General features: G+C 59.0%; 64 protein-coding genes and 1 tRNA gene (1 of these 65 cut by a window edge). 12 read left to right on the top strand and 53 right to left on the bottom strand.

What is annotated here, in order from left to right:
- Positions 1 to 175: 175 nt before the first annotated feature.
- A complete protein-coding gene (locus tag C4N22_RS05815) occupies positions 176 to 1,831 on the bottom strand; it encodes an acetolactate synthase large subunit (protein ID WP_431602979.1) in 1,656 nt (551 codons plus the stop codon).
- Between the two features lie 231 nt (positions 1,832 to 2,062).
- Between C4N22_RS05815 and aroD the strand changes: the two genes are divergently transcribed.
- Positions 2,063 to 2,818: a type I 3-dehydroquinate dehydratase gene (gene aroD / locus C4N22_RS05820; protein WP_112148337.1), complete on the top strand. Its 756-nt coding sequence runs from the start codon at positions 2,063 to 2,065 to the stop codon at positions 2,816 to 2,818.
- An 89-nt stretch (positions 2,819 to 2,907) separates the two neighbouring features.
- On the opposite strand, the gene nifU is transcribed toward aroD, so the two are convergent.
- The 4 genes from nifU to C4N22_RS05840 form a co-directional block, all read right to left on the bottom strand.
- Positions 2,908 to 3,351: a Fe-S cluster assembly scaffold protein NifU gene (gene nifU / locus C4N22_RS05825; protein ID WP_022256154.1), complete on the bottom strand. Its 444-nt coding sequence runs from the start codon at positions 3,349 to 3,351 to the stop codon at positions 2,908 to 2,910.
- 2 nt (positions 3,352 to 3,353) lie between these two features.
- Positions 3,354 to 4,571 carry a cysteine desulfurase family protein gene (locus C4N22_RS05830; protein ID WP_112148557.1) on the bottom strand — a complete coding sequence of 406 codons (1,218 nt, stop codon included), beginning with the start codon at positions 4,569 to 4,571 and terminating at the stop codon, positions 3,354 to 3,356.
- A gap of 241 nt (positions 4,572 to 4,812) precedes the next feature.
- Positions 4,813 to 5,250 (bottom strand): hypothetical protein, encoded by a 438-nt coding sequence (locus tag C4N22_RS05835; RefSeq protein WP_022256156.1) that lies wholly within the window; start codon positions 5,248 to 5,250, stop codon positions 4,813 to 4,815.
- 34 nt (positions 5,251 to 5,284) lie between these two features.
- Positions 5,285 to 5,608: a rhodanese-like domain-containing protein gene (locus C4N22_RS05840; protein ID WP_112148338.1), complete on the bottom strand. Its 324-nt coding sequence runs from the start codon at positions 5,606 to 5,608 to the stop codon at positions 5,285 to 5,287.
- Between the two features lie 142 nt (positions 5,609 to 5,750).
- On the opposite strand from C4N22_RS05840, the gene C4N22_RS05845 reads away from it, so the two are divergent.
- The 3 genes from C4N22_RS05845 to C4N22_RS05855 all read left to right on the top strand — a co-directional run bounded on the left by C4N22_RS05845 (position 5,751) and on the right by C4N22_RS05855 (position 6,915).
- Positions 5,751 to 6,200, top strand: coding sequence for an RrF2 family transcriptional regulator (locus tag C4N22_RS05845; protein ID WP_022256158.1), 450 nt, complete (start codon positions 5,751 to 5,753; stop codon positions 6,198 to 6,200).
- Between the two features lie 72 nt (positions 6,201 to 6,272).
- Positions 6,273 to 6,345 (top strand) — tRNA-Pro (locus tag C4N22_RS05850).
- Between the two features lie 159 nt (positions 6,346 to 6,504).
- Positions 6,505 to 6,915, top strand: coding sequence for a peptide deformylase (locus tag C4N22_RS05855; protein WP_112148339.1), 411 nt, complete (start codon positions 6,505 to 6,507; stop codon positions 6,913 to 6,915).
- A gap of 76 nt (positions 6,916 to 6,991) precedes the next feature.
- Here the strand turns inward: C4N22_RS05855 and C4N22_RS05860 are convergent, their stop codons facing one another.
- The 5 genes from C4N22_RS05860 to C4N22_RS05880 all read right to left on the bottom strand — a co-directional run bounded on the left by C4N22_RS05860 (position 6,992) and on the right by C4N22_RS05880 (position 11,971).
- The gene (locus C4N22_RS05860) at positions 6,992 to 7,792 is read right to left on the bottom strand and encodes a gluconate 5-dehydrogenase (RefSeq protein WP_112115435.1); all 801 of its coding nucleotides are present in this window, start codon (positions 7,790 to 7,792) and stop codon (positions 6,992 to 6,994) included.
- 88 nt (positions 7,793 to 7,880) lie between these two features.
- Complete coding sequence (kduI, locus tag C4N22_RS05865) at positions 7,881 to 8,729, bottom strand: 5-dehydro-4-deoxy-D-glucuronate isomerase (protein ID WP_022256160.1); 849 nt, start codon at positions 8,727 to 8,729, stop codon at positions 7,881 to 7,883.
- 26 nt (positions 8,730 to 8,755) lie between these two features.
- Positions 8,756 to 9,781, bottom strand: a complete 1,026-nt coding sequence (locus C4N22_RS05870; protein WP_112115437.1) for a sugar kinase — start codon at positions 9,779 to 9,781, stop codon at positions 8,756 to 8,758.
- Between the two features lie 85 nt (positions 9,782 to 9,866).
- Positions 9,867 to 10,829: a bifunctional 4-hydroxy-2-oxoglutarate aldolase/2-dehydro-3-deoxy-phosphogluconate aldolase gene (gene eda, locus C4N22_RS05875; RefSeq protein ID WP_112148340.1), complete on the bottom strand. Its 963-nt coding sequence runs from the start codon at positions 10,827 to 10,829 to the stop codon at positions 9,867 to 9,869.
- Positions 10,830 to 11,068: 239 nt separating this feature from the next.
- Positions 11,069 to 11,971 carry an HAD-IIB family hydrolase gene (locus C4N22_RS05880; protein WP_112148341.1) on the bottom strand — a complete coding sequence of 301 codons (903 nt, stop codon included), beginning with the start codon at positions 11,969 to 11,971 and terminating at the stop codon, positions 11,069 to 11,071.
- Between the two features lie 126 nt (positions 11,972 to 12,097).
- Here C4N22_RS05880 and C4N22_RS05885 point away from each other — a divergent pair, with 126 nt between their 5' ends.
- The 5 genes from C4N22_RS05885 to C4N22_RS05905 all read left to right on the top strand — a co-directional run bounded on the left by C4N22_RS05885 (position 12,098) and on the right by C4N22_RS05905 (position 17,477).
- Positions 12,098 to 12,739, top strand: coding sequence for a phosphatase PAP2 family protein (locus C4N22_RS05885; RefSeq protein WP_112148342.1), 642 nt, complete (start codon positions 12,098 to 12,100; stop codon positions 12,737 to 12,739).
- A 100-nt stretch (positions 12,740 to 12,839) separates the two neighbouring features.
- Positions 12,840 to 13,514, top strand: a complete 675-nt coding sequence (locus C4N22_RS05890) for a GntR family transcriptional regulator (RefSeq protein ID WP_022256165.1) — start codon at positions 12,840 to 12,842, stop codon at positions 13,512 to 13,514.
- A gap of 225 nt (positions 13,515 to 13,739) precedes the next feature.
- Positions 13,740 to 14,840, top strand: coding sequence for a mannonate dehydratase (gene uxuA / locus C4N22_RS05895; protein ID WP_022256166.1), 1,101 nt, complete (start codon positions 13,740 to 13,742; stop codon positions 14,838 to 14,840).
- Between the two features lie 5 nt (positions 14,841 to 14,845).
- Positions 14,846 to 16,432, top strand: a complete 1,587-nt coding sequence (locus tag C4N22_RS05900) for a mannitol dehydrogenase family protein (RefSeq protein WP_112115441.1) — start codon at positions 14,846 to 14,848, stop codon at positions 16,430 to 16,432.
- Between the two features lie 124 nt (positions 16,433 to 16,556).
- Complete coding sequence (locus C4N22_RS05905) at positions 16,557 to 17,477, top strand: ROK family protein (RefSeq protein WP_112148343.1); 921 nt, start codon at positions 16,557 to 16,559, stop codon at positions 17,475 to 17,477.
- Between the two features lie 56 nt (positions 17,478 to 17,533).
- On the opposite strand, the gene pflA is transcribed toward C4N22_RS05905, so the two are convergent.
- Both pflA and pflB read right to left on the bottom strand, forming a co-directional pair.
- The gene (gene pflA / locus C4N22_RS05910) at positions 17,534 to 18,289 is read right to left on the bottom strand and encodes a pyruvate formate-lyase-activating protein (protein ID WP_112148344.1); all 756 of its coding nucleotides are present in this window, start codon (positions 18,287 to 18,289) and stop codon (positions 17,534 to 17,536) included.
- On the bottom strand, positions 18,276 to 20,528 hold the full coding sequence (gene pflB / locus C4N22_RS05915; RefSeq protein WP_112148345.1) for a formate C-acetyltransferase: 2,253 nt from the start codon (positions 20,526 to 20,528) through the stop codon (positions 18,276 to 18,278). Before pflB ends, pflA begins: the two co-directional genes overlap by 14 nt.
- A gap of 751 nt (positions 20,529 to 21,279) precedes the next feature.
- Here pflB and C4N22_RS05920 point away from each other — a divergent pair.
- Both C4N22_RS05920 and C4N22_RS05925 read left to right on the top strand, forming a co-directional pair.
- The gene (locus tag C4N22_RS05920) at positions 21,280 to 21,603 is read left to right on the top strand and encodes a CidA/LrgA family protein (protein ID WP_242980967.1); all 324 of its coding nucleotides are present in this window, start codon (positions 21,280 to 21,282) and stop codon (positions 21,601 to 21,603) included.
- A complete protein-coding gene (locus C4N22_RS05925) occupies positions 21,596 to 22,303 on the top strand; it encodes an LrgB family protein (protein ID WP_112148346.1) in 708 nt (235 codons plus the stop codon). Before C4N22_RS05920 ends, C4N22_RS05925 begins: the two co-directional genes overlap by 8 nt.
- Positions 22,304 to 22,405: 102 nt before the next feature.
- On the opposite strand, the gene C4N22_RS05930 is transcribed toward C4N22_RS05925, so the two are convergent.
- The 3 genes from C4N22_RS05930 to cysS all read right to left on the bottom strand — a co-directional run bounded on the left by C4N22_RS05930 (position 22,406) and on the right by cysS (position 28,207).
- Complete coding sequence (locus C4N22_RS05930; RefSeq protein ID WP_242980968.1) at positions 22,406 to 25,087, bottom strand: GGDEF domain-containing protein; 2,682 nt, start codon at positions 25,085 to 25,087, stop codon at positions 22,406 to 22,408.
- A 37-nt stretch (positions 25,088 to 25,124) separates the two neighbouring features.
- Entirely contained in the window at positions 25,125 to 26,585 is a 1,461-nt protein-coding gene (locus C4N22_RS05935; protein WP_112148560.1) for an extracellular solute-binding protein, read from the bottom strand.
- A 224-nt stretch (positions 26,586 to 26,809) separates the two neighbouring features.
- Positions 26,810 to 28,207, bottom strand: a complete 1,398-nt coding sequence (cysS, locus tag C4N22_RS05940) for a cysteine--tRNA ligase (protein ID WP_112115448.1) — start codon at positions 28,205 to 28,207, stop codon at positions 26,810 to 26,812.
- A gap of 554 nt (positions 28,208 to 28,761) precedes the next feature.
- On the opposite strand from cysS, the gene asnA reads away from it, so the two are divergent.
- Positions 28,762 to 29,775 (top strand): aspartate--ammonia ligase, encoded by a 1,014-nt coding sequence (asnA, locus tag C4N22_RS05945; RefSeq protein WP_112115449.1) that lies wholly within the window; start codon positions 28,762 to 28,764, stop codon positions 29,773 to 29,775.
- Between the two features lie 65 nt (positions 29,776 to 29,840).
- Here the strand turns inward: asnA and C4N22_RS05950 are convergent, their stop codons facing one another.
- The 38 genes from C4N22_RS05950 to rplW all read right to left on the bottom strand — a co-directional run.
- Positions 29,841 to 30,521 carry a hypothetical protein gene (locus C4N22_RS05950; protein ID WP_112115450.1) on the bottom strand — a complete coding sequence of 227 codons (681 nt, stop codon included), beginning with the start codon at positions 30,519 to 30,521 and terminating at the stop codon, positions 29,841 to 29,843.
- Position 30,522: 1 nt separating this feature from the next.
- The gene (gene pgsA, locus C4N22_RS05955) at positions 30,523 to 31,104 is read right to left on the bottom strand and encodes a CDP-diacylglycerol--glycerol-3-phosphate 3-phosphatidyltransferase (protein WP_112115451.1); all 582 of its coding nucleotides are present in this window, start codon (positions 31,102 to 31,104) and stop codon (positions 30,523 to 30,525) included.
- Between the two features lie 18 nt (positions 31,105 to 31,122).
- Complete coding sequence (gene rimO, locus C4N22_RS05960; protein WP_022257052.1) at positions 31,123 to 32,448, bottom strand: 30S ribosomal protein S12 methylthiotransferase RimO; 1,326 nt, start codon at positions 32,446 to 32,448, stop codon at positions 31,123 to 31,125.
- Positions 32,449 to 32,479: 31 nt separating this feature from the next.
- Positions 32,480 to 32,992, bottom strand: coding sequence for a regulatory protein RecX (locus C4N22_RS05965; protein ID WP_112148347.1), 513 nt, complete (start codon positions 32,990 to 32,992; stop codon positions 32,480 to 32,482).
- Positions 32,992 to 34,176, bottom strand: a complete 1,185-nt coding sequence (recA, locus tag C4N22_RS05970) for a recombinase RecA (protein ID WP_022257054.1) — start codon at positions 34,174 to 34,176, stop codon at positions 32,992 to 32,994. The genes C4N22_RS05965 and recA overlap by 1 nt, the downstream gene beginning before the upstream one ends.
- 115 nt (positions 34,177 to 34,291) lie before the next feature.
- On the bottom strand, positions 34,292 to 35,152 hold the full coding sequence (gene prmC / locus C4N22_RS05975; RefSeq protein WP_112148348.1) for a peptide chain release factor N(5)-glutamine methyltransferase: 861 nt from the start codon (positions 35,150 to 35,152) through the stop codon (positions 34,292 to 34,294).
- Positions 35,146 to 36,093, bottom strand: coding sequence for a DUF1385 domain-containing protein (locus tag C4N22_RS05980; protein ID WP_112115454.1), 948 nt, complete (start codon positions 36,091 to 36,093; stop codon positions 35,146 to 35,148). Before C4N22_RS05980 ends, prmC begins: the two co-directional genes overlap by 7 nt.
- Before the next feature lie 18 nt (positions 36,094 to 36,111).
- The gene (locus tag C4N22_RS05985; protein ID WP_112115455.1) at positions 36,112 to 37,533 is read right to left on the bottom strand and encodes a sensor histidine kinase; all 1,422 of its coding nucleotides are present in this window, start codon (positions 37,531 to 37,533) and stop codon (positions 36,112 to 36,114) included.
- Positions 37,534 to 37,736: 203 nt separating this feature from the next.
- Positions 37,737 to 38,438, bottom strand: coding sequence for a response regulator transcription factor (locus tag C4N22_RS05990; RefSeq protein ID WP_112148349.1), 702 nt, complete (start codon positions 38,436 to 38,438; stop codon positions 37,737 to 37,739).
- A 130-nt stretch (positions 38,439 to 38,568) separates the two neighbouring features.
- Positions 38,569 to 39,873 (bottom strand): hypothetical protein, encoded by a 1,305-nt coding sequence (locus tag C4N22_RS05995; protein WP_242980969.1) that lies wholly within the window; start codon positions 39,871 to 39,873, stop codon positions 38,569 to 38,571.
- Positions 39,874 to 40,070: 197 nt separating this feature from the next.
- A complete protein-coding gene (rplQ, locus tag C4N22_RS06000; protein ID WP_005934891.1) occupies positions 40,071 to 40,412 on the bottom strand; it encodes a 50S ribosomal protein L17 in 342 nt (113 codons plus the stop codon).
- Positions 40,413 to 40,438: 26 nt separating this feature from the next.
- Entirely contained in the window at positions 40,439 to 41,395 is a 957-nt protein-coding gene (locus tag C4N22_RS06005; protein ID WP_112115457.1) for a DNA-directed RNA polymerase subunit alpha, read from the bottom strand.
- 113 nt (positions 41,396 to 41,508) lie between these two features.
- Positions 41,509 to 42,111, bottom strand: a complete 603-nt coding sequence (gene rpsD, locus C4N22_RS06010) for a 30S ribosomal protein S4 (RefSeq protein WP_112115458.1) — start codon at positions 42,109 to 42,111, stop codon at positions 41,509 to 41,511.
- A gap of 20 nt (positions 42,112 to 42,131) precedes the next feature.
- Complete coding sequence (gene rpsK, locus C4N22_RS06015; protein ID WP_005934894.1) at positions 42,132 to 42,542, bottom strand: 30S ribosomal protein S11; 411 nt, start codon at positions 42,540 to 42,542, stop codon at positions 42,132 to 42,134.
- A gap of 14 nt (positions 42,543 to 42,556) precedes the next feature.
- Positions 42,557 to 42,928, bottom strand: coding sequence for a 30S ribosomal protein S13 (rpsM, locus tag C4N22_RS06020; RefSeq protein WP_005937976.1), 372 nt, complete (start codon positions 42,926 to 42,928; stop codon positions 42,557 to 42,559).
- Positions 42,929 to 43,010: 82 nt separating this feature from the next.
- Positions 43,011 to 43,124: a 50S ribosomal protein L36 gene (gene rpmJ, locus C4N22_RS06025; RefSeq protein WP_005921832.1), complete on the bottom strand. Its 114-nt coding sequence runs from the start codon at positions 43,122 to 43,124 to the stop codon at positions 43,011 to 43,013.
- A gap of 35 nt (positions 43,125 to 43,159) precedes the next feature.
- Complete coding sequence (infA, locus tag C4N22_RS06030) at positions 43,160 to 43,411, bottom strand: translation initiation factor IF-1 (RefSeq protein WP_112115459.1); 252 nt, start codon at positions 43,409 to 43,411, stop codon at positions 43,160 to 43,162.
- A gap of 343 nt (positions 43,412 to 43,754) precedes the next feature.
- A complete protein-coding gene (gene map / locus C4N22_RS06035; protein WP_022256985.1) occupies positions 43,755 to 44,546 on the bottom strand; it encodes a type I methionyl aminopeptidase in 792 nt (263 codons plus the stop codon).
- A 2-nt stretch (positions 44,547 to 44,548) separates the two neighbouring features.
- The gene (locus C4N22_RS06040) at positions 44,549 to 45,181 is read right to left on the bottom strand and encodes an adenylate kinase (RefSeq protein ID WP_022256984.1); all 633 of its coding nucleotides are present in this window, start codon (positions 45,179 to 45,181) and stop codon (positions 44,549 to 44,551) included.
- A gap of 137 nt (positions 45,182 to 45,318) precedes the next feature.
- Positions 45,319 to 46,614, bottom strand: a complete 1,296-nt coding sequence (gene secY, locus C4N22_RS06045; protein ID WP_112148350.1) for a preprotein translocase subunit SecY — start codon at positions 46,612 to 46,614, stop codon at positions 45,319 to 45,321.
- Position 46,615: 1 nt separating this feature from the next.
- Positions 46,616 to 47,056, bottom strand: a complete 441-nt coding sequence (rplO, locus tag C4N22_RS06050) for a 50S ribosomal protein L15 (protein ID WP_055190698.1) — start codon at positions 47,054 to 47,056, stop codon at positions 46,616 to 46,618.
- 20 nt (positions 47,057 to 47,076) lie between these two features.
- Positions 47,077 to 47,262: a 50S ribosomal protein L30 gene (gene rpmD / locus C4N22_RS06055; protein WP_112115463.1), complete on the bottom strand. Its 186-nt coding sequence runs from the start codon at positions 47,260 to 47,262 to the stop codon at positions 47,077 to 47,079.
- 14 nt (positions 47,263 to 47,276) lie between these two features.
- Complete coding sequence (gene rpsE / locus C4N22_RS06060; protein ID WP_112115464.1) at positions 47,277 to 47,777, bottom strand: 30S ribosomal protein S5; 501 nt, start codon at positions 47,775 to 47,777, stop codon at positions 47,277 to 47,279.
- A 19-nt stretch (positions 47,778 to 47,796) separates the two neighbouring features.
- Positions 47,797 to 48,156, bottom strand: a complete 360-nt coding sequence (rplR, locus tag C4N22_RS06065; protein ID WP_112115465.1) for a 50S ribosomal protein L18 — start codon at positions 48,154 to 48,156, stop codon at positions 47,797 to 47,799.
- Between the two features lie 18 nt (positions 48,157 to 48,174).
- Positions 48,175 to 48,726: a 50S ribosomal protein L6 gene (gene rplF / locus C4N22_RS06070; protein WP_112115466.1), complete on the bottom strand. Its 552-nt coding sequence runs from the start codon at positions 48,724 to 48,726 to the stop codon at positions 48,175 to 48,177.
- A gap of 17 nt (positions 48,727 to 48,743) precedes the next feature.
- Positions 48,744 to 49,142, bottom strand: a complete 399-nt coding sequence (gene rpsH / locus C4N22_RS06075; RefSeq protein ID WP_005934908.1) for a 30S ribosomal protein S8 — start codon at positions 49,140 to 49,142, stop codon at positions 48,744 to 48,746.
- 108 nt (positions 49,143 to 49,250) lie between these two features.
- Positions 49,251 to 49,436, bottom strand: a complete 186-nt coding sequence (locus tag C4N22_RS06080) for a type Z 30S ribosomal protein S14 (protein ID WP_005921866.1) — start codon at positions 49,434 to 49,436, stop codon at positions 49,251 to 49,253.
- 17 nt (positions 49,437 to 49,453) lie between these two features.
- On the bottom strand, positions 49,454 to 49,999 hold the full coding sequence (rplE, locus tag C4N22_RS06085; RefSeq protein WP_112115467.1) for a 50S ribosomal protein L5: 546 nt from the start codon (positions 49,997 to 49,999) through the stop codon (positions 49,454 to 49,456).
- 17 nt (positions 50,000 to 50,016) lie between these two features.
- Positions 50,017 to 50,331, bottom strand: a complete 315-nt coding sequence (gene rplX / locus C4N22_RS06090) for a 50S ribosomal protein L24 (protein ID WP_005934911.1) — start codon at positions 50,329 to 50,331, stop codon at positions 50,017 to 50,019.
- Between the two features lie 13 nt (positions 50,332 to 50,344).
- Complete coding sequence (rplN, locus tag C4N22_RS06095) at positions 50,345 to 50,713, bottom strand: 50S ribosomal protein L14 (protein WP_005938014.1); 369 nt, start codon at positions 50,711 to 50,713, stop codon at positions 50,345 to 50,347.
- A 43-nt stretch (positions 50,714 to 50,756) separates the two neighbouring features.
- On the bottom strand, positions 50,757 to 51,014 hold the full coding sequence (rpsQ, locus tag C4N22_RS06100) for a 30S ribosomal protein S17 (RefSeq protein ID WP_055190687.1): 258 nt from the start codon (positions 51,012 to 51,014) through the stop codon (positions 50,757 to 50,759).
- A 12-nt stretch (positions 51,015 to 51,026) separates the two neighbouring features.
- Complete coding sequence (gene rpmC / locus C4N22_RS06105) at positions 51,027 to 51,212, bottom strand: 50S ribosomal protein L29 (RefSeq protein ID WP_005921879.1); 186 nt, start codon at positions 51,210 to 51,212, stop codon at positions 51,027 to 51,029.
- Complete coding sequence (rplP, locus tag C4N22_RS06110; RefSeq protein ID WP_005934913.1) at positions 51,202 to 51,642, bottom strand: 50S ribosomal protein L16; 441 nt, start codon at positions 51,640 to 51,642, stop codon at positions 51,202 to 51,204. The genes rpmC and rplP overlap by 11 nt, the downstream gene beginning before the upstream one ends.
- On the bottom strand, positions 51,642 to 52,346 hold the full coding sequence (rpsC, locus tag C4N22_RS06115) for a 30S ribosomal protein S3 (RefSeq protein WP_005938023.1): 705 nt from the start codon (positions 52,344 to 52,346) through the stop codon (positions 51,642 to 51,644). The genes rplP and rpsC overlap by 1 nt, the downstream gene beginning before the upstream one ends.
- A 12-nt stretch (positions 52,347 to 52,358) precedes the next feature.
- Positions 52,359 to 52,694, bottom strand: coding sequence for a 50S ribosomal protein L22 (gene rplV / locus C4N22_RS06120; RefSeq protein ID WP_005921882.1), 336 nt, complete (start codon positions 52,692 to 52,694; stop codon positions 52,359 to 52,361).
- Positions 52,695 to 52,712: 18 nt separating this feature from the next.
- On the bottom strand, positions 52,713 to 52,979 hold the full coding sequence (rpsS, locus tag C4N22_RS06125; protein WP_005921883.1) for a 30S ribosomal protein S19: 267 nt from the start codon (positions 52,977 to 52,979) through the stop codon (positions 52,713 to 52,715).
- Between the two features lie 17 nt (positions 52,980 to 52,996).
- A complete protein-coding gene (gene rplB, locus C4N22_RS06130; RefSeq protein WP_112115468.1) occupies positions 52,997 to 53,827 on the bottom strand; it encodes a 50S ribosomal protein L2 in 831 nt (276 codons plus the stop codon).
- Positions 53,828 to 53,904: 77 nt separating this feature from the next.
- Positions 53,905 to 53,929, bottom strand: the end of a protein-coding gene (gene rplW, locus C4N22_RS06135) for a 50S ribosomal protein L23 (RefSeq protein ID WP_005934919.1). It continues 272 nt past the right edge of the window; the window shows 25 of its 297 coding nt (coding positions 273-297); its start codon lies off the right edge, out of view; it ends in the stop codon at positions 53,905 to 53,907.

A 53,929-nucleotide genomic window follows, 5' to 3' on the forward strand; every position in this document is an offset into this window, starting at 1 on the left:
TTTGCCTCAGCGCTTGGCGCTCAAGTATAATACCACACACCGGGCCTCTTGTCAACACTTTTCTGCTGCTTTTTTCATATTTCTTTTCAACTCTTCTTTTTATGAAAAGAGAACCAGCCCTCTGCCCGTGCAACACAGGCCGGAGGACTGGTTTTCCGCTCTATATTCCCTTATATTATATGATTGCTTCATGTTTCTTGGTGTAGACCTCTTTCAGGTGTTCCGACAACTTCATATTCTCACTGTAGTCCACAGGCACCACAATGACACTGGGCACATCCTGCCGGAACGCTTCTTCCAGCGTCGGAATCAGGTCTTCTGCTTTCTCCACGCGGTAGCCCTTGCAGTGCATGGCCTCTGCCAGCATCTTGAAATCGGGGTTCGTGAAGTCCACATAGCAGTGCTCGCCGCCAAACTGTTCCTGTTCTTTCCATTTGATGAGACCATAGCTGGAGTCCTCCCAGATGAGGGTCACAAACGGCACTTTCTCCCGGACGGCCGTTTCCAGCTCCTGACTGTTCATCATAAAGCCGCCGTCACCGCAGACCGCCAGCACCTTTTTATCTGGGTAGAGGAGCTTTGCGGCAAAGGCACCCGGGATGGAGAAGCCCATGCTGGCAAAGCCGTTGGAGAGCAGACAGGTGTTGGGCTCATAGCAGTCGTAGTGGCGGGCGATCCACATTTTGTGGGCACCCACATCACTAACAAGAATATCGCTGCGGCCCATGACCTTGCGCACATCGGCAAGGATGCGGGCAGGCTTCATGGGACAGCTGTCGTCGTTGGTCATGGCCTCGTGCTCCGCTTCCATGGTACGGCGCAGCTCCAGTGCGAACTCCGGCTCGGTGCCGCGGCGAGCACAGCGGAGGATCTCGTACACGCTCTCAGAGATATCGCCCACCACTTCCACAGCAGGCTGATATCGCTTGTTGACATCCGCCGGGGCGTTGTCGATGTGGACAATCGTCATATCCGGGCGGGCACCCCACTTGGCCGGAGCGCACTCCACAATATCATAGCCGATGGCAATGACCACATCCGCCCGGTCGAACACCTGGTTGACATAGTCTTTCTGGGGGATGCCTATGGTCCACAGGCTGTACCGATCGTCCTTGGGAACAACGCCCTTGGCCATCATGGTGTTGACCACCGGGATGTGCAGGCGGTCGGCCATTTCAGTGATGGCGGCCGCCGCATGGGCGCGCACCGCGCCGGTGCCCACCAGAATGACCGGGTTCTCTGCCTCGCTAATGATCTTGCCTGCCGCCGCAATATGAGTTGGGTCCGCATAGAGGTCATGCACCTGCTGGCGCTTGAGGGGCACTGCGTCGGCGGGCATCTTGGCGATGTTCTGGGGCAGGTCGATGTGGGTGGCACCCGGCTTTCCTTTTTCGGCGTGCTTGAACGCCAGCCGGACGATCTCGCCTACCGTGTCCGGGCGGATGATCTGTTTGGAACGCTTGGTGATGGGCTCAAACATAGCGGTCAAATCCAGATACTGGTGGCTTGTCAGCTGCATCCGGTCGGTGCCCACCTGCCCCGTGATGGCCACCAGCGGCGCACCATCCAAATAAGCATCTGCCACGCCCGTGACCAGGTTGGTGGCACCGGGGCCCAGCGTGGACAGGCAGACACCGGCCCTCCCGGTCAGACGGCCATAGACATCCGCCATAAAGGCCGCGCCCTGCTCATGACGCACCGGAATAAAACGAATTTTGCTGTCCCGGATGGCGAACATCAGGTCCAGTGTCTCCTCGCCCGGGATGCCGAAGATCACATCGACTCCCTCGGCTTCCAGGCAGTCCACCAGCACCTGGGCTGTCGTTCTCATCTTAGTTTCCTCTTTCATTCATACTTCCCCCGATTCGATTCGATACAAACGCAAAAGGCAGTGCAGCCCCCATCGGGCCACACTGCCTTTTTCTGCGTCCATTGTACTGAATTTTTCCGATTTCCACAAGAGCTATTTTGACCAAAAAGAATCCGCATTTCCGCTTTTTGCCTCGTCAGGCTTGACAAGGGCCGCATATTCCATTTATCATGAGCATGGAGGTAGATCAAAATGCCGAATCTTACATTGCGCGGCTGCTGCATCGGCACTGGCCGCCCCAAAGTCATCATCCCCATCGTCGAGCGCACCGAATCGGCGATTTTGAAAAAGGCCGCCGCGTTTTCCACATTGAAAGCGGATTGTGTGGAATGGCGGGCCGACTGGTTCGACGCCGTTTCCGATGTGAATGCTCTGGTGCATTGCCTGCATGGGCTCCGGGCTGCCCTGGGCGAAAAGCTGTTGCTGGTCACATTCCGCACCCAGGCTGAGGGCGGCAAAAAGCCGTTGGCCCAAGAAGAATACGCGGCATTCTGCACGACGGTCTGCGCCTCTGGCTGTGCCGACCTGCTGGACATTGAGTTTTTCCCCAACCGAAAGGCACTGCCCGCCCTCATTGCGCAGGCCCACGCCGCCGGGATAGCCGTCGTCTGCTCCAGCCACGATTTCGAGAAGACGCCGCCCAAAGAGGAGCTTGTCCGCCGGATGACCGCCATGCAGCAGGCTGGAGCTGACCTGCCCAAGCTGGCTGTTATGCCCCGCAGCCGCGCCGATGTGTTGGAACTGCTGGCCGCCACCGCTGAGATGACCGACCTGCACCCGGAAACGCCCGTCATCACCATGAGCATGGGGGCGCTGGGCGGGGTGAGCCGCCTGTGCGGCGAGGCCTTTGGCTCCGCCATGACCTTTGCCAATCCCGGCACGGCCAGCGCCCCTGGCCAGGTGCCGCTGGACGTGGTCAACGCCGTGCTGGACAGCTTGGCACTCTAATCTGATAGAAAAGAATCAGCAAAAACGCCCTGCGTGCTTCACAGTGTTGTGAACAGCCCGCAGGGCGTTGTATGTTATAAAGTCAGAGATCAGCCGCCGCAGCTCTCGCAGTGGTCACAATCCTCTTCGATCTTGCCCACGATGGGTTCCGGATCGATGCCCTGACGACGATAGTAGTCGGACAGAGCGGCCTTGACCGCCTGCTCAGCCAGAACAGAGCAGTGGACCTTGATGGGAGGCAGGCCTTCCAGAGCCTCGACAACGGCCTTGTTGGTCAGCTTCAGGGCCTCATCCACGGTCTTGCCCTTGATCAGGTCGGTCGCCATGCTGCTGGTTGCGATGGCAGCGCCGCAGCCGAACGTCAGGAACTTGACGTCCACGATGACATTATTCTCAATTTTCAGGTACATGCGCATGATGTCGCCGCACTTGGGGTTGCCGACTTCGCCCACGCCGTTGGCGTCAGGCAGCTCGCCGACATTGTGCGGGTTTGCGAAATGCTCCATGACCTTTGCACTATACATACTTGCCATTTTTACTGTTCTCCCTTCAGGCTGAACTGACGGGCCGTGTTCTGGCCCTGTAACCACATGCAGCTCATCGCGCGGCGGCGGGGGATGACCTCCTCCAGCACGTCGCACAGATATTTTGCTTCTTCCATCGTGTTCTGCGGGCCAAACGTAAACCGCATGGAGCCGTGGCCGATCTCTTCCGGCACACCGATGCTCAGCAGGACGTGGCTCGGGTCGAGGCTGTCCGAGTTGCAGGCGGAGCCAGTGGAAGCGCAGATGTTGTGCATATCCAGATCCAGCAGGATGGTCTCACCCTCCAGGCCCGGGAAGCTGATGTTGACATTGCCGGGCAGGCGGGGGGCGCGGCCGCCGTTCAGGCGGGCCTCGGGGATGTTCTTGAGCACACGGTCGATGACGTAATCACGCAGCTCCTGCTCGTGGGCCATACGGGCCTCGATATTGGTGGTAGCCATTTCAAGAGCCTTGCCCATGCCAGCGATGCCGGCCACGTTCTCCGTACCTGCACGGTGGCGGGCTTCCTGGCTGCCGCCGTCGATCAGATTCTGGGGCCAGATGCCTTTGCGGCAGTACAGAGCGCCCATGCCCTTGGGGCCGTTGAACTTGTGAGCGCTCATGGACAGCATATCCACGCCCAGCTCCTTGACGTCCACCGGGATGGCACCCACAGCCTGCACGGCATCGGTGTGCATCCAGACGCCATGCTTGTGAGCGACCTCAGCGATCTCCTTGATGGGCTGGATGGTGCCGATCTCGTTGTTGGCCATCATGATGCTGACGAGGGCGGTATCGGGGCGGATGGCAGCCTCCACGTCCTCCGGGCGGATATAGCCCTCCGAGGTGGGCTTGATATAGGTGACTTCAAAGCCCAGGCGCTCCAGAGAAGCCATGCTGTGCATGATGGCGTGGTGCTCAAACGCACTGGTGATGAGGTGCTTCTTGTTCTGGCGTGCCTTGGTAAAGGCAGTGCCCTTGACCGCCCAGTTGTCAGCCTCAGAGCCGCAGCCGGTGAAGAAGATCTCCGCCGGGGAAGCATGGATGGCCTTGGCCACCTGCGCGCGGCCGGTGTCCACGAACTCCTTGGCCTCGTAGCCAACGCTGTAGTGGCTGCTGGGGTTACCGCAGGCACCGCTCAGGGCCTCGACCATGACAGCCAGCACCTCGGGTGCGCAGGCAGTCGTGGCGGCATTGTCGAGATAGACGACCTTTTCAGACGGCTGCACGCCGCCGGAGGTTTTATTTTCCATTTGAAACCCGTCCTTTCGTCGGATAAAATCCGGGCCAAACGCCCGGGATACTCTCTTTTGACACTCTCCTGCCGCGGCTGCCAGCCACATGCACACAGAGCGACACTATATTTATACCCTAGTATTCCCACCGTGTCAATATGAATTGCAAAAATTGCGGCATTTCCGGCCCAATTTTGCCGGTCTGTGCAAAAAGTGTGGGCTGCGGCGTGCCGTTTTATTCGGCTTTGCCTTTGCCCAGCAGCTTGCCCAGCACCACTTTCCAGCGGGGGTAGCCCCAGCGCGGATCCTCGGCAAAATCGTCCGCCAGCTTCCACGGGAACGGCGAGCCGTCAAAATAGAGGTTGCCTGCCTCATCCACCCGGTCCAGCTTTTGGGGCAGATAGTCCTCATCGTAGTAGCTCTTGCGGCGGTCGGGCAGGTTCCAGTGGAGGGTGCCGTCCGGGTCCATTCCGGACGCCCACACGCCAAAGACGAATGTTGCGGCCTCACCGTAGCAGTGCTGCTCCATCCGGATGGCACCATCATAGTAGAACTTGATGACCTCCAGCGTGCCGGACTCTTTTTTGCCGTCCCGGCCCAGAGTGGGGCGGTAGTCCTGCTGGTAGCGGCAGCCGCAGTGGCTGCCCGCGAACGCTTTTGCCTTGAATGCCATGTTGCCCGACCTCGTTTCTTTTTATTTTTCTGATTTAAAAGTGTCCTTCAAAGTCTCCCTCGATCTCATAGGGCCAGCTCAGGATGCCGCCCAGATCATACAGGTTGCTGTAGCCCAGCGCGTCCAGCTTCTGCACCGCCTCCGCGCTGCGGCGGCCCGTGCGGCAGTAGACCAGCCAGGTTGCTTCTTTCTCCGGCAGCACCTCAGCCGCCCGGCTGTTGACCTCGCCCAGCGGGAGCAGCTTTGCTCCCGGGATGTGTCCCACCGCGTACTCGTCCGGCTCCCGGACGTCCACCGCCACCGCCTTGCCCGCATCCAGCAGGCGGATGGCCGCGCCGGCATCGATCTTCTCGATCATTGTTTCATCTCCTCAATGTCATACTTTCTCTATTATATGATAACAGACATTTTTTGTTTATACAAGAGAAAACGTGCTTTTCGCTTTTCAAATCCAAACCCTCGTGTTATACTAGGATAAGACAACCAAGGAGAGAACACTTATGAAATTTTCCACCAAAAGTCGTTATGCCCTGCGTCTGATGGCCGAGCTGGCACGCTACGCCCCCGGCACCACCGTTTCCCTGAAAGAGATCAGCGAGCGTCAGAACCTGAGCTTGAAATATCTGGAGCAGATCGTCACTCCGCTGGCCCGGATGGGCCTTGTCAAGAGCGAGCGTGGCAGCCAGGGCGGCTATCGCCTGACCAAAACTCCTGCCGATTACACCGCCGGGGAGATCCTGCGCGCCATCGAGGGCAGTGTCGCCCCCATCCCCTGCCTGGGCAGCGAGACCAACGAGTGCCCCATGTCCGAACAGTGCTTCACCCTGCCTTTCTGGTCCGGCCTGGACGATGTCATCAACCAGTACATCGACAGCGTCACCCTGGAGCAGCTGGCCCAGAGCCTGCCCTCCGCCAACGAGGGCTGCGGCGGCTGCGGCACCAAGGGCTGAGGCCGCACAAAAAATCCCTCACCGGGATTGACGAACCCCGCAAAAAAAGGTATACTATTGTGGTATTCCCGCCGGGGTGTTGCGCAGTTGGTAGCGCGCCTGCTTTGGGAGCAGGAGGCCGCGAGTTCGAGTCTCGCCACTCCGATAAAGAAACGTGAGAACCAGAGGACGGAACAGGCAGCCGTCGCCCATTGTCAGGAGATGTGGGGAGTGTCATCCCACCTGATTCTCAGCCAGAAAGAGGCCGCTGTGGTAACGCAGCGGCCTCTTTTCACGATCATGTCCAAATGATGGAGGACTATTTATGATTCGCAACATCTGCAAAGACGAGCTTTTTCTCGCCCGGAAGTCGGAACTCGCCACGCCCGAAGACCTGCCCGTTGCGCACGACCTTTTGGAGACGCTGATCGCGCACCAGGACGGCTGTGTCGGCATGGCCGCCAATATGATTGGTGTCAGCAAACGCATCATCGCAGTTGAGAACCAGGACACATACCTCGTCCTATTCAACCCGGTCATCCTCAAAAAGACCGATCCTTATGATACCGAAGAGGGCTGCCTTTCCCTCATCGGCACCCGGCCCGCAAAGCGCTGGCAGACCATCAAAGTGCAGTGGCAGAACGAAAAATTCCAGACCCGCGTCAAAACGTTCACCGGCTGGACGGCACAGATCATCCAGCACGAGATCGACCACTGCGACGGCATTATTATTTGATAACACCGGAATAGAGAGCAAAAGCCCCGCGGAATCCCGCAGGGCTTTTGCTCTCTGTTTTGTTATTTTGATATTTTTACTTGGGCTGCTTGCCGATGTAAGCCAGGATGCCGCCGTCGGCGTAGAGGATCTGGCCATTGACGAAGTCCGAAGCATGGGAGGCCAGGAAGACGCAGGGGCCCACCATGTCCTCCGGGTCGCCCCAGCGGCCTGCGGGGGTCTTGGCGCAGATGAACGTGTCGAACGGGTGGCGGCTGCCATCGGGCTGGATCTCGCGCAGGGGAGCAGTCTGGGCGGTGGCAATGTAGCCGGGGCCCATGCCGTTGCACTGGATGTTGTACTCGCCGTACTCGGAAGCAATGTTGCGGGTCAGCATCTTCAGGGCGCCCTTGGCGGCAGCGTAGGCGGAAACCGTCTCACGGCCCAGCTCGCTCATCATGGAGCAGATGTTGATGATCTTGCCCTCGCGCTTTGCGATCATATCGGGCAGAACAGCCTTGGAGCAGTTGAACGCGCCGCCGACGTGGACATCGATGACCCGCAGGAAATCGGTGTGGCTCATCTCGATCATGGGCACGCGCTTCATCAGGCCGGCATTGTTGACCAGGATGTCCACAGGGCCGACCTCTTCCTTGATCTTGGCCACCATGGCGTTCACAGCGGCCTCATCGGTCACGTCGGCCACATAGCCGTGGGCGTCCACGCCAGCCTCTTTGTAAGCGGCCAGGCCTTTTTCCAGGCTGCCCTCGTTGGAGCAGTTGAAGCAGACAGTCGCGCCGCAGGAGGCCATGCCCACCGCGATGGAGAAGCCGATGCCGTGGGCACCGCCGGTGATGAGGGCAACTTTGCCTTTCAGATCAAATGCAGAAAGATCCATGTTCAAGTTCTCCTTTCGTGTTCACAGGTCGTTTTTGAAAAAAGCCCCGTACCGAGTTTTCCTTGGTACAGGGCCTTAAAAGGTGCTTTTAGCGCAGGTCGGTGGTAGCGATGTTGTCCATGTCGTCAAACTCCATGTTCTCGCCGCCCATTGCCCAGATGAACGTGTAGTTGGAGGTGCCCACACCGCTGTGGATGCTCCAGGAGGGGCTGATAACAGCATCTTCGTTGTGCATCACGATGTGGCGGGTCTGGGTAGGCTCACCGCACATGTGGAACACGACCTGTCCCTCGGGCAGCTCAAAGTAGGTGTAGATCTCCATCCGGCGCTCATGGGTGTGGCTGGGCATCGTGTTCCAGTTGGAACCCGGCTCCAGCTCGGTCATCCCCATGCTCAGCTGGCAGGTCTTCAGCACATCCGGGTGGATGAACTGATTGATGGTGCGCTTATTGCAGGTCTCGACACTGCCCAGAGGACGATGGTTCGCATCGGCCATCTTGATGAGGCGGGTCTCGTAAGAGCAATGTGCCGGAGCGGACACCATGTAGAACTTGGCGGGGTGCTCGGGGTCCGCGGAAGCAAAGGTGACTTCCTTGGTGCCCTTGGTGATGTAGAGGCAGTCCTTGTAGCCCAGCTCATACTTCACACCGTCGGCCACCACGATGCCCGTGGAGTCCTTGCCAATGTTGAACATGCCGATCTCGCGGCGTTCGAGGAAATAATGGGTGCCAAAGTTGGCCCAGACGTCAATGCCCTTGTCGATGGACACGGTCTCGTGCACCGGCATACAGCCCAGCGTGACCATCCGGTCCACATGGCTGTAAACGGCCACGACCTCATCGGCCTTGTACAGGCCGGTGATGAGCATTTCGTCGCGCGTTTCCTCGGTGGTGTAGCGCTTGAAGTCTTTCTGGTTGCAGGAGTAGCGGATATCCATGAGGAGGCCCTCCCTTTCCCAGTTTCTTAGCGCTGGATACGGCCGGAACCGTCGCCGCCGGCCAGCTTCTCGACCTCAGAAACGGTCATCATGTTGTAGTCGCCCTCGATGGAGTGCTTCAGAGCGGAAGCAGCAACAGCGAACTCAACAGCATCCTGAGTGCTCTTGCCGGTCAGCAGAGCGTAGATCAGGCCGCCGCCGAAAGAGTCACCGCCGCCAACACGGTCGATGATCTTCAGCTCATACTTCTTGGAGAAGCAGTACTCGTTGGAAGCAACATCGTACAGCATTGCGCTCCAGCCGTTCTCGGAAGCGTTGTGGCTCTCACGCAGGGTGATCGCGACCTTCTCGAAGTGGAACTTGTCAGCCAGCTGCTTTGCAACGCTCTTGTAGCCCTCAGCGTTCAGCTTGCCGCCGTAGATGTCGGTAGCCTCAGCCTCGATGCCGAAGACGTCCTTTGCGTCCTCCTCGTTGGAGATGCAGACGTCAACGTACTCGCACAGCTTGGTCATGGCCTCGCGAGCCTGGTCGCGGGTCCACAGCTTGCCACGGTAGTTCAGGTCGCAGCTGATCTTCACGCCGCGAGCCTTAGCAGCCTTGCAAGCCTCCAGGCAGATCTCAACGACATTTGCGCCCAGAGCCGGGGTAATGCCGGTGAAGTGGAACCAATCCACACCCTCAAAGATCTTGTCCCAGTTGAAGTCAGCGGGCTGAGCCAGCTGGATCGCGCTGTTGGCACGGTCATAGATGCAGACGGAACCGCGCTGAGAAGCGCCCTTCTCGTTGTAGTAGATGCCAACGCGGTCGCCGCCACGGACGATCATGCTGGTGTCAACGCCATAGCGGCGCAGGCTGTTGATGGCTGCCTGGCCGATCGCGTGTGCGGGGAGCTTCGTGACGAAAGCTGCATCCAGGCCGTAGTTAGCCAGAGAAACAGCAACGTTGGCCTCGCCGCCGCCAAAGGTGAACTCCAGGCTGTTAGCCTGAACGAAACGCTCGTAGTTGAACGGCTGCAGACGGACCATCAGCTCGCCAAAAGTAACAACTTTCATTGTAGTATCTCCTTTTAATTTGAGGGTGTTTTATATGACCCGCCGCAGGGCGCTCCCGGGGCGGCAGGACGTGACAAATTTAAACTCAGGCCTGAACGAGGTGGAATGCGAAGCCGCCGATCTCGTCTGCAAAGTAGCAGGCAGTGGTCTTGCCATTCTTGACGACCTTGCTGTCCAGATCGAACTTGGCGCCGCGCTGGGTCAGGTGATAGATCGCGCGATCGACGTTGTTGCAGCCGATGGCGATGTGGCCATTGGTGCCGCGGCCCGGCTTCTTCATGATCTCGAACTCCTTGTTGCCCACGAAGATGCTGGAGTTGCCCGGGGCGACCTTCATGTTCAGCAGGCTGCCGATGAGGTTGGCGACCTTCATGGCCTCTTCCTCGTTGCCGGTGTTGACGCCGACATGGTGCAGCTTCAGGCCCAGCATGGTGTCAACGGCTTCCTTGCTCTGCGCGGTGATCTTAGCCCAGTCGCCAGCCTTGATGACATCGCTCTTGCACATCCAGGTGCCGCCCACAGCGAAGATCTGGTCATAGCCCAGGTAATCGTTGACGTTCTTGGCATTGACACCGCCGGTGCACATCCAGCGCGCGCCCTTGAGGGCAGCGCCGATGTTCTTCAGCATGCCGACACCGCCGTTTGCCTCGGCGGGGAAGAACTTCAGAGCCTCGCAGCCCAGGTTCATCGCCTGCTGCATCTCGCCTGCGGAGCAGGTGCCGGGCATCATGATGCCGCCCTTGTCGATCACGTGCTTGCAGACCTCGGGGTCAAAGCCGGGAGCAACGATGAAAGAAGCGCCAGCAGCCATAGCGCGGTCAGCCTGCTCACAGGTCAGGACAGTGCCGGCGCCCAGCAGCATCTCGGGCATCTCGTCGTGGATCTTGCGGATGCACTCCTCAGCACACGCGGTGCGGAAAGTGACCTCGGCTGCGGGCAGACCGCCCTCGGCCAGAGCCTTGCACAGGGGCAGGGCCTCGTCCACGCTGTTAAAGGCGATAACAGGGATAATGCCGATCTGATAGACCTTTTCTACGATGGGATTCATAACGCATTTCTCCTTTTATTTTAACTCTCTGGGAATGGGGTGCAGGCCTCACAGGCACACTTCGCCCCACCATACGTTCGTATTATTAGTATAAACGACGGCGGGGCGTTTGGTAATGCTCAACAAGCACAATGTTTTGCATAAGACCTTGTATACATTGCACAAAAATGCCGAAGAGCACCTGTCCTGGCGCTCTCCGGCGGGGAACTTGCTGTTATTTTTGCGTTTTCGGACGCTGTTCAGACCGAAAGCCGGGCAAAGATCTCGGCCACGCCGTCCTGGTCACAGTCGTTTTCGCTCACGATGTCGGCCAGCTGTTTCACACGCTCCATCCCATTGGCCATCACAGCGGCCACGCCTGCCTTTTCCAGCATGGCGCGGTCATTGTCGCTGTCGCCCACGGCCAATGTGCATTCATGGGGGATGCCCAGCCGGTCGGCCAGGGCCAGCAGGGCGCTGCCCTTGTCCACGCCTTTGGCCGTGACCTCAATGTTGTCCGGGGAGCCCTGCACCACTTCCACGCCTTCCAGCGCATAGAACCGTGGCAGGGCCGCCTCGGCCGCTTCCGCGTTCTCAAAGAACATGCAGAATTTCTCGATCTCATGGGCGTGGCGGCTCATCCACTCCGCCGTGTCCCGCACGATGTGGAACCGGCCGTCGTTGGGCTGCTTTGCCTCGGTGGAGAGGCTGAGCAGGCGGCGCAGGTGATGCCCCATCCGCTCCTGCGCCAAATGGTCCCGGATGACCCGGCCATCGCTGAACACGCTCAAGGAACCCTCGAATTCCTGATACAGCCCGAACACCTCCCGGGCCTTTTCCACCGGGAAGAGCCGCCGGACAAGGCAGGCGGGCTCGCTGGTCTGGCGCGTTTCCGCGTCGGAATAGCGGCTGTAGACCGCGCCCAGCGGGTCGGTACCCAGGTCCCAGACGGCAGCCCCGTTGGAGGTGATGGCATAGCGGACCCCGGGCAGTTGGGCCACCAGCGGCGGCAGGTTGGCCAGGGCACGTCCTGTGGCGGGCAGCACCACAACGCCCCGGGCCACCGCGTCGGCAATGGCCTGCCGGGTGGCGGGGGTAACGGTATTCTTACGGCTCAGCAGCGTGCCGTCCAGATCCAGGGCAGCAATACGAATCTCAGGCATAGAATCTCCTTTTAAGTGAATGCTCTTCTCTTTCCCCCCTATTCTATAACAGGAAATGGATTTGCGCAAGACGACGCTTTGTGGTAAAATAAAGCGTTCATTCATAAAAATTATAGGAGAAAACACATGCATTCCAATCCTTTGCGCAAAAATCTGAAACCGCACCTCTGGTTCCAGCTCTACTGGGTGGTCTACCTCATCTGGTTTTTCTGGCTGGATCTGACCGTTAAAAACCCCAAGTACATCATCCACGCCCCGCTGGACGATCTCATCCCGTTCTGCGAGTGGTTCGTCTTCCCCTATTGCAGCTGGTTCTTCCTGCTGGCGGGCGTCACGGCCCTGCTTTGGTGGTACGACACCGCCAGCTATGACAAGCTCTGCCTGATGATGTTCTCGGGCATGACGTTCTGCCTCATTTTATATATGGTACTGCCCAACGGACTGGACATCCGCCCCACGGCGGAGGCCATTGGCCGGGACAACATCGCCATGCGGATCATGCAGATGCTCTGGAACGCGGACGCTTCCGTCAACGTCTGCCCCTCCATCCACTGCCAGAGCTCCGGCTGCATGGCGCTGGCGTTCTCCCGCAGCAAGCTGGCCCAAGACCGCCCCGGCCTGAAAGTGCTGGCCTGGGGCTGGGCGCTGCTCATCTGCGCTTCCACGGTCTTCACAAAACAGCATTCCATCGTGGATGTGGTCTGCGGTCTGGCGCTGGTGGCCGTGTGGGTACCGGTACTGTACCGGAAGCCCAAAAAAGGAATATAAAGACTGTGCAACTTTTCCCTGCATTCCTCTTGACGAAGCGTTTCCGCCCGGGTACAATTGAAAAAACGAACTGATATATTACCGAGGGGAGAGAAACGCCATGGCAGTACGGAGTGCACGCGAAGTGGCTTACGAGACCATCCGGAGCCGGATCATTACAATGGAGCTCAAACCCGGCGACGAGCTGAACGACCGGGAGCTGGCCCAGGAGCTGGGCATCAGCCGCACCCCCATGCGGGAAGCGCTCATCATGCTCAACATCGCGCACATGGTCACGATCAAACCCCAGAGCGGCACCCATGTGGCCCCCATCGACCTCAAGCTGATGGAGATGGAGCAGTTTTCCCGCTTCACGCTGGAAAAAGAGATGCTCAACCGCATCCGCGGCACCCTGACCCCGGAACAGGAGGAGGCCTACCGCTTTAATATCGAGAGCTACCGCCAGCTGGAGCGGGAGCCCGGGGCCGAGCGCCGGGAGATCCGGATGCTGGATCTGGACAACGCGTTCCACCGGATGGCTTTTACGCTGTGCGGCATGGAGGAACATTTTGACCACATGCTCTCCACGTTCCAGCACATTGAGCGGCTGCGCAAGTTCAGCCTCCAGACCGACGAGAACAAATCCGTCTGCGCCGCCCACACCCGCATCCTGGAAGCCGTGCTCCACGGCTCGGAGGAGGATGTGAGCCGGGCTCTGTCCGACCACCTCAACCGCTACAGGCTCAGTGTGGAGCAGGCCCGTCAGCGCCACCCGGATTACTTCACGGAAGAGTAAAATAACGTTAAAATTTACACAAAGACGACTGAAAATGGATGCAAAATCCATTTCAGCCGTCTTTTTGTCTAAAGTATACAAGAAAAAACTCTAAAAAAAGTCAAAATGTCAATTGTCAAGTCTCAACTGATATATTAGAATATGGATGAGAATGCACCATGGCGTTCCGCCAAGGGTGTGAGAAAGCAAAGCAACACCGCATAGCCACACAAGGAGGATTCCACTATGCCTATGAAAATGGGTTGGCGCTGGTATGGTGAGGGCAACGATCCCATCACCCTCAGCGACATCAAGCAGATCCCTGGCGTGACCAGCATCGTCTGGGCGCTGCACAACAAGATGCCCGGCGAGATCTGGGAGATCGACGAGATCCAGAAAGTCGCCGATCAGATCCACGCTTACGGCTTCGATATGGACGTTGTTGAGTCTGTCAACGTCCACGACGACATCAAGATCGGCCTGCCCACCCGCGACAAGTACATCGAGAACTACAAGCAGTGCATCCGCAACCTGTCCAAGTTCGGTGTCAAGGTCATCTGCTACAACTTCATGCCCATCTTTGACTGGACCCGTACCGACCTGTTCCACCCCGTCGGTGATGGTTCCACGGCTCTGTTCTACCAGAAAGACATGATCCAGGATGACTACAAGGCCATGGCCGATTACATCATGTCCTTTACCGAGAAGTACCACATGACGTTCCCCGGCTGGGAGCCTGAGCGCATGGCAAAGCTGGACGAGCTGTTCAAGGCTTACGCTCCTGTCACCAAGGAGAAGCTGTGGGAGAACCTGAAGTACTTCCTGGAAGCACTGATGCCCACCTGCCGCGAGTGCGACATCAAAATGGCCATCCACATGGACGATCCCCCTTGGGATATCTTCGGCCTGCCCCGCCTGCTGGTGGATGCTGAGAGCATCGACCGCTTCCTGAGCATGGTGGACGACGAGTACAACTGCCTGACCCTGTGCTCCGGCAGCCTGAACGCCAACCCCAACAACAACGTGGCTGAGATCGTGCGCAAGCACTGCGACCGCATCGCGTTTGCTCACATCCGCAACATCCACCACTTCCCCAACGGCGATTTCTCCGAGGCTGCTCACCGCGACTGCTGCGGCGAGACCGGCATCATCGAGATCCTGCGCGCCTACCATGACTGCGGCTTTGAGGGCTACATCCGCCCCGACCACGGCCGTCAGCTGTGGGAAGAGGGCCCCGGCAACTGCCGCCCCGGCTACGGCAAGTATGACCGTGCCCTGGGCATCCAGTACATGCTGGGCGTCTGGGATCTGCTGGACCGTCTGGATGAAGAGAAAAAGAAAGGCTGATTACAATGAAGCTATCTGATATTAAGAACGGCAATCTGTCCGCTGAGTGGGCGGAAAAAGGCTATGAGCTGCCCAAGTTTGATGTCGAGGCTGTCAAGGCCAAGACCCATGCAGAACCCACCTGGGTGCACTTTGGTGCCGGCAACATCTTCCGCGCTTTCCCGGCTGCCATCCTCAACGAGGCTCTGAACAGCGGCAAGTATGACCGCGGCGTCATCGTGGCCGAGAGCTTTGACTACGAGATCATCGACAAGGCTTACCAGCCCTATGATAACCTCAGCCTGCTGGTCTGCCTGAAGTCTACCGGCGACATCGAGAAAAAAGTCATCGCTTCCGTCACCGAGAGCCTGAAAGCCGATTACTCGTTCGGCGCTGACTGGGCACGTCTGGTCGAGATCTTCCAGAACCCCAGCCTGCAGATGATCTCTTTCACCATCACGGAGAAAGGCTACGGCGTTGCTCCCGCTGACCTGGAGCGCGGCCTGACCCCCGTGCTGGCCATGGGCAAGGTCACCGCTCTGCTGTACGAGCGCTTCAAGGCAGGCAAACTGCCCCTGACCGTGCAGAGCATGGACAACTGCTCTCACAACGGCGATAAGGTCAAGAGTGCGGTTCTGGCTTACGCTTCCAAGTGGGCAGAGCAGGGCCTGGTCCCCGCTGAGTTCCTGGCTTATGTGCAGGACGAGACCAAGATCACGTTCCCCTGGAGCATGATCGACAAGATCACCCCGCGCCCGGACGCCAAGGTGCAGCAGATGCTGGCTGACGACGGCTTTGAGGACAACTACACCATCGTCACCGAGAAGCACACCTTTACCGCTCCGTTTGTCAACGCCGAGGAGACCCAGTACCTCTGCATCGAGGATCACTACACCAATGGTCGTCCCCCGCTGGAGCTGGGCGGCGTGCTGTACTGCGACCGCGAGACTGTGGACAAGATCGAGAAGATGAAAGTCTGCACCTGCCTCAACCCGCTGCACACTGCCATGTCCATCTATGGCTGCATGCTGGATTACACCCTCATCTCTGCTGAGATGGCAGACGAGGACCTGCGCAGCTTCATCCAGAAGATCGGCTATATCGAGGCAATGCCCGTCGTCGTCGATCCGGGTGTCCTGAACCCCTATGAGTTCATCGGCGCTGTCATCAACCGCCGTCTGCCCAACCCGTTCATGCCGGACGCTCCCCAGCGTATCGCAACCGATACCTCTCAGAAGCTGGCCATCCGCTTTGGCGAGACCATCAAGGCTTACGAGGCCCGCGGCCTGGACAAGAGCAATCTGGTGCTGATCCCGCTGGTGCTGGCCGGTTACGCCCGCTACCTCAAGGGTGTGGACGACAACGGCAAGCCGTTTGAGATCTCTCCCGATCCGCTGCTGGCTGAGCTGCAGGCCATCGTCGCTCCTCTGGAAGTCAAAGAGGGCGAGCAGGACTTCAGCTGCCTGAAGAAGCTGTACAGCCGTGCCGATGTCTTCGGTGTTGATCTGTACGCTGTCGGCCTGGGCGAGAAGATCGAGGGCATGGTCAAGGAGCTGTACGCTGGCAACGGCGCAGTCCGCAAGACCCTGCACAAGTACACTGTGGCCCGCTAAAATTTAAAACGCTATCCACGTTCCCGCGCTGCGCTTTGCTTTGCCGCAGTGCGGGTTTTTTGTTTATTGACGTTTCGTTTGTTTTCTGTCATAATGAAAGCAATACAGACAGGAGGCAGCGGGTATGAAAGTTATGGTCTTTGACGTAGGCGGCACTGAGATCAAATACTCGGTGATGGACGAGCAGCTGAACCGGGCGGATGCGGGCAGCGTCCCCACCCCGGGCGACACGCAGGAGCACTTTCTCGCCACGCTGGAGGCGCTCTATCGCCCCCACGCAGCGGAGGTGGACGGCATTGCCATGAGCCTGCCCGGCTTCATTGATGCCGAGCATGGCGTCGTGCGGGGCGGCGGGGCACCCTCCCTTCTCTACAATATCGGCACCCCCGTCGGGCCGCTGCTGAGCGCACGGTGCGGCTGCCGGGTCTTTTTGGAGAACGACGGCAAGGCTGCCGCCATCGCAGAACTGCAGCAGGGAGCCCTGAAAGGCTGCACCAACGGCGCTGTCTTTGTCATCGGCACCGGAGTGGGCGGCGGTCTGGTCATTAACGGACAGCTGGTACGGGGCATCCACTGCACGGCTGGGGAATACAGCTACCTCCACACCAATGCAGATGACTGGCGCAACGGCGATAAAACGGTGGCGCTGCAGTGCAGTGTCACCAACCTGCTGCGCTGGTACCGCGCCCGCAAAAATTTGCCGGAGGACGCCCCGCTCAACGGCCGGATCTTTTTTGAAGCCGCCAACGCCAGGGAGCCGGAAGCGCTGGAAGTGCTCCACCGCCTCTGCAAAGCCGTGGACGTCCAGATCTACAACCTGACCGTCCTGCTGGACTTAGAGGTGGTCGCCATCGGCGGCGGCATCAGCCGCCAGCCCCTGCTGCTCCGGATGCTGAACGACATCTACGAGCAGGAAATTATCATCGGCCACCCCTACAGCGAGGAGCAGGCCCGCAGCCTGCCCCGCCCGGCCATCGTCCCCTGCCGCTTCCACAACGAAGCCAATCAGGTGGGAGCGCTGCTGGGTTATCGAAAGAGTTGCTAAACAACAACCCCCTTTCGAGGCTGACTCGAAAGGGGGTTGTTGTTTTATTTCTTTTTTCAGCCGGGGTACCTGCTTACTTCCAGCAGTTCCTCTGCCCGCTTGACCTGTTCCGCCGTGGGCGGGACCGCATCGGGCAGGGGGTACGGGATGCCGAGCTTTTCCCATTTGAAAAGCCCCAGTGTGTGGTAGGGCAGCACCTCCACCCGCTGCACAGTCTTGAGGGACGCGATGAAGTCCGCGGTCCTGCGCAGACCCTCTTCGTCGTCGGTCAGGCCGGGCACCAGCACGTGGCGGATCCAGAGCGGGACGCCCAAGTCCGAGACACGCCTTGCCATGGCAAGGATGTTGGCATTGTCTTTGCCCGTGAGCTGGCGGTGCTTTTCGGGGTCGATCTCTTTCAGGTCTAAGATCACCAGACTGGTGGAGGCCATCAGGGTGTCGAACGCGGCGAGGTACTCCGGGTCCTCGGGGCGGAACGGCTGCCCGGCGGTGTCCAGCGCGGTGTGGACGCCCTTTTTGCGGGCCAGCTGAAAGAACGCGGTCAGAAACTCCATCTGGCGCAGCGGCTCGCCGCCGCTGACGGTCACGCCGCCTTTTTTGCCCCAATAGTTCCGGTAGCGGTATACTTTCTGGAATAATGCTTCCGGAGTATACTCTTCGCCTCCCTCACAGGCCCAGGTCTCGGGGTTGTGGCAGTATTTGCAGCGGAGCGCGCAGCCCTGCAAAAACACCACGAACCGCACACCAGGCCCGTCCACCGAGCCGAAAGACTCCAGCGAGTGGACGTGGCCGATGAGGTTACAGAGCGGCATGGCAGGTACGGGAGATGACGTCCATCTGCTGCTCACGGGTCAGGTCAATGAACTTGACCGCATAGCCGGAGACGCGGATGGTGAAGTTTGCATACTCCTCTTTCTCGGGGTGCTCCATGGCGTCCAGCAGCTTCTCCTTGCCAAAGACGTTGACGTTGAGGTGGTGCGCGCCCTGATCGAAGTAGCCGTCCATGACCTGCACCAGGTTCTCCACACGCTCGCCCTCGCTGTGGCCCAGGGCATCGGGGTTGATGGTCTGGGTGTTGGAGATGCCGTCCAGTGCCCAGTGGTAGGGCAGCTTGGCCACGGAGTTCAGAGAGGCCAGCAGGCCGTTCTGCTCCGCGCCGTAGCTGGGGTTGGCGCCGGGTGCAAACGGGGTGAACGCGGCACGGCCATCGGGCAGAGCGCCGGTGTACTTGCCGTAGACCACGTTGGAAGTGATGGTCAGGATGGAGGTGGTCGCCTCGGAGTTGCGGTAGGTGTGGCGCTTCTTGATCATTTCGAGGAAAGTCTTCAGCAGCCAGACACCGATCTCATCGGCACGGTCATCGTCGTTGCCGTACTTGGGGAAATCGCCTTCCACTTCAAAGCCGGTGGCCAGACCGTTCTCATCACGCACCGCCTTGACCTTGGCGTACTTGATGGCGCTCAGGGAGTCGATGACGTGGGAGAAGCCTGCAATGCCGGTGGCAAAGGTGCGGCGAACATCGGTGTCGATGAGCGCCATCTCGGCTTCCTCGTAGTAATATTTATCGTGCATATACTGGATCAGGTTCAGCACGTTGACGTACAGGCCGGCCAGCCAGTCCAGCATCTGGACATACTTGGGCAGCACCTCGTCATAGTTCAGATACTCGCCGGTGATGGGGGCGTAGTTGGGGCCGCACTGCTCGTGGCTCTTCTCATCCACACCGCCGTTGATGGCGTACAGCAGGCACTTTGCCAGGTTGGCGCGTGCACCAAAGAACTGCATCTCCTTGCCGGTCTGGGTGGCGGACACGCAGCAGCAGATGGAGTAGTCATCGCCCCAGACGGGCTTCATGACGTCGTCGTTCTCGTACTGGACAGAGCTGGTGTTGATGGACACCTTGGCGGCGTACTTCTTGAAGTTCTCCGGCAGGGCGGAGGAGTACAGCACGGTCAGGTTGGGCTCCGGAGCGGGGCCCATGTTCTCCAGCGTGTGGAGGAAGCGGTAGCAGTTCTTGGTGACCATGCTGCGGCCATCCATCCCGATGCCGCCCACTTCCAGCGTTGCCCAGACGGGGTCGCCGGAGAACAGCTGGTTGTAGCTGGGGATACGGGCAAACTTGACCATCCGGAACTTCATGACCATGTGGTCGATGAGCTCCTGTGCCTGGCTCTCGGTCAAGGTGCCGTTGTCCAGATCGCGCTGGATATAGATATCCAGGAACGTGGAGATGCGGCCCACGCTCATAGCAGCGCCGTTCTGGGTCTTAATGGCGGCCAGGTAGCCGAAGTACAGCCACTGGCAGGCCTCTTTTGCGTTCTTTGCGGGCTGGGAGATGTCGTAGCCGTAGGCCTCGGCCATCTTCTTCATGCCCTTGAGGGCGCTGATCTGGCGGGCGATCTCCTCGCGCAGGCGGATGACGTCATCGGTCATGGTGCCGTCGCCGCAGTTGGCCAGATCCTCCTGCTTGAACCGGATCAGGGCGTCGATGCCATACAGGGCCACACGGCGGTAGTCGCCCACGATACGGCCGCGGCCGTAGGTGTCGGGCAGGCCGGTGATGATGTGGGTGTGGCGTGCTTTCTTCATCTCCGGGGTGTAAGCGTCGAAAACGGCCTGGTTGTGGGTGCGGGTGTAATCGGTAAAGATCTTGTGCAGCTCCTCGCTGGGCTGGTAGCCGTAGGTGGTGCAGGCCTGCTCTGCCATCTTGATGCCGCCGTAGGGCATAAAGGCGCGCTTCAGAGGCTTGTCGGTCTGCAAGCCGACGATCTGCTCCAGGTCTTTCAGGCTCTCATCAATGTAGCCAGGGCCGTAAGCGGTCAGGCTGCTGACCACTTCCGTCTCCATATCCAGCACGCCGCCCTTGGCGCGCTCTTCTTTCTGCAGCTTCTGCAGGGTACCCCACAGCTTATTGGTAGCCTCCGTGGGACCAGCCAGGAAAGACTCGTCGCCATCGTACGGGGTGTAGTTCTTCTGGATAAAGTCGCGGACGTTGACTTCCTCTTTCCAGATACGGCCCTCAAAGCCTTCCCATTCTTCAAAATTGATCATTGGAACCTCCTTGCTCCTTCCATTGGCAGACACCGCTCAGTTAGCAGTATCTAACTATTATGCCCAGAAAAAGCCGTACATTTCCCACGGCATCCAAGGCATTTGTTTGGGGGTAAGGCGCTGGTCTCCCCCAGCGCCTTTTTGGCGGCTGCCGGTGCGCAGGTACCTCCCTGTGCCCAACAGCTCGCTCCTATAATAACAAGCATCCTCATAAAAAGCAAGAGGAAAATCGAGGATTTTCCGCCCTCAAAAATTTTCTGAAAAAATTTCAAATCAGGGGTTGACAGTCATGACAAACTATGATATCCTTTTGTCACGGCAAGGTTAGTTAAATCTAACCAAGGCTGCGGAGGCCTCCTGCAGGGCCCCCGAAAAGGAAGCAAATTCCTCCATTCCATTCTCTCTTTTTCTGGAAGCGTACAGCTTTATGGTTTGCTCTGTATGCTCCGCGCGGCGGAGAGTGCTTTTGGTACGGCGCTCTTTGCAAAAGCAAGAAAACAAAAACGGGACACATCGCTTGACCACCGGTGCGTCCCGTTTTTTGTTTTATCCAGTTTTCCCGCGAATCCTCAACAATTCTTGGCAAGTATTGCCGTTGCGCCCCCAGTGCTTTTGGGCTATACTGTTATCTCAGTACCGCCGCCGCACGGGCAGCGGGCCATGTACCAGAGGGCGGCGTCTCAGGCCGCCAAAGGGGGATTTTGTTACGAAATATCTGTTTCAATTTGCGCGGATCCTCGCGTTTTGTTTTTTGGGTGAGATCCTGCACGCCGTGCTGCCGCTGCCCATCCCGGCCAGCGTCTACGGCCTGATCTTACTGCTGCTGGCCCTGCGGCTTGGCATCGTCAAGCTGGAGCAGGTCAAGGAAGTGGGCCTGTTCCTCACGGGCATCTTCCCGCTGCTCTTCGTTCCCGCCGCGGCCGGTGTCATGGAGCTCTGGGCAGAGATGGGCAACATGCTGCTGCCTATCATCATTGCCATCGTGCCCGTCACGGTGCTGGTGCTGGCCTCTGCCGGCCGCACCACCCAGGCTCTGACCAGCCGCCGCAAAAATAAGGAGGCCGCCCATGACTGAGCTTTTAAACGGATTTCTTTCCGGCTCGGCCGCCTGGGGTGTCCTGCTCACGCTGGCCGCCTTTGCGCTGGGGACTCTTATCAATAGGGCAACGGGCAAGGCCATTTTCAACCCGCTGCTGCTGGGCAGCATCTTTGTCATCATCCTGCTCAGCGTTCTGAACATCCCTTATGCGGATTACAAGGCCAGCGCTTCCCCGGTCAACTACCTGCTGTTGCCTGCCACCATCAGCCTGGCCATTCCCCTCTATGAAAAGTGGGATCTGCTCAAGGAGAACGCCGCCGCCATCATTGCGGGCATCTCGGTGGGCACGCTGGTCAGCCTGGGCAGTGCACTGGCCCTGGCGCTGGCGCTGGGCTTGACCCGGGAGCAGTACGCCACCCTCCTGCCCAAATCCGTCACCACGGCCATCAGCATGGACGTGGCGGCCGAGCTTGGCGGCATTGCAGCCCTGACGGGTGCCATCGTGATCCTGACGGGCATTGCAGGCAACCTGCTGGCCGAGTCCGTCTGCAAGTGGTTCCATATCACCGACCCCATCGCCAAGGGCGTGGGCATCGGCACCTCAGCCCATGCCGTGGGCACCAGCAAGGCCCTCCAGATGGGCGAAGTGGAGGGTGCCATGAGCGGCCTTTCCATCGCCGTGGCCGGTGTCCTCACTGCCGTCCTCTGCCCGTTCTTTGTAGGGCTGATCCACTAAACCCGGATCGGATCACAGCACATCCCTGCGCGGGGATGTGCTGTTTGTTATATAACGCAAACGCCCTCTGTCCATCCAGACAGGGGGCGTTTGCGTTCTGGTTCAGCATCGTTTCATCCGGTGGATAATGTCCGCGGCTTCCTTGGACAGCGGCGGCGGGACTGCTGCCGGGCGGGCCAGACAGTAGCCCTGCAGCAGGTCCACGCCCAGCTCCAGCACCTTGCGCAGCTCGGCCGTGGTCTCCACACCCTCGGCCAGCACCAGAATGTTCCGGGGCCGCGCGTAGTCCACCAGGCTGGTGAGGAACTGCTGCTTGTCCGTGTTGGTATCAATGCTGCGGATAATGGAGATATCCACCTTGACATAGCGGGGGGCTATGGTCAGCAGGCTGCTGCCGTTGCTGTAGCCGCTGCCGTAATCGTCCAGCGCAAAGACGCCGGAAGCTCCGGCCACGGTGCGTTTCCGCTCCAGCTGGGCGGGGTCCAGCTCTTCTTCCTCGGTGATCTCCACCACCAGCTTCCGGGCCAGTTCCGGGAAACGGCCGCGGTAATCCCGCCAGTCGGTGTCGTTCAGGCTGACACTGGCAATGGAGTTGATAAAGAGCAGGCTGTCCTCCCGGACGAGGCCGCGCTCTTTCAGCTTTTCAAAGGCGCTGGAGGCCTTGAACAGGGTAATGTGCTCGATGTCGTACAGGCGGTTCAGCTCCCGCGCCAGCTTCATCACGGTAAGGGGCGAGCGCAGGGTGGGCATCTCCGGCCGCATCAGGGCCTCATAGGCGATGGCCCGGCCATTGCGGGCCGAGAAAATCGGCTGGAAATGGTAGCTCACCGCCTGATCCCGCAGCATCTGCTCAAACTCGCTGCGGGTCTGCAGGGCGTAGGCTTCCTGATTGTACATGCCGATGTCAAACTCTTTCATCTCGCCCTTGCGGGAATGCTTGACCTGATACATGGCAAAATCAGCGTACTTTTTCAGGGTATTGAAATCCGTGCTGTCCTCCGGGTACCAGGCCACGCCGCCCGAGATGCTGATGTGCAGCTCGCTGCCGCTGGGCAGGATGGAAGCGCTGTCCTGCAGGGCCGCGCGCAGCTTTTCCAGCTCTTCCCGCACGGCCTCCCGGCTGTCGTAACCGTAGAGCAGCAGCATGAACTCATCGCCCGAGAGGCGGGCAGCGAGGGTGCCCGGCGGGGTACTGGCCGCCAGGCAGCGGCCCGTCTGGCGGAGGTACTGGTCGCCCCAGTCGTGGCCATAGGTGTCGTTGATGGTTTTCAGGTTGTCCAGGTCGGTCATAAGCAGGGCGGCGTGGCCCAGCGTTTCCGGCTTGGCAAACAGGCTCTCGCACACCCGCTGGAATGCCTGACGGTTGTACAGGCCCGTCAGGATATCGTAATCGCGCTCGTGCTCGATACGGCGGCGCTCCAGCGCCGTCACCTCCTCGTTTTCCCGGCTCAGCTGGACGATGGCGCTTGCAAACTGGTCCAGCTCCCGGATGCCCGTGCGGGAGAACTCCGGCACGCTGACATGGTCATTCTGGGCCCGGGCCAGCTCATTGGAGAGCTGCGCCACCGGTTTTGCCAGCTGGCGTGCCACCGCAACACTGCACCCCAGGCCCACCACCGCGGTCAGGAGCGCCGCCATGACCAGCAGGTTGCGGACGGAATGGGAGAACAGATAGAGGTCATTTTGGGCCACGGTCCCGATCAGCAGCCACGCCTCGCCGGAGAACGGTGCGTTCCGGCTGTAAAGCTCCAGCTGCTGGAGCGTCGCGTACTGCTCCTCTCCATCCAGCCAGAACTTCCAGTCCATTCCATCCCGGTACAGCGTAAGGGTCTGGGGCATCTTCTTGTCGGCATCCTCCCCCGTGAGGAATGCGGTCCGGACGTTGATGACGTCATCCCGTTTTAAGTCTGCATCGGTCGTCGCCAGCAGATAGGTGCCGTGATCCGTGTTCTGCAGCTCATTGCTGGGCAGCTGGGTGGTCAGGTAGCTGGTCAGCAGCTCCACGCCTACCACACCGTACACGGTGCCGTCGTCCAGGATGAGGGGCTGCACATAGGCCAGCGCGTCCCGGTCGTCCCCTTTCAGGCGGAACGTTGCAGGAGTCCAGCGGCCATAGTCCTCCGCAGAAAGCTTGCTCTTGGAGGCATAGGCGATCTGGAACGATTCCTTGTAAAAGCTGGTTTTCCCGCCCGGCTGGTATGGCATGGCCGGAGACCAGCCCTTATCCGTGGAGATGCCCAGCGGGGCAAACGCTGTTGCGGGGCCCCGTTCTGCCAGCAGGTCGGCGTTCCGGTCGGTGGAAAGAGCACTGGGGTCCAGGTCGCGGATGTAAAGGCCGGGCAGATAGCTGTCATCGGCCCGGTGGTTCAGGTCGTGAGTGCTCAGAATGACAAAGATGCCATTGACAGGCTTTGTCCGCAGGGTGCTCACCAGCTCCGGGACAATGGCCTGGAGCAGCGGCAGGGCTTCCTCGCTGGAGGTATCCAGCGTGTTCAGATCCACGATGCCCTGGTCCACCAGTTCCCGCGTCACGCCGTCAATGGTACCGCTGATGGCATTGAGGTCCTGCGCCTGGATCAGGTTCTGGCGCAGGTAATTGGCGCGGTTCTCCACCTGCTTGTCGAGAATATCCTCGGCGTTCTCATTCAGCTGGCTGGTCACCCGGCTGGTGCTGATGGCAAAGATCAGCAGCAGCATTTCTGCCAGAAGCACCACCAGCAGGGAGCGCAGGATCTTGCAAAAGATCGAGCAGCCCCGCCTTTGATACGTTGTCTCTTTTTTCACCCCTGTTTTCCCCTCCTTTCCGCTCCATGATCGGGCATCAGCCCTCGTAAGCACTCAGTTTGGTGCAGAGCGATTGATACCAGTTCTCAAAATACTCGTCGGTCAGGTAGAGAGCCTCGGCTTCGGCCGCGCTCACCCCGGCTGCGATCTGCTCTTCCACCGCCGCGCGGTCCGCGCTGGCCAGGTCCGACATGCTGTATTCCAGCACCTTGCGGGCATCCGTGCCGCTCGCAAAGGGCTTGGGGGTGTAGAGCTCGTGGTTTTCCACCGCGTCAATGGCGTTTGCCAGGACGTCTTTCATGGAGTCGGTCAGATCCAGGCCGCTGTTCTCGATAGCGGTCACGTCGTCGGCCGCGTGGGTCACGGGCAGGTAACCGGAGCCCACGGCAAACTGGATGTTATTTTCCGGCTGGGTGAACCACTTGAGGAATGTGACACAGGCGGCTTCTTCCTCCGGGGTGCTCTTGGTCACCACCATGCCGGCGCCCTGCTGGACAGCCACCTCTTTGCTTCCGGTAAACGAGGGGTTGGGCAGCACTTTCAGGCTGATCTCGTGGCTCTCGGTGTCGCTCACCTGCACCTGCTTGGGGAAAAAGGTGGCGCTGGAGTTGGAGCCCACATAGGCCAGCACATTGCCGGTCTTGATGTCGTCACTGCGGAAACGGCCCTCGCCCGCAAACCAGCCCTTGACAAAGGGGACATAGTAGTTCTCCCACCGCTTCCGGGCCACATCCTCGGTCAGGTTCACGGTCATCTTGCCGTTTTCCACGGTAAAGAGGGTGCTGCCCAGCTCCTTGGCACCAATGAGCATGTAGTTTGCCATGGCGTCGCGGCCAAACAGCGCCTTGCCGTCGTCCGGGGCTGCCGTCCGAGCGTCGGTCCAGTCGTAGTATTTTCCGGCGGTGGCTACAAGGCCCTCCACGGTGGAAAGGTCCTCATACGTTGCCCCTGTGGCCGCCGCAAAGGCCTGCCAATCGGTATCATTGAGGAACAGCAGCTCGGTGGATTTTGCCACCGGGAAAATTTTGATGGTGCCGCTGTCGTCAAAGTCGCCCTCGGTGAGATAGCTCTCCGGGAACGCCGCTTTTTCCTCGTCGGTCAGGTAGCCGCTCAGGTCCGCCACAAGGCCCATCTGGTCCACGGCATAGCAGGTGTCGGCATAAGCGGAGAAGATATTGGGCATCTCTGCAGCCCCCACCTTGCCCTCGGCTGCGGCCAGCACATTGGTCTCCAGATCGTTGACGCTGCCCTGGCTGGAAGCTTCCACCGTGATGTTCTGCTCCTTGCCCACCGTGGCGTTGAACTCATCCACCAGCTCGCTGAATGTTTCCAGCTGGTCGCCGTTGTAGTAGGTCCATACCGTAATGCTCACCGGCTTGGCGTTCGTCGGTGCCGGGTTCTTCGGTCCGGACACCGCGCTGCCCCCGCAGGCAGCCAGGCTCAACGTCAGTGCCGCGGCGCTGGCCAGTGCCGTGATTCGTTTGAAAAGACGCTTCATTCTGATGTTCTCACAATCTCCCGCGGATTCCATGCGCGGGCTCCTCTGTATCCATAGATATTTTTTATTATACGCCTCTTTGCCGCCAAAAGTAAACAAATTTTCCCAAAATCCGCGACTTTCCATTATTTTTCCACTTTGTGGCAGGTTTGCCCAGTCTTTCCCACAAAAAGACCCGCTGGCGGGAAAACCAGCGGGTCAGAGAAAAATGGTTCTTCTTTTTCTTACAGTTTGGACAGCTGCGGGCCCTGCGCGGTATCCTTGACCGCCCAGCCCATCTCGGTCAGCCGTGCACGGATGGCGTCAGCGGTCGCCCAGTCCTTGGCTTTCTTGGCGGCAGCACGCTGTTCCACCAGCTCGGTCACCTCTGCGGGCACCTCGTCCTTTTTGCGGTTGTACATCAGGCCCAGCACACCGGTGATCTCATCAAAGGCAGCGGCAGCAGCTTCCAATGCCTTTTTGCTGGAGGCTGCGGACAGGGTGTTGATCTCCTTGACCAGATCAAACACAGCAGCCAGTGCATCGGGAGTGTTCAGGTCGTCGTCCATCGCGGTGCAGAACTTCTTGCGGGCCTCTTCCGCCTTGACGGTCAGGGTCTCGTCGGTACCGAACTCGCTCTTGCTCAGGGCAAAATCCAGATTCTCACGGCAGGTGTACAGGCGCTCCAGGCTGTTCTTGCAGCTCTCAATGAGGTCCACGGTGTAGTTCAGCGGCATCCGGTAGCCGGCCGTCAGCATGAAGTAACGGATGGGCTCGTAGCCATAGAGGTTGGCCACATCCCGCACGGTAAAGAAGTTGTGCAGGCTCTTGGACATCTTCTGGTTGTCCACATTGATGAAGCCATTGTGCATCCAGTAGCGGGCAAAGGTGCAGCCGTTGGCGCACTCGCTCTGGGCGATCTCGTTCTCGTGGTGGGGGAAAATCAGGTCCTGACCGCCGCAGTGGAGGTCAATGGTCTTGCCCAGGTGGGTGCGGCTCATGGCGCTGCACTCAATGTGCCAGCCCGGACGGCCCATGCCGTAGGGGCTCTCCCAGGCAGGCTCACCGGGCTTGGCTGCTTTCCAGACGGCAAAGTCCGCCGGGTCTTCTTTCAGGTCATCGTCCATCTGGCTGCGCAGCTCCCGGTTACCGCTCTCCAGATCGTCCAGCTTCAGGTGGCTCAGTTTGCCGTACTCGGGGTCGCTCTTGACGCGGAAATAGACATCGCCGTTCTTGGCAACGTAAGCGTGGCCGGAGTCGATCAGGTCCTTGACGATATCGAGGATCTGCTGGATGTGCTCGGTGGCGCGGGGCTGGACGGTGGGCTTTTTGCAGTTGAGGCCGGCGGCGTCCTTGAGGTACTCGGCCTCAAAGCGCTGGGCCACTTCTTTCATGGAAGTGCCCTCTTCCTGGCCCTTTTTGATGAGCTTGTCGTCGATATCCGTAATGTTGGAAACGTAGAGGACCTTGTTGCCCCGGTACTCCAGGTAGCGGCGCAGGGTGTCAAACACGATCAGCGGGCGGGCATTGCCGATGTGGATATAGTTGTAAACGGTGGGGCCGCAGACATAGATGCGGTACTCGCCCGGCACCTGCGGCACGAACTCTTCTTTCTGGCGGGTCAGGGTGTTAAAGATCTGCATAATGACATACTCCTTTTTGTGGGACAACCCAGAGCCGCAATGAAGCCTCTCCGTCAAAGCCTCCGGCTTTGCCAGCTCCCCGAACAGGGGAGCCCTTGGCAAAGAGGGCAGCTCGTGCGAATCTGCTTAAAAAGCAACCGCCTCCGTTGCTGCACCCAATGTACAGCAACGGAGGCGGTTTTTCAATCAATCGCGGTTCCACTCCGGTTTGTCGCTCAAAGCCGGTAACGGCGGCCTGCCGCGCTGTGATACTGCATTTTCCCACAGCGTGCTGCCCGGGCGCACTTTACACAGCGGTCTGCAAACAGGCTCCCAGCCAATGGCCTGTTCTCTCTGCACAGACGGATGCCGCGCTACTCTGCCCGGGTAAACGCATTTGTTCTTTTACAAGTTTTATTATAGCGGGATGCCAAGCGGAAGTCAAGGCGGCAGGGTTTTTTCGCCCATTCCCCTTTACATCGTCTGCAAGTTGTGCCATAATTTACTTTATTAAAGGGAAAGCTGCTGCCCGGGCGGCACTCGGCTGCCGGGAGCGCAAAAAGAGGGGGTTCCTTATGAGCAAAACGATCATTCCCGCAAACTACACGCCCGCGCTGAACCTGTACGACACCCAGCGCGCCATTGGCACGGTGAAGCGGCTGTTTGCCGACACCCTGTGCGCCACGCTGAATCTCTACCGCGTGTCCGCGCCGCTCTTTGTGGAGGCCTCTACCGGCCTGAACGACGACCTGAACGGCGTCGAGCGGAAAGTCACCTTCGATATGAAAGACGGCGGCATTGAAGCACAGGTGGTCCAGTCGCTGGCAAAGTGGAAGCGCAAGGCTCTCAAGGATTACGGCTTCCGGGTGGGCAAGGGCCTGTACTGTGATATGAACGCCATCCGCCGGGACGAGGACCTGGACAACCTCCACTCCGTCTATGTGGACCAGTGGGACTGGGAAAAGGTCATCCGGGAGGAGGACCGCACCGAGGCGTATCTGAAAAACGTGGTCCGCTCCATCGTGTCCGCTGTCTGCGCCACCGAGATGAACCTCCACGCCATGTTCCCCCAGCTGCAGGACCTGCCCCTGCACACCCCCAATGTCACGTTCATCACCACCCAGGAGCTGGAAGACAAGTACCCGGACCTGACCCCGAAAGAGCGGGAGAACGCATTTGTCAAGGAAAACGGCACCACGTTTCTCATGAAGATCGGTGCCCCGCTCAAGAGCGGCAAGCCCCATGATGGCCGTGCCCCCGACTATGACGACTGGGACCTGAACGGCGACCTGCTGTTCTGGAACGAGCCGCTGCAGTGCAGCTATGAGCTGAGCAGCATGGGTATCCGCGTCAGCCCCGAGAGCATGGACAAGCAGCTGACCATGGCTGGCTGCGATGACCGCCGGGCCCTGCCGTTCCACAAGGCAGTGCTGGCAGGCGAGCTGCCCTACACCATCGGCGGCGGCATCGGCCAGAGCCGCCTGTGCATGCTGCTGCTGGGCAGCGTCCATATCGGCGAAGTCCAGGCCAGCGTCTGGGACGCGGAGACCCGTTCCGCCTGCGAAAAGGCCGGTATCCCGCTCCTCTGATTTCCGGAACCAAAAAGCGAGTGCATCTTGCGATGCACCCGCTTTTTTGTTACACAGAGTAATTTTCAGCCTATAAATTCCAGTTTCGGGCCTTTTTTGCGGTGTTTTTTGCCGTTGCCGCCCAGCCACCAGAGCACAAAGGCATACAGGAGGTTGGTGCCCAGGATGATGGCGAACCACATCAGGCTCTCCTGAATGGTCTGGTCGTATACCCGCATAAAGGGGTAGGGCCCGTCGATGCGGCCCGTGATGTTGCCCCACAGGTCGTAGACGCCATAGACGATGGTAGGCACCAGCGCCAGCGGCACACTGGCCAGCGGCAGCCGGGGCTCCCGCTCAAACAGCAGGAACGACACCATGGCCACCACCGGGTTGAGGAAGTGGTGGTAGAGCATGGAGCCCGTAAACAGCATGATGTACCAGCCGTTGCCGTCCTCGTACATGGGGGCCAGAATGAACACCACCGTCAGGAACGTCATGGTCAGGCAGCTGGTGGACCAGAATTTGAGCTGTTTGACCCAGCGGGGCAGCTCCCGCCCGGTGAAAAGATCGAGCAGCTGGCACAGGGCCACCAGCGCGCAGACCGCAACGTTGAACATATTGGACAGCTCGGTGTACATGGTAAAGACCAGCTCATGGCCATAATCCCAGCTGATGGGCATGGCAATGGTTTCCATGTAGAGGATGGAAAGGTTCAGCGCCAGCGAGATGAGCTTGCGGCAGAACGCCCAGAGCTTTTCTTTCATCTTATTTTGCCGTGTTGATGAAGCTGCGGTTGTCCCACAGGTACTTGATGCCGGAAACGGCCGTGACCACTGCCACCAGCCAGCACAGCCAGTGGGCAACGAATGCACAGTCCGCTCCCAGTACATTCCCGGTCAGGGAAACGCTGAAATAATAGAAGATGATGGTCAGCATCTGGAGCACGGTCTTCACCTTGCCCCACATGTTGGCGGCGATCACCTTGCCGTCCTTGGCACCGGCCGCCACCATCCGCAGGCCGGAGACGGCAAACTCCCGGGCCAGGATGATGCAGAGCACCACAGGGCTGCACACGCCGTCCCGCATCATGTAGAGGAACGCCACGGTGGTCAGCAGCTTGTCGGCCAGCGGGTCGGCAAACTTGCCAAAGTCGGTCACCATGTGCCACTTGCGGGCCAGATGGCCGTCCAGGTAATCGGTGAAGCTGGCCACCGCAAAAATGATGCCTGCAATGAGATACCACCGCGGATTATAGCTCGGGGTCATGTACTGACTCAGCGAGACAAAGATCATGAAAACCGGGACCAGAATAATGCGGGTCAGGGTCAGTTTGTTGGGCAGATTCATAAAAAATCCTCCAATTCATTATTTTACGACAGTGCCATACAGATCGTAAAGATCACTGTCCTCTACAAGGATATCATAAAACTCGCCCGGATACAATGGTTCCTCGCTGGAGACGCAGACATTGCCGTCCACCTCGGGGGCATCGCCTGCCGTGCGGCAGAGGTAGAGGCCGTTTTCCTCGTCGATGCCATCGCAGAGGACATGGACGGTCTGGCCCACTTTCTCGGCCTGCTTCTGGGCCATGATGCCGGTCTGGATCTGCATGACCAGCTCGGCCCGGCGCTCCTTGACCTCCTGCTCGATCTGGTTCTCCATCCTGGCGGCCACGGTGTTCTCCTCTGCCGAGTAGGCAAAGCAGCCCAGACGGTCGAAGCGGACCTCTTTGACGAAGTTGCACAGATCCTCAAACTGCTCCTCGGTCTCGCCGGGGAAGCCCGCGATCAGGGTGGTGCGCAGGGTGATGCCGGGGATCTCGCGGCGCAGTTTTCCAATGACCTCCAGCAGCTCTGCCCGGTTGGAGCGGCGGTTCATGTTCTTGAGGATGACATCGTTGCAGTGCTGGATGGGCAGGTCGAGGTAGGGCAGTACTTTCTCATTCCGCTTCATGGCGGCGATGAAGTCATCGGTGATCCGCTCCGGGTAAGCGTACATAATGCGGATCCACTCAATGCCGTTGATCTTGTTCAGCTTGTCCAGCAGCTCACAGATGCTGCCCGGCTTGCCCCAGTCCTCGCCGTAGGCAGTGGGGTCCTGGGCCACGATGATGAGTTCTTTCACGCCCTCACCGGCCAGCCAGCGGGCCTCGGCCACACAGTCGGCCATGTCACGGCTGCGCAGCGGGCCGCGGATGGCGGGGATGGCGCAGTAGTGGCAGCGGTTGTTGCAGCCCTCGGCGATCTTTAAGTACGCATAGTGGGCAGGCGTGCCGATGACGCGCTTGCCGCCAAGCGGGAAATCTTTCTTCAGGCCGTAGCTTTCCAGATGATCCTCACCGTTGAAAAGCCGTGCCACGATGGAATCAATGGCCTTGTTGGAGGCACAGCCCACCACGGCGTCCACCTCAGGGATTTCCTCCTCGATCTGGCTGCGGTAGCGCTCCGCCAGGCAGCCGGTCACAATGACTTTCAGGTTGGGGTTTGCCTGCTTGTAGGAACAGGCCTCGAGGATATTCTCGATGGCTTCGGTCTTGGCGCTCTCAATGAAGCCGCAGGTGTTGACCAGGATCACATCGGCCTCGCCCAGGTCAGCCACCGTCTCGTGGCCCGCCGACAGCAGGATATGCACCATGCCGTCCAGATCGACCTGGTTTTTGGGGCAGCCAAGGGAAATACACGCAATTTTCATAGGGGATAATACTCTCTTTCCTAGTTGGGGGTTATTCTTCTTCTACTCTCTTGATGGCTTCTTTCACGACCGCATACGCAAAACCGCGCCGCTGCAGGGCCGCCACGACCAAGTCGCGCCGGCCCATGGCAAGCTTCGGGCGGTAGCGGCTCTCCACCAGCGCCACGGCAGCAGAAAGCTCCGGGTTCTCCCCCTCTTCATCCGGGGCGTAGACCGCCTCCAGCGCTGCTGCTACCTGCTGGGCGCTCAGGCCTTTCTGGCGCAGGTTCCGGGCCGCGGCCCGGCGGCTCTTGCGGGCGGCCAGCAGGCTGTGGGCCCGGGCCTCCGCGTAGCGTTCGTCGTTGACATACTCCCGCTGGACCATCTCGGCCACCACCTCGGCGGCGACCTGCTCGGTAAAGCGGCGGCAGAGCCGCTCATACAGCTGGCCGGAGGAGACTTCCTGCGCGGCCAGCGTTTCCAGTGCCCGGGCACGGGCCTTGGCTATATCGGAGGATTTTTCCTCCTCCGTCAGCGGGCGGCGCTTTTGATAGCCAAAAGACATCAGTCTTCCACCATGATATCCAGCTCACTCTCGCTGCTGCGGGTGGGAGCCTTGACCACCGGCTCCTTGGCCGGTGCGGCTTCGCCAGCCTTTTCGGCGGGAGCAGCGGCAGGGGCCGGTTTGCTCACCGGGCGGCGGGTGGCATAGAGCTTATCGGCATTGGCACGGATCTGGCCCTCGATGTCGTTGGCGATCTCAGGGTTGTCCTTGAGGAACTGCTTTGCGTTGTCGCGGCCCTGGCCCAGGCGGATGTCGCCATAGTTGAACCATGCGCCGCTCTTCTGCACGATGCCCAGCTTGACACCCACATCGATCAGCTCGCTCATCTTGGAGATTCCCTCGCCGAACATGATGTCGAACTCGGCCTCACGGAACGGAGGGGCCACCTTGTTCTTGACGATCTTGGCGCGGGTGTGGTTGCCGATGAACTGGCCGGAGGAATCTTTCAGGCCCTCCACACGGCGGATATCAATCCGGACAGAGGAATAATATTTCAGCGCGCGGCCGCCCGTGGTGACTTCGGGGTTGCCGTAGACGATGCCCACTTTTTCACGCAGCTGGTTGATGAAGACGCAAACCGTGTTGGTCTTGCCGATGACGCTGGTCAGCTTACGCATGGCCTGGCTCATCAGGCGGGCCTGCAGGCCCACATGGCTGTCGCCCATCTCGCCCTCGATCTCGGCACGGGGGACCATAGCGGCCACCGAATCCACCACAATGGCGTCGATGGCACCGGAGCGCACCAGTGCCTCACAGATCTCCATGGCCTGCTCGCCGGTATCCGGCTGGCTGACCAGCAGCTCGTTGATGTTCACGCCCAGTGCCTCGGCATAGGCCGGGTCCAGTGCGTGCTCGACGTCGATAAAGGCCACTTCGCCGCCCTTTTTCTGGGCTTCGGCCAGGATGTGGAGGGCCAGCGTGGTCTTACCACTGGATTCCGGTCCAAACACCTCGATGATACGACCGCGGGGCACACCGCCCACGCCCAGCGCCAGGTCCAGGCCCAGGCTGCCCGTGGAGATGGCATCCACCTGCATGGCGGTGTTGTCGCCCAGCTTCATGATGGCGCCCTTGCCAAACTGCTTTTCGATCTGGGCCAGGGCAGTGGCCAGCGCGTCTTTCTTTGCGCCCGGCTCGATCTTCTGGGTGGCCGAAGCGACCGCGGTGTTCTGATTTTTCGCCATAGATTTGCTCCTTTGCTCTCAAAGCCCGTCGGACACGGGCGCTTCTTCTCATTTCTCTCTTAGTATACCACAAATCCAGGATATTACAACAAGAAGTTGTTCTATTTTTGCAATTTTATGGGTACGATCTCCGGGCCAGAATGCACCGGTCGTTGCCGCCGTAGTCTTTACGGCAGGCGATGTCCACCCAGCCGTTTGCCGCCAGCAGGGCAGTTACCGCTTCCCGCTGCTGCCAGCCGATCTCCAGCGCCAGCGCTCCGCCGGGCCGCAGGGCGTTCTGGTAGTGTTCCGCAAGGGCGCGGTAAAATACCAGCCCGTCCTCCCCGGCTTCCAACGCCATGGCCGGTTCCCGGGCCACCTCGGGCTGCAATTGCTGCATCTCGGCGGCGGTCAGGTAGGGCGGGTTGGAAACGATGAGGTCCAGCTCCCCCTCCGGCAGGCCCTGCCAGTAGTGGAACAAGTCCCCCTCCACGGCCCGCACCATCCCCTGTTTCAGCGCCGAGACGGCATTCTTCTTTAAGTATCGGAACGCCTCCGGGCTCTTTTCCACGCAGGTGACGTCCGCTTCCGGGCAGAAGCGTTTGACCCCCAGCCCCAGACAGCCGGTGCCGGCACAGAGGTCCAGCACTTTGGGCGCTTGTACCCCTGCCAGCATCTGAGCGGCAGCTTCCGCCACTACCTCCGTGTCGGCCCGGGGGCAGAGCACGCCGGGGCCCACCGCCAGCTCAAAATCCAGGAACGGCCAGCTGCCGCAAAGGTATTGCAGCGGCTCCCGGGTCGCCCGCCGGGCCGTCAGGGCTTCCAGCTTTGCGGCTTGTTCCGCGGTCAGGGGCCTGTCCGCCAGCCGTGCGTCCTGCCCTGTCACCAGCCGGAACAGCTCCCCGGCGTCAAAATCCGCATCCGGGCAGCCTGCGGCGGTCAGGCGGGCTTCCACCTCCCGCAGGGCCTCCCGGGGCTGCATTCCCGCGTTTACCATTTGCCGTCCTCCGGGTTCTCGGGCAGAACGGGCGTCACGGCTGCAATGGCCACTTCGATCATGCTGTCGTCCGGCTCAAACACGGTCAGGTGCTGCACCCAGATACCCGGCTGTCGGATGATCCGGGTGGCGATGTTGTCCGAGCGGCCGCACCACTTGAGCAGCTCATAGCTGATGCCCATAACCACCGGCAGGAGCAGCAGCTTGAACACCACCCGCAGCCCGGTGCTGGACCAGGGCAGCACACTGTACAGAAACACGCTGACGATGACCACCAGGATCAAGAAACTGGTGCCGCAGCGGGGGTGGAACCGGGTGTACTTGCGCACATTCTCCACAGTGAGCGGGTCGCCCGCCTCATAGCAGGCGATGGTCTTGTGCTCAGCCCCGTGGTACTCAAACACCCGGTGGATCTCTTTCATCTTGGAGATGGCTCCCATGTACGTCAAAAAGATGCCCACCTTGAGCACCGCTTCGAGGATGACTTTGCCCCAGCGGCCCAGCGGCACCAGATGATTCAGCCCGCCTACCAGCACCGTGGGCAGCACGGTAAAGAGCAGGATGGCAAACAGGCCGCCCACCACGGCAGCCGCCGCCAGCAGAATGTCCTCGGCCTTTTTGCCCAGATGGTCGCCCACCCATTTTTCAAAGGCGGATTCCTCGGCCTCGGCGTCATAGTCGTCGCCCATGCTCACCTGTGCCGAGTACATCATGTAGCGGTAGCCCATGATGAGGCTCTCGACCATCGAGATGGCGCCCCGCACGAGAGGAATTTTTGTCCAGATGCCGTGGGTAGGGGTATCTTCCAGCTTGGTCTCAATGGTGCCGTCCGGCTTGCGCACGGCGCAGCAGATCTTCTTGGGGCCCCGCATCATGATGCCTTCCATCAGTGCCTGCCCGCCCACACTTGTTTTAAAGCGTTCCTTGTTGGGTTGATTCATGGAGTTCTCCTGTAAGATTTATTTTTGATAGAGCGGCAGCCCCAGTGTGACCACGGTGCCGCGGCCCAGGGTGCTCTTGATGTCCAGCGTGCCGTCCAGCGCCGTCATGATGGAATCCACCAGCGCCAGCCCAATGCCGCTGCCCCGTACCGAGTTGCTGCCCTTGTAAAACTTGGTCTTGACATTTTCCAGGTCTTCCGGCGGGATGCCACGGCCCTGGTCAATGATCTCAATAAACGCCTTGTACTGGCCTTTCCAGAGCTTGACGGTGATCCGTCCGCCGGGGGCCGAATACTTGATGGCGTTGTCCAATATGTTGATAAAGACCTGCCGCAGGCGGTCCGGGTCGGCATAGACCGGGATCATTTCCTCCGGTTCGGTATAGGAGAGGATCATCCCCTCCTGCCGGATGCGTGCCTCGCAGAAGAGGACGGCATCGGTCAGCTCGGCCACCAGATCCAGCGGGTGGTTGTTCATCTGGATGCGGCCGTTCTGCAGACGGCTGAAATCCAGCAGCTCCTCCACCATGTTGTACAGGCGGACCGTCTCGTTGTTGATGATCTCCAAGCCCTTGCGGTAATTCTCGTCAGCAGGGTCATTCAGGGCGCGCAGGGTCTCCACCCAGCCCCGGATCGAGGTGAGCGGCGTGCGCAGCTCATGGGAGACCGAGCTGATGAACTCGTTTTTCATCTTCTCGGTCTCTTCCAGCCCCTCGGCCATCTGGTTGATGGTACCGCGCAGCCGGTCCACCTCGTCCCGCTGGTCGCCGGTCACGGGCAGGCGGACATCCAGCTCCCCCCGGGCGATGGAGGCGGCCGTCCGTTCCACCTGGCCCAGCGGCACCACGATGCTCCGCACAAAGTACAGGCCCGACATCACCGTAAACACCAGGATCGCCAGCACGATGACCGCACTGACGGCAATGGCATTCTTGAGCTGCCGTGTCACCAGCGTCATACTGGTCACCAGCCGCATGGCCGCCACGTCCTCCGCCGCGTAGGGCACCAGATAGCAGACGGACATGACCTGTTCCCCGCTCTGGGTCTTGTAGAGGGCCACCCCCATGCCGTCCACAGCATCCTGTGCCTGCTCAAAATCGCTCTGGGTCACGATGCCGTCAGCGTCCGTGCCGCTGGAGGACGCAATGACGCCGCCGTAGCTGTCCAGCAGCATAAACTCGTATTTGTCCTTATCGGAAAACTGCTCCACCATCCGGCGGAGAGCCACACTGCGGCTGGCGGAAGCTTTCTGGGCCGTGTCGCCCGTATACATCTTGAGCTGTCCCGTGATGGAAGAAAACCGCCGCACCATAGTCTGCTGCACGCCGTTGTAGTAGCTGCGGGTGTAGCTGTAGAGGAACATTCCCTCCACCAGCACCAGCAGCAGCACCGTCAGCAGCAGGTTGCCCCGCAGCCACCGGCGGGTGATCCCGCTTCGCATTGGCATTTTCCTCCTTTCCAGTTTGCCACCCTTGATTGCAGGGCCCGGCATTTTACGTTTTAAAAAACTTTTTTGGTTTCGTATCCGTTTCCCGACCTGCCAAGGGCTCCCCTGACAGGAAAGACTCCCCCGGCCGGGGGAGGTGGCACGCAAGTGCCGAAAGGGGAGCAGCTGGCAAAGCCGTCAGGCTTTGACTGAGAGGTTTACTCCTCCCACCGGTAGCCATAGCCCCACACCGTCAGGATATGGGTGGGGTGGCTGGGCTCGTCCTCCACTTTCATCCGGAGGCGGCGGATGTTCACATCCACGATCTTCACATCGCCGAAGTAGTTTTCTCCCCAGACGCCTTTCAGGATGCGTTCCCGCACCAGCGCCACGCCGGGGTTGCGGAAGAACAGCTCCATGATCTGGAACTCCACCTGAGTCAGCTCAATGGGCTTGCCTGCCTTGAGCAGCACACGGCGGTTCTCGTCCAGCACAAAGCTGCCGCTGACGAGCGAGGACAGGGCATTCTCCCCGGCATCGTTCCCAGCCGAGCGGCCCACACGGCGGCAGAGCGCCTCCACCCGGGCCAGCAGCTCACTGACGCTGAACGGTTTAGTCATATAGTCATCAGCACCGATGGACAGGCCGCGGATCTTATCCTGCTCCTGCCCCTTGGCGCTCAGAATGATAATGCCGATCTTCTGATCGGTGCGGCGGATGGTCTCGCAGAGCGAGAAGCCATTCATCCCCGGCAGCATCACGTCCAGGATGGCCGCGTCGCAGCCGGGCCGCTGTTCCAGCAGAGGAAGTGCCGCTTCGGCGCTGTCGGCCTCTACTGCTTCCATTCCGGCCAGCCGCAGGTTCAGCGCGATCATCTCGCGGATGCTGGCTTCGTCCTCTACAACAAGTACTTTTACCATCATATCCTCCGTTTTGTTGACAAGTTTCCGTTTGATTCCGCCTTTTTCGTTCCGCGCAATGCTGCCCCTTTTGCCAAGGGCTCTCCCGGAGGGAGAGCGGGCAGAACCGATCAGGCTTTGGCCGGGAGGGCTAGTTCAAGCGATACAGCGAGCGGGACAACCGATAGGTCTCGTCCGCAATGGTCACATCGGGGCCAAATTTGGCCTGCATCTGGCGGGACGCCACCATGCCCAGCCGGGTCCAGCCCGCCGCATCGGCGCTGTTGGAAGCCAGCCGCACCGTCAACACCAGCTTGTTCTCGTCCACGGTGCGCAGCTCTACGGCTCCCTCTACCTCGGTGCTGTCGGTCAGCATCAGGTTGCCCTCCCATTCCATGGGCAGCTCGATATAGCAGTTGGTCTCCTCGTCCAGCAGACCAAAACTCTTTTTGGGGTCCGGGCTGGTGTAGTCCATCCAGACGATAAAATCCATCCGGCGGCTCTGGCTCATATTCAGCAGGCCCGCCTCATCCGGCTGGGTGGGAATCTCCACCGTGCCGTCGCCATCCAGATCCCGGCTCACCAGAGTGGACACGTTGCGCAGGGATTCGTTGTACAGCTCCTGCGTACTGATCTGGTCAGCGGGGATCATCTGCTGGCTCTCCTCATCAAAGTGGAGGAGGACCGTGGCCAGATTGTTGCCGGAAATACCGGTCCAGCCGTCCAGCACCAGATAACGCTTTCCATCCGCTCCGACGCCGGCCGCCACCGAAGCACAGCCGGAGAATTTATCCGCCGAGAGGCCCATGACCGCCACCTGCTGGAACGAACCATCCCGGTCCACGGTCAGCAGCTCGATCTGCACCCCGCCATCTTCCAGCGTGGACATCAGAATCAGGTCCTGATTGCCTCCGCCCGTGATATCTTCCACGAGGTACTGCTCATAGGATTGTTCGAGGATGGCGGAGAGTTCCCCATCCTCATAGGAGTAAACCGCCAGATAGTTGTCCCCCCGGGAGGCCACATAGCCCACCACCAGCTGGGTGGAACCTCCTGCCTGTAACCGCGCCAGCCGGACGGTATCTACCGTGTCCGCCAGGCCCTCCAGATTCTGCCGCACTTCCCAGTTGCCCTCGGCATCTTTCTGCAAAATTGCGATGCAGACATTGGTGCTCTGGGCTGTGGTGTAAAACACGGCGGCATCCTGCACCCCGTCGCCATCAAGATCCTGCAAAACGAACGGAGAGAGCAGCTCGCCCTGCAGCGGGTACTTGAGCTGTGCGCTCTCCCCCAGCCAGTCGTTCAGCGCAGACTGCAGGGCGCCGTAATCGCCCGCCAGCTGCGGCGCGCGGAGCAGGTCTTCCACCTGCCGGTTTTCCTCCAGCGGCATGTTGCAGCCCGTCAGCAGCAGGCCCAGCAGTGCACAGACCGCCAGCAGTCGGCCCAGCTTTTTCAACAGTCCTCTCCTCCCTCCGTGGAAAATTTCCCGAATCATACAGTATTCAGTATAGCACGCGGCGGGGGTAAATCCAAGAGCCATTCCGTGAACTTTCCGGGAACAGCCCCCTCCCTTTGCTGCCGTTGAGACACAAAAAACGCCCCCTCCCAACTGGGAGAGAGCGTTTTGTACACTGTTTAAACAGTCAGAGTCGATCAGACGAGCTCCAGAACTGCCATCTCAGCTGCGTCGCCGCGGCGAGCGCCGATCTTGATGATGCGGGTGTAGCCGCCGTTGCGGTCAGCGTACTTGGGGCTGATCTCATCAAACAGCTTCTTTGCAACATCTTCCTTGGTGATGTAGGCGTAGACCTGACGCTTGGTGTGCAGGTCGCTGGCCTTACCCAGGGTGATCATCTTCTCGGCCATGGAACGAACGTCCTTAGCGCGAGTGACAGTGGTCTCAATCTTGCCATTCTCTAACAGGTAGGTAACCATAGCGCGCATCATAGCGTTGCGGCTGTCGCTGGTTCTACCGAGCTTTCTGGTACCGGGCATCCCGTTTCACTCCTTAATTATTTTAGTTACTCATCATCTGTGTTCAGCTTAAAGCCCAGGGAGTCCAGCTTTGCCATGACTTCCTCGAGGCTCTTGCGGCCGAGGTTACGGACTTTCATCATCTCGTCCTCGCTCTTGCTGACCAGATCCTCCACCGTGTTGATACCGGCACGCTTCAGGCAGTTGAACGAACGGACGCTCAGATCCAGCTCTTCAATGGTCATCTCCAGAGCCTTTTCCTTGTCGTCGTTGGTCTTCTCCACCATGATTTCGGTGCCAGCGGCCTCATCGGACAGGTTGACAAACAGGTTCAGGTGCTCGGTCAGCACGCGGGCAGCCAGAGAAACGGCCTCCTGCGCGTTGATCGTGCCATCGGTCCAAACCTCAATGGTCAGCTTGTCGTAATCGATCGCCTGGCCAACACGGGTGCTCTCAACGTTGTAATTCACCTTGAGCACGGGGGTGTAAATGCTATCGACGGGAAGAGTGTTGATATCGTTCTTCTCGACGATGGCCTGTTTGTTGCGCTCAGCCGGCACATAGCCGCGGCCTTTGTCGAAAGTGAGCTCCATGACGAGCTTGCCGCCCTCGCCCAGGGTCGCAATGTGCCATTCAGGGTTCAGGATCTCAATATCGTCGCCCTGCTTGATGTTGTCGGCGGTGACCTCACAGGGGCCCACTGCCTCAACACGCACTGTCTTCGGACCATCGGTGTACAGCTTTGCAGCAATACCTTTCAGGTTCAGGACAATTTCGGTAACGTCTTCCTTGACGCCCTCAATGGTGGAGAACTCGTGAACAACGCCGTCGATCTTGACGCTGGTCACGGCGACACCGGGCAGAGAGGAAAGAAGCACACGACGCAGGCTGTTGCCCAGTGTGATGCCAAAGCCACGCTCCAGAGGTTCTGCCACGAACTTGCCATAGCGGCCGTCCGGAGACAGGCTTGCCGTTTCGATTTTGGGACGTTCAATCTCCATCATATCTATGCCCTCCTTGTCAAACCGATGTACTCATCGGCCCATTATTAAATTCTTTCAAAGAAAAGAATGCGAAAGATAGTCCTCCACAAAGGAGGCCCAGCCTTCTTAATGGATTACTTGGAGTACAGCTCGACGATGAGGTGCTCTGCAACTTCGTAGTCGATGTCGCTGCGCTCGGGGAGCTTGGTGACGACGCCCTTCAGGGAGCCGGTCTCGCGGTTCAGCCAAGAGGGCAGAGCCACAACGGGAGCCTCGGGGCCAGTCAGCTTTGCAAACTTTGCAGAGGAGCGGCTGGACTCACGCACTTCGATCACGTCACCGGCCTTGACCTGGTAAGAGGGGATATTGACCTTCTTGCCATTGACGGTGAAGTGAGCGTGGCTCACCAGCTGGCGAGCGTCGCGGCGGGTCTGAGCAAAGCCCAGGCGGAACACGACGTTGTCCAGGCGGCACTCCATGATCTGGAGCAGGTTCTCACCGGTCTTGCCGGGGCGAGCCTCAGCGCGCTGGTAAGCATTGTGGAACTGCTTCTCCAGAACGCCGTAGATGAACTTGACCTTCTGCTTCTCTTTCAGCTGAGATGCGTACTCAGACTGCTTCTTGCGCATGTTGCCATTGGAGTTGCGGGTAGTATTCTTCTTTGCATAGCCCATGACCGCAGGAGAAATGCCCAGGGCCTTGCAACGCTTTGCGATAGGCTGCGTATTCTTTGCCATAATTCAATTTCCTCCTTCGATCAGACACGACGGCGCTTCGGGGGACGGCAGCCGTTGTGGGGGATAGGAGTCACGTCCTTGATCAGGGTGACTTCCAGGCCGGTAGCCTGCAGCGCGCGGATAGCGGACTCACGGCCAGCGCCGGGGCCCTTGACGTAGACTTCAACAGTCTTCATGCCATGCTCGATAGCAACCTTAGCTGCGGTCTCAGCAGCAGACTGGGCTGCAAACGGGGTGCTCTTGCGGCTGCCACGGAAGTTCAGGGAGCCAGAGGAGCACCAGGACACTGCATTACCCTGCAGGTCGGTGATGGTAACAACAGTATTGTTGAAGGTAGACTGGATATGAGCCTGACCAGCAGCAATGTTCTTGCGCTCTTTCCGCTTCATGCGGACATTTGCGCCCTTTTTGGCGTTATTTGCACTTGCCATTTCTCAAATCCTCCTTACTTCTTCTTGTTAGCGACAGTGCGCTTCGGGCCCTTGCAGGTACGTGCATTGGTCTTGGTGCGCTGGCCGCGGCAGGGCAGATTCTTGCGATGGCGAGTGCCACGGAAAGACTGGATCTCAACCAGGCGCTTGATGTCCAGAGCAACGTTGCGGCGCAGGTCGCCCTCAACGATGATGTTAGCCTGATCGATGTAGTCACGGATCTTAGCCTCTTCTTCCAGAGTCAGGTCCTTGACGCGGGTATCGGGGTTGATGCCAGTTGCTTCCAGGATCTTGTTCGCAGTGGTCTGACCGATACCGTAAACGTAGGTGAGACCCACCTGAACGCGCTTCTCGCGGGGCAGGTCAACGCCGGCAATACGTGCCATAGTAGTTTCCTCCAAAAATCATCCCATGTCCGTGTCGGGGTCTGCGCCGGGACTCTACGCACTTGACCCCCAGGCGCCCGAATTAGCCCTGGCGCTGCTTATGCTTGGGGTTCTGGCAAATGACCATCACGCGGCCTTTGCGGCGGATGACCTTGCACTTTTCGCAGATGGGTTTCACGGAAGGCTTGACCTTCATGATGTTGAACCTCCTTTTGGTTGATACCCTGGTGCTTATTTGGAGCGCCAGGTGATGCGGCCCTTTGAAAGATCATAGGGCGACATTTCGACGGTGACCTTGTCCCCGGGCAGGATTCGGATGAAATTGGTCCGGAGCTTGCCGGAGATGTGCGCTAAGAGGACGTGCCCACTGGGTGTGAGCTTCCCGGTGTTCTTATCCTCGCTCAACATTTCCACCTTGAAGATGGCGTTGGGCATGGCTTCACGCACGATGCCTTCGATTTCGATGACGTCTTCTTTAGACAAGCTATTTGCCTCCTCATTTGGATCTGCTCAGTTTGTCGTGTAGGGACGGACAGGCGGCGATGAAAGCCACATACTTCTTCTCCTGCGGCACAAAATCCGCAAAGTGGGCAGAAAATCCCTGTCCACCGAGAAAGCATCTGGCTGTCACGGCCATTTATAGATTATACACCTTTCGCCGCCATTTTGCAAGTACTTTTTTCCGTATTTCCGATAAAAATTTCCGCCTCGTTTCGGAGGCGGAAATTCCGGTTCCGTTTTGCGCGCTTGCACCGCGTAAAACAAATTTTTTCACAAAAACTTAGCAGATTTGCACAAAGTCAGACTCGTTTGCTGCCTGCAAAGCTTATTTCAAGGAGAACTTCTCCGGGTCGAAATCCGGATCATCCCAGAAACGGGTCATGATCTCGGTGTGGTCTTTCAGGATGGCGATGGAGTGCTCAAAGTGGGCAGCCAGGCCGCCGTCCTTGGTCTTGACCGTCCAGCCATCGCTCAGCTGCTTGATCTTGCAGTCATACTGGCAGATCATGGGCTCAATGGCAATGGTCATGCCCGGCACCAGACGCGGGCCGCGGCCTGCGTGGCCATAGTTGGGCACTTCGGGGTCCTCGTGCAGCTCACGGCCGGTGCCGTGGCCCACGAACTCCCGCACCACCGAGAAACCGGCGTCCTCGCAGTAGGTCTGGACAGCCTGGCCGATGTCGCCAATGCGGTTGCCCGCGATGGCCTGCTCGATGCCCTTATAAAGAGACGCCTTGGTCACATCCATCAGGCGCTGTGCTTCGAGATCGACCTTGCCCACCGCATAGGTGCAGGCATTGTCGCCGTTGAAGCCGTCGATCTTGGCGCCGGTGTCAATGCTGACGATGTCGCCCGGGCGAATGACCTGGTCGTGAGACGGGATACCATGAATAATGGTATCGTTCAGGCTGATGCAGGCCGTGCCAGGGAAGCCGTACAAGCCCTTGAAGTTGGGCTTGCCGCCGTGCTTGATGATAAAATCATAGATGATCTTATCCAGTTCCCAGGTGGTCATACCAGCCTCGATGTGCTCTCCGCCATATTTCAGGGCAGCCGCGCTCAGGGCGTTGGCCCGGCGCATTCCGTCCAGTTCTTTCGCATTCTTGATCTGAATCACTTTTATGCCTCCAAAGCCTTCATCACTTCTGCCGTGGTGGCCTCGATGGACGGGCTGAACGGGATGACCGCCAGCTTGTTGCGCTCCTTGTAGAATGCCACCAGCGGCTCGGTCTGCTCGTGATAGGCTTTCAGACGGTCGAGCACGGTGGCGGGCTCGTCATCCTTACGGGTGACCAGCTTGCCGCCGCAACAGTCGCACACGCCCTCCACTTTGCTCTTCTTGTTGATGATGTGGTAGCTTGCGCCGCACTTCTCGCAGACGCGGCGGCCGCCCATGCGCTCCACGATGACTTCATCGGCCACGGACAGCTCCACAGCCTTGTCGATCTGGATGCCCATTTTCTCAATGGCCTCTGCCTGTGCGATGGTGCGGGGCACACCGTCCAGGATAAAACCGTTTGCGCAGTCCGGCTGAGCCAGACGCTCTTTCAGGATGCCGATGATGACTTCATCGGGCACCAGAGCACCGGCGTCCATAAAACTCTTGGCTTTCAGGCCCATCTCGGTGCCATCCTTGACAGCAGCGCGGAGGATATTGCCCGTGCTGATGGAGGGGATGTTCAGCTTTGCGCAGAGGATCTCGGCCTGCGTGCCCTTACCGGCGCCGGGAGCGCCCAACAGAATCAGATTCATAGGATTTCTCCTTTCCTTGGTTCAAGGATATGTTGTTTGAGCCAACTAACGGTTCACCAAAGCAAAAAAGCACTGAAAAGTCCGAGCGTACTCTCCTTTCCAGTGCTTTCTCACATCAGTGCTTTAATTGTTTGGGATCAGCCCAGGAAGCCCTTGTGGTTGCGCATCGTCATAAAGCTGTCGAGGCTGCGGGTGGTGTCAAGCGCCACACCAACCACGATCAGCAGGCTGGTACCGCCCAGCTGGATGCTCATACCGGTCAGGTTGCCCAGAATGATCGGCAGTACAGCCACCGCAGCCAGGAAGATCGCGCCCAGGAGGGTGATCTTGTTCAGGGTGCGGGTGATGAAATCGCTGGTCGGCTTGCCGGGACGGAAGCCGGGGATCGAGCCGTTGTTGCGGCGCAGATTGTTGGCGATCTCAACGGGGTTGTACTGGATGGCCACATAGAAGTAGTTAAAGGCCAGGATCAGCAGCAGGTAGATGACGACGTACAGCAGCGACGTGTAGTTAAAGGTATGGAAAAATGCATACCAGAACGGATGCGCTGCCTGGTCGATCTGCAAAAAGCTGCCGATCGTGCCCGGGATCGAGACCAGAGCGGAAGCGAAGATGATCGGCATGACACCGCTCATGTTCAGCTTCAGCGGCAGGTAGCTGTTCTGCCCGCCCATCTGCTTGCGGCCCACCACGCGCTTGGCGTACTGGATGGTGATACGGCGCTCAGCGTTCGTCATAATGACAATGAACACGATCACGACCAGTGCCAGAACGACCAGCAGGGGCAGCAGAATGTAGAACTGGGTCTCACCAGCGGCGGCGCGGGTCAGCAGACCGGCAACCGTCGTGTACAGGGAAGACCAGTTGGAAACGATCGAAGAGAAGATCAGGAGGGACAGGCCATTGCCAATGCCCTTGTCATCGATCTGCTCGCCGCACCAGGTGATCAGCTGAGCACCCGCGGTGAACGTTGCAATGATGACCACGGCGGTAAAGATACCGGCCGTGCCGCTCGTATACTTCAGTGCGCCCATATTGCGGATCACGAAATAGTAGCCAATGCTCATCACCAGACCGATGATGCCGCCGGCGTACCGGGTGATCTGCTGCAGCTTGGTCTGTCCGTCGGGTTCCTTTGCCAGGTTCTCCAGCGAGGGGATTGCAACGGTCAGCAGCTGCACAATGATGGAGGCGTTGATATAGGGTGTCACACCTAACGCGAAGAGCGTGCACCGGGACAGCGCACCGCCGCTCATCATATCCAGATAAGCGAGCATGTTGCCGTTGGAGAACATCTGCGTCAGTGCAGAGCTCGTGATAAACGGCACCGGAATCGCACTGCCCAGACGATACACCACGAGGATCGCCAGCGTGAACAGGAGACGATTTTTAAGCTCGGGGATCTTCCATGCGTTACGGAATGTCTGGAACACCTTACATCACCTCAGCCTTTCCGCCTGCCTTCTCGATTTTCTCTTTGGCAGAAGCGGAATAGGCTGCGGCTTTCACGGTCAGAGCCTTGGTCAGCTCGCCGTTGCCCAGGACCTTAACGCCGTCCAGGGTCTTCTTGACCAGACCCTTTGCCTTCAGAGCCTCGGTGTCAACGACAGCGCCAGCCTCGAAAGCTGCCTCCAGGTCCGCCACGTTAACAATGGCGTACTGGGTAGCAAAGATGTTGTTAAAGCCAACCTTCGGCAGGCGGCGTGCCAGAGGCATCTGGCCGCCCTCGAAACCAGCGTGCTTCACGCCGGAACGGGCCTTCTGGCCCTTGCTGCCGAAACCGGCAGTCTTGCCATTGCCGGAGCCAATGCCGCGGCCCTTACGGGTCACAGCCTTGTTTGCGCCGGGAATCGCGTGCAGTTCATGAAGTTTCATTATGCGTATACCCCCTGCTATTAGGCTTCGGTGACGCTGAGCAGGAAGCCGATCTTCTTGATCTTGCCCTGCGTAGCGGCATTGTCAGGCTGAACGGTAACGTCGCCCGGCTTCTTCAGGCCCAGGGCCTCAGCGGTAGCGATCTGCTTGTCGCCGCGGCCGATCAGGCTCTTCTTCAGCTCGATCTTGAGCATCTTATCTGCCATGGTTTGTTACCTCCTTAACCCAGAATTTCTTTCACGGTCTTGCCGCGCTTCTCAGCGACGGACTCCGCGCTGACCAGGCCGCACAGACCTGCGAAGGTAGCAGAAACAACGTTGATGGGGTTGTTGGAACGCATAGACTTCGCACGGATGTCCTTGATGCCAGCAGCCTCAATGACGGCACGCACCGGGCCGCCGGCGATCATGCCGGTACCGGGAGCAGCCGGCTTGAGCAGAACAGCGCCTGCGCCGTACTTGCCGACGATCTCGTGGGGGATGGTGGTGCCCTTCATGGCAACCTTGTGCATATTCTTCTTGGCAGCAGCCTCACCCTTGCGGATTGCCTCAGGCACTTCGCCGGACTTGCCGATGCCGTAGCCGATGTTGCCCTTGCCGTCGCCCACAACGACCAGAGCGGCAAACTTCATGATGCGGCCGCCCTTGACCGTCTTGGAAACGCGGTTGATGGAGACAACCTTGGTGATCATGCCGTCGTCTTCACGGTTTCTCATAGCCATAATGTGTTTCCTCCTCTCATTACAGCTTCAGGCCGCCCTCACGGGCGCCCTCAGCCAGGGCCTTAACACGGCCATGATAAACGTAACCGCCACGGTCGAACACGACCTCGGTGATGCCCTTTTCCAGAGCCTTTGCTGCGATCTTCTTGCCGATCTCAGCAGCGGCCTCGACGTTGCCGCCGAAACCGTTGAAGTCCTTGTCCATAGTGGAAGCCGACACCAGAGTCACGCCCTGCTCATCATCGATGATCTGAGCGTAAATGTGCTTGGCGGAGCGGAAAACATCCAGGCGAGGACGTGCTGCGGTGCCGCTGATCTTGTTACGAACGCGGCGATGACGACGAAGACGAGCTTCGTTCTTGTCGATCTGCTTAACCATTGTCTTTCACTCCTTACCTTATTTCTTGCCCTTGCCGGCCTTGCCTTCTTTGTGCTTGACAACCTCGCCCTCGTAGCGGATGCCCTTGCCCTTGTACGGCTCAGGCGGCTTCTTGGCGCGGATCTCGGCGGCGTACTGGCCAACCTTCTGCTTGTCAATACCGGTAACAGTGAAGTGGTTGGGATCCTGCCACACAATGGTGCAATCCTCGGTATCGGGGATGTTCACCTGGTGGGAGAAGCCCAGGTTCATAACCAGGTTGGAGCCCTGCTTCTGGCAGCGCAGGCCAACACCCACGATCTCCAGCTTCTTCTCGTAACCGTTCACAACACCGTTGACCATGTTCGCGATGTTGGTACGGGTCAGGCCGTGCAGGCTGCGGGCCTGGGGTTCGTCATTGGGGCGGGTAACCAAAACCTCATTGCCCTCGACCTTAACGGTCATCAGGGGATGATAGTTGGAATTCAGGCTGCCCTTGGGGCCCTTGACGGCGACGGTATGTGCTGCCTCATCGACAGTGACAGTAACGCCGGCAGGAATGACGATGGGTTTTCTTCCAATTCTCGACATTGTCTTTTACCCCTTTCTTACCACACAAAGGCCAGGACCTCGCCGCCAACGTGCGCAGCACGAGCAGCCTTATCGGTCATGATGCCCTTAGAGGTGGAAATGATTGCGGTGCCCAGGCCCTTCATGACCTTCGGCATATCCTCGCAGTTGGTGTAGATGCGCAGGCCGGGCTTGGACACGCGGCGCAGACCAGCGATAACGGGCTCGCCGTTTGCCTGGTACTTCAGGGTGACAACGATGGTGCCCTGGACGGTGTCGTTCTTCACCTGCATGCCCTTGATGTAGCCCTCGTCAACCAGAATCTGGCAGATAGCCTTCTTCATGTTGGAAGCGGGGATCTCCACAGAAGGGTGTTTGGCAGTGCTAGCGTTGCGGATGCGAGTCAGCAGGTCCGCGATAGGATCAGTAATCTGCATTTGCCACTAACCTCCTTAGATTAGCTCTCATTTGTTTTATAATGATACCGCCCCGAAACACGTTTGCCCGGGGCGGATATCCGACAGTTTATCCAGCCTCTGGTTTAATTACCAGGAAGCCTTCTTGACGCCCGGGATCTCGCCCTTGTAGGCCAGCTCACGGAAGCACACACGGCACACGCCGTACTTGCGCAGCACGGAGTGGGGGCGGCCGCAGATGCGGCAGCGGGTGTATGCGCGGGTAGAGAACTTAGCAGGACGAGACTGCTTCAGCTTCATAGACAGTTTAGCCATTGTACAAATCTCCTCCCTTAGTTGTTCTCTGCAAACGGAGCGCCCAGAGCTTTCAGCAGCTCCTTGCCCTCTTCGTCAGTCTTGGCAGTGGTGACAAAGCAGACATCCATGCCGCGGACTGCATCGACCTTATCGAAGTCGATCTCAGGGAAGATGATCTGCTCCTTGATGCCGCAGGCAAAGTTGCCACGGCCATCGAAGCCATTGCCGTTGATGCCGCGGAAGTCGCGGACACGGGGCAGAGCCACGTTGAAGAAGCGATCGACGAACTCATACATACGCTCACCGCGCAGGGTGACCTTGCAGCCGATGGGAGTGCCCTGGCGCAGCTTAAAGTTAGCAACGCTCTTCTTGGCACGGCAGACGACTGCCTTCTGGCCAGTGATCTGGCCCAGATCCTTCATGACAGCTTCCAGGATCTTCTCGTTGTCCTTGGCTTCGCCGCAGGCAACGTTGATGACGACCTTGTCCAGCTTGGGGATCTGCATAACGCTCTTGTAACCGAACTTCTTGTTCAGAGCAGGAGCAATTTCATTGACATACTGTTCTTTCAAACGAGCCATTGTTCCTTACTCCTTTCTTACAGCTCAGCGCCGCACTTCTTGCAGACGCGGACCATCTTGCCGTCTTTCTCGACGTGGCCCACGCGCACAGCCTTGCCGCACTTGGGGCAGATGGGCATGACCTTGGATGCGTACATCGCACCCTCAGCCTTGACGATGCCGCCCTGCTCGCCCTGACGGCGGGGCTTGACGTGCTTGGTAACCATGTTCTGGCCCTCAACGATGACCTTGTTCTCAGAGGGGCTGACCTGCAGGACCTTACCAGTGTGGCCCTTGTCCTTGCCGCTGATGATCATAACGTTGTCGCCGGTTTTAACATGAAGATTATTCATTTTTAAAACCTCCTTACAGCGATTCCGGAGCCAGGCTCAGGATCTTGGTGTAGCCGGCATCGCGCAGCTCGCGAGCAACGGGTCCAAAGATACGGGTACCCTTGGGGCTCTTGTCGGCCATAACGATAACGGCGGCGTTCTCATCGAAACGGATGTAGGAACCGTCGTCACGGCGGACGCCATGCTTGCTGCGCACGATGACAGCCTTGACGACGTCGCCCTTCTTAACGGAGCCGCCGGGGGCTGCTTTCTTGACAGAGCAGACCACGACGTCACCAATGTTTGCGTATCTCTTGCGGGTGCCGCCCAGCACGCGGAAGCACATCAGCTCCTTGGCACCGGTGTTGTCGGCAACTTTGAGATAAGTTTGCATCTGAACCATTTCAGATATCTCCTTTCAAACTGTTCAAAGCAGCGGGCAAAGATTACTTTGCCTTCTCAACGATACGGACCAGGCGCCAGCGCACATCCTTGCTCAGGGGGCGGCACTCCATGATCTCAACACGGTCACCGATGCCGCACTCGTTCTTCTCATCACGAGCCTTGAACTTGGCGGTACGCTTCAGGATCTTCTTGTACAGGGGGTGCTGCACGCTATCCTTAACGGCAACCACGATGGTCTTATCCATCTTGTCGGACACGACGACGCCGACGCGGGTCTTTCTCAGATTACGTTCTTCCATCGTTTAACCTCCTTACTGCTTCTCAGCCAGAACGGTCATCACGCGTGCGATGTCCTTCTTGACTGCTTCGATGCGGCCGGGGTTCTCCAGCTGGTTGATGGCATGCTGGAAACGCAGGTTAAACAGCTCGGCCTTCAGGTCTGCCAGCTTGCTGGTCAGCTCTGCGGTCTGCATTTCGCGGAGTTCATTAGCCTTCATTGGTGCCATCCTCCTTCACGGAGTCCTCACGGACTGCAAATTTGCACTTGATGGGCAGCTTGTGCATAGCCAGGCGCAGTGCCTCACGAGCAGTTGCCTCATCGACATCTGCCAGCTCGAACAGAACGCGGCCGGGCTTCACGACTGCAACCCAGTACTCGGGAGAGCCTTTACCGGAACCCATTCGGGTCTCAGCGGGCTTCTCAGTAACAGGCTTATCGGGGAAGATCTTGATCCACACCTTGCCGCCACGCTTGATGTAACGAGTCATGGCAACACGAGCAGCCTCGATCTGGGTGGAAGAGATCCATGCCGGCTCCAGGGCAACAAGGCCGTACTGGCCCTGGCACACCACGTTGCCGCGGGTAGCCTTGCCGGTCATGCGGCCGCGCTGGACGCGGCGGTACTTAACACGCTTAGGCAGTAACATTACTTGTTGCCTCCTTCCTTCTTCTGAGCGGTCTTAGCGCTCTTGAGGACCTCGCCCTTGTAGACCCACACCTTAACGCCGATGCGGCCGTAGGTGGTAGCAGCCTCTGCAAAGCCGTAGTCAATGTCAGCACGCAGGGTCTGCAGGGGGATGGTGCCCTCATGATAGCTCTCAGTACGAGCGATATCAGCGCCGCCCAGACGGCCGGAGCACATTGCCTTGATGCCCTTAGCGGGAACGGTTGCACGATCGCGGGGGCTCATAGCATTGCGCATGCACTGCTTCATAGCGCGGCGGAAAGTGACGCGGTTCTCCAGCTGACGAGCGATATCCTCAGCAACCAGCTGAGCGTTGGTAGCAGCGCTCTTGACCTCGATGACGTTGACGATCACGGTCTTGCCATACTCTTTGGTCAGCTTGTTCTGCAGAGCAACGCGCTCTTCGCCGCCCTTACCGATCACCATACCGGGCTTTGCGCAGTAGATGTTGACGGTCACGCGGGGAGCGGAAGTGGAAGGATCCACAGTGCGCTCGATCTCGATCTTGGGGACGCCAGCGTCCTTCAGCTGAGCTTTCAGCTCAGTGCGGATCTTGTGATCCTCGACGAGGTTATCGCTGAAATCCTTCTTGGAGGCAAACCAGCGGCTGTCCCAGTCTTTAATAACGCCGACACGAATGCCGTGCGGATTTACTTTCTGGCCCATTGTTTTCCCTCCTTACTCTTTCTCTTTCAGAACAACGGTCATGTGGCTGGTGCGCTTCAGGATGCGGTAGCCGCGGCCCTGTGCACGAGGCATCATGCGCTTCAGCGTCGGGCCGGGGCAGACGTAGCACTCGGCGACGTAGAGGTTGTTCTTGTCCATATTGAAGTTGTTTTCCGCATTTGCGGCTGCAGACTTCACCAGCTTCAGAAGGGGCTCACAAGCTGCCTTCGGGGTGTACTGCAGGATTGCCAGCGCTTCGTCCAGGGGCTTGTTACGGATCAGGTCCATAACGATAGACACCTTACGGGGACTAATGCGGGCATAACGAAGAATTGCCCGAGCTTCCATGTTGTGTTCCTCCCTCTATTACTTAGAATTACCGGTGTGGCCCTTAAAGGTACGGGTGGGAACGAACTCACCCAGCTTGTGGCCAACCATGTCCTCAGTCACATACACAGGCACATGCTTGCGGCCGTCGTGGACGGCAAAGGTGTGACCAACGAATTCGGGGAAGATCGTGGAGGCACGGCTCCAGGTCTTGATGACCTGCTTCTTGCCGGAAGCGTTCATCGCTTCAACGTGCTTCATAAGAGCAGCCTGGACGAAAGGTCCTTTTTTAATGCTTCTACCCATTGTCTTAAACTCCTCTCTTACTTACCTGCACGCTTCACGATCAGCTTATCGGAGCGCTTATGATGCTTGCGAGTCTTGAGACCCAGAGCGGGCTTGCCCCAGGGAGTCATAGGACCGGAGTGGCCAACAGGTGCGCGGCCCTCGCCACCGCCGTGGGGGTGGTCGCAGGGGTTCATAACGGTACCACGGCTGCCGGGACGGACGCCCATGTGGCGCTTACGGCCAGCCTTGCCCAGGTTGACGTTCTCGTGGTCGATGTTGGAAACCTGGCCGACGACTGCGGTGCAGTTCAAGGGCACGTTGCGCATCTCGCCGGAGGGCAGACGAACCAGAGCGTAACCATTCTCCTTTGCCATCAGCTGAGCCATGTTGCCAGCGGAACGAACCAGCTGAGCGCCGCGGCCGGGATACAGCTCGATGTTGTGGATGATGGTACCGACGGGGATGTTCTCAAAGGGCAGGCAGTTGCCGGGCTTGATGTCGGCAGTCTTGCTGCTCAGAACCACGTCGCCGACCTTCAGGCCATCGGGAGCAATGATGTAGCTCTTGACGCCATCGGTGTACTCGACCAGAGCGATGAACGCGCTGCGGTTCGGATCGTACTCCAGGGTCTTGACGGTAGCGGGCATATCGGTCTTCTGACGCTTGAAGTCGATGACACGATACTTGGTGCGGTTGCCGCCGCCCTGGTGGCGGACGGTGATGCGGCCGGTGTTATTGCGGCCGCTGTGCTTCTTCATAGGCTCCAGCAGGCTGCGCTCGGGAGCGACCTTGGACAGGACGCTGTAGTCCGTGACGGTCATGCCGCGGCGGCCCGGGGTAGTGGGGCCATACTTTTTGATAGCCATTGTGCTATTCTCCTTTGTTATCTTATGAATTATTATCGGGGTCATATCCCCATAGAGGAACCCTCGGCGGGTTCAGCTTAGACCATGCTGTTGAAGAACTCG

It is taken from the genome of Faecalibacterium prausnitzii, assembly GCF_003287495.1.
GTDB lineage: Bacteria > Bacillota > Clostridia > Oscillospirales > Ruminococcaceae > Faecalibacterium > Faecalibacterium prausnitzii_I.

What these genes read in the sequence shown, in the direction of transcription:
- C4N22_RS05815 (WP_431602979.1), bottom strand. Translation starts at nt 1,831, where the DNA reads ATGAGAACGACAGCCCAGGTGCTGGTGGACTGCCTGGAAGCCGAGGGA.
- aroD (WP_112148337.1), top strand. Translation starts at nt 2,063, where the DNA reads ATGCCGAATCTTACATTGCGCGGCTGCTGCATCGGCACTGGCCGCCCC.
- nifU (WP_022256154.1), bottom strand. Translation starts at nt 3,351, where the DNA reads ATGGCAAGTATGTATAGTGCAAAGGTCATGGAGCATTTCGCAAACCCG.
- C4N22_RS05835 (WP_022256156.1), bottom strand. Translation starts at nt 5,250, where the DNA reads ATGGCATTCAAGGCAAAAGCGTTCGCGGGCAGCCACTGCGGCTGCCGC.
- C4N22_RS05840 (WP_112148338.1), bottom strand. Translation starts at nt 5,608, where the DNA reads ATGATCGAGAAGATCGATGCCGGCGCGGCCATCCGCCTGCTGGATGCG.
- C4N22_RS05845 (WP_022256158.1), top strand. Translation starts at nt 5,751, where the DNA reads ATGAAATTTTCCACCAAAAGTCGTTATGCCCTGCGTCTGATGGCCGAG.
- C4N22_RS05855 (WP_112148339.1), top strand. Translation starts at nt 6,505, where the DNA reads ATGATTCGCAACATCTGCAAAGACGAGCTTTTTCTCGCCCGGAAGTCG.
- C4N22_RS05860 (WP_112115435.1), bottom strand. Translation starts at nt 7,792, where the DNA reads ATGGATCTTTCTGCATTTGATCTGAAAGGCAAAGTTGCCCTCATCACC.
- kduI (WP_022256160.1), bottom strand. Translation starts at nt 8,729, where the DNA reads ATGGATATCCGCTACTCCTGCAACCAGAAAGACTTCAAGCGCTACACC.
- C4N22_RS05870 (WP_112115437.1), bottom strand. Translation starts at nt 9,781, where the DNA reads ATGAAAGTTGTTACTTTTGGCGAGCTGATGGTCCGTCTGCAGCCGTTC.
- eda (WP_112148340.1), bottom strand. Translation starts at nt 10,829, where the DNA reads ATGAATCCCATCGTAGAAAAGGTCTATCAGATCGGCATTATCCCTGTT.
- C4N22_RS05880 (WP_112148341.1), bottom strand. Translation starts at nt 11,971, where the DNA reads ATGCCTGAGATTCGTATTGCTGCCCTGGATCTGGACGGCACGCTGCTG.
- C4N22_RS05885 (WP_112148342.1), top strand. Translation starts at nt 12,098, where the DNA reads ATGCATTCCAATCCTTTGCGCAAAAATCTGAAACCGCACCTCTGGTTC.
- C4N22_RS05890 (WP_022256165.1), top strand. Translation starts at nt 12,840, where the DNA reads ATGGCAGTACGGAGTGCACGCGAAGTGGCTTACGAGACCATCCGGAGC.
- uxuA (WP_022256166.1), top strand. Translation starts at nt 13,740, where the DNA reads ATGCCTATGAAAATGGGTTGGCGCTGGTATGGTGAGGGCAACGATCCC.
- C4N22_RS05900 (WP_112115441.1), top strand. Translation starts at nt 14,846, where the DNA reads ATGAAGCTATCTGATATTAAGAACGGCAATCTGTCCGCTGAGTGGGCG.
- C4N22_RS05905 (WP_112148343.1), top strand. Translation starts at nt 16,557, where the DNA reads ATGAAAGTTATGGTCTTTGACGTAGGCGGCACTGAGATCAAATACTCG.
- pflA (WP_112148344.1), bottom strand. Translation starts at nt 18,289, where the DNA reads ATGCCGCTCTGTAACCTCATCGGCCACGTCCACTCGCTGGAGTCTTTC.
- pflB (WP_112148345.1), bottom strand. Translation starts at nt 20,528, where the DNA reads ATGATCAATTTTGAAGAATGGGAAGGCTTTGAGGGCCGTATCTGGAAA.
- C4N22_RS05925 (WP_112148346.1), top strand. Translation starts at nt 21,596, where the DNA reads ATGACTGAGCTTTTAAACGGATTTCTTTCCGGCTCGGCCGCCTGGGGT.
- C4N22_RS05935 (WP_112148560.1), bottom strand. Translation starts at nt 26,585, where the DNA reads ATGAAGCGTCTTTTCAAACGAATCACGGCACTGGCCAGCGCCGCGGCA.
- cysS (WP_112115448.1), bottom strand. Translation starts at nt 28,207, where the DNA reads ATGCAGATCTTTAACACCCTGACCCGCCAGAAAGAAGAGTTCGTGCCG.
- asnA (WP_112115449.1), top strand. Translation starts at nt 28,762, where the DNA reads ATGAGCAAAACGATCATTCCCGCAAACTACACGCCCGCGCTGAACCTG.
- C4N22_RS05950 (WP_112115450.1), bottom strand. Translation starts at nt 30,521, where the DNA reads ATGAAAGAAAAGCTCTGGGCGTTCTGCCGCAAGCTCATCTCGCTGGCG.
- pgsA (WP_112115451.1), bottom strand. Translation starts at nt 31,104, where the DNA reads ATGAATCTGCCCAACAAACTGACCCTGACCCGCATTATTCTGGTCCCG.
- rimO (WP_022257052.1), bottom strand. Translation starts at nt 32,448, where the DNA reads ATGAAAATTGCGTGTATTTCCCTTGGCTGCCCCAAAAACCAGGTCGAT.
- C4N22_RS05965 (WP_112148347.1), bottom strand. Translation starts at nt 32,992, where the DNA reads ATGTCTTTTGGCTATCAAAAGCGCCGCCCGCTGACGGAGGAGGAAAAA.
- recA (WP_022257054.1), bottom strand. Translation starts at nt 34,176, where the DNA reads ATGGCGAAAAATCAGAACACCGCGGTCGCTTCGGCCACCCAGAAGATC.
- prmC (WP_112148348.1), bottom strand. Translation starts at nt 35,152, where the DNA reads ATGGTAAACGCGGGAATGCAGCCCCGGGAGGCCCTGCGGGAGGTGGAA.
- C4N22_RS05980 (WP_112115454.1), bottom strand. Translation starts at nt 36,093, where the DNA reads ATGAATCAACCCAACAAGGAACGCTTTAAAACAAGTGTGGGCGGGCAG.
- C4N22_RS05985 (WP_112115455.1), bottom strand. Translation starts at nt 37,533, where the DNA reads ATGCGAAGCGGGATCACCCGCCGGTGGCTGCGGGGCAACCTGCTGCTG.
- C4N22_RS05990 (WP_112148349.1), bottom strand. Translation starts at nt 38,438, where the DNA reads ATGGTAAAAGTACTTGTTGTAGAGGACGAAGCCAGCATCCGCGAGATG.
- rplQ (WP_005934891.1), bottom strand. Translation starts at nt 40,412, where the DNA reads ATGCCCGGTACCAGAAAGCTCGGTAGAACCAGCGACAGCCGCAACGCT.
- C4N22_RS06005 (WP_112115457.1), bottom strand. Translation starts at nt 41,395, where the DNA reads ATGATGGAGATTGAACGTCCCAAAATCGAAACGGCAAGCCTGTCTCCG.
- rpsD (WP_112115458.1), bottom strand. Translation starts at nt 42,111, where the DNA reads ATGGCAAAGAATACGCAGCCTATCGCAAAGCGTTGCAAGGCCCTGGGC.
- rpsK (WP_005934894.1), bottom strand. Translation starts at nt 42,542, where the DNA reads ATGGCAAGTGCAAATAACGCCAAAAAGGGCGCAAATGTCCGCATGAAG.
- rpsM (WP_005937976.1), bottom strand. Translation starts at nt 42,928, where the DNA reads ATGGCACGTATTGCCGGCGTTGACCTGCCCCGCGAGAAGCGCGTTCAG.
- rpmJ (WP_005921832.1), bottom strand. Translation starts at nt 43,124, where the DNA reads ATGAAGGTCAAGCCTTCCGTGAAACCCATCTGCGAAAAGTGCAAGGTC.
- C4N22_RS06040 (WP_022256984.1), bottom strand. Translation starts at nt 45,181, where the DNA reads ATGAATCTGATTCTGTTGGGCGCTCCCGGCGCCGGTAAGGGCACGCAG.
- rplO (WP_055190698.1), bottom strand. Translation starts at nt 47,056, where the DNA reads ATGAAACTTCATGAACTGCACGCGATTCCCGGCGCAAACAAGGCTGTG.
- rpmD (WP_112115463.1), bottom strand. Translation starts at nt 47,262, where the DNA reads ATGGCAGATAAGATGCTCAAGATCGAGCTGAAGAAGAGCCTGATCGGC.
- rpsE (WP_112115464.1), bottom strand. Translation starts at nt 47,777, where the DNA reads ATGGCTATGAGAAACCGTGAAGACGACGGCATGATCACCAAGGTTGTC.
- rplR (WP_112115465.1), bottom strand. Translation starts at nt 48,156, where the DNA reads ATGGTTAAGCAGATCGACAAGAACGAAGCTCGTCTTCGTCGTCATCGC.
- rplF (WP_112115466.1), bottom strand. Translation starts at nt 48,726, where the DNA reads ATGTCGAGAATTGGAAGAAAACCCATCGTCATTCCTGCCGGCGTTACT.
- rpsH (WP_005934908.1), bottom strand. Translation starts at nt 49,142, where the DNA reads ATGCAGATTACTGATCCTATCGCGGACCTGCTGACTCGCATCCGCAAC.
- C4N22_RS06080 (WP_005921866.1), bottom strand. Translation starts at nt 49,436, where the DNA reads ATGGCTAAACTGTCTATGAAGCTGAAGCAGTCTCGTCCTGCTAAGTTC.
- rplE (WP_112115467.1), bottom strand. Translation starts at nt 49,999, where the DNA reads ATGGCTCGTTTGAAAGAACAGTATGTCAATGAAATTGCTCCTGCTCTG.
- rplX (WP_005934911.1), bottom strand. Translation starts at nt 50,331, where the DNA reads ATGAATAATCTTCATGTTAAAACCGGCGACAACGTTATGATCATCAGC.
- rplN (WP_005938014.1), bottom strand. Translation starts at nt 50,713, where the DNA reads ATGGTTCAGATGCAAACTTATCTCAAAGTTGCCGACAACACCGGTGCC.
- rpsQ (WP_055190687.1), bottom strand. Translation starts at nt 51,014, where the DNA reads ATGGAAGAACGTAATCTGAGAAAGACCCGCGTCGGCGTCGTCGTGTCC.
- rpmC (WP_005921879.1), bottom strand. Translation starts at nt 51,212, where the DNA reads ATGAAGGCTAATGAACTCCGCGAAATGCAGACCGCAGAGCTGACCAGC.
- rplP (WP_005934913.1), bottom strand. Translation starts at nt 51,642, where the DNA reads ATGTTACTGCCTAAGCGTGTTAAGTACCGCCGCGTCCAGCGCGGCCGC.
- rpsC (WP_005938023.1), bottom strand. Translation starts at nt 52,346, where the DNA reads ATGGGCCAGAAAGTAAATCCGCACGGCATTCGTGTCGGCGTTATTAAA.
- rplV (WP_005921882.1), bottom strand. Translation starts at nt 52,694, where the DNA reads ATGGAAGCTCGGGCAATTCTTCGTTATGCCCGCATTAGTCCCCGTAAG.
- rpsS (WP_005921883.1), bottom strand. Translation starts at nt 52,979, where the DNA reads ATGGGTAGAAGCATTAAAAAAGGACCTTTCGTCCAGGCTGCTCTTATG.
- rplB (WP_112115468.1), bottom strand. Translation starts at nt 53,827, where the DNA reads ATGGCTATCAAAAAGTATGGCCCCACTACCCCGGGCCGCCGCGGCATG.